The sequence below is a fragment of the Shewanella sp. SR44-4 genome (assembly GCF_014163715.1).
Lineage (GTDB): Bacteria > Pseudomonadota > Gammaproteobacteria > Enterobacterales > Shewanellaceae > Shewanella.
Genome location: NZ_JACJDU010000030.1, coordinates 1 through 57,671 on the forward strand (window position 1 = coordinate 1; position 57,671 = coordinate 57,671).

The following is a 57,671-nucleotide window of genomic DNA, read 5'->3' on the forward strand; positions in this document are numbered from 1 at the left end:
CGCAACCATTTCTTTAGTCAATAGAATAAAAATAATTGATAGTGTTTTCGGACGCAGGATAGTGCAGTTGATAACTTGCCGGGCTCAGCTTTTTATAAATGAAGAGTCGAAGGCCGTAGTTTTTTATCAAGTCCTACTCCCGCAACCATTTCTTTAGTCAATAGAATAAAAATAATTGATAGTGTTTTCGGACGCAGGATAGAGTAGTTGGTAGCTTGTCGGGCTTAGATTTTTATCAATAAAGAGTCGAAGGTCGTAGTTTTTATCAAGTCCTACTCCCGCAACCATTTCTTTCGTCAATAGAATTAAAATAATTGATAGCGTTTTATCGGACGCGGGATGGAGCAGTTGGTAGCTCGTCGGGCTCATAACCCGAAGGTCGTAGGTTCAAGTCCTACTCCCGCAACCATTTTCTATTAATAATTTTCTCATTTCAATTAACTCCCTTTTTAAACCCTTAAAATCCCATTGTACAATTAGTCCTGTCGTCATGCTCAGCTTTTTATAAACAAAGAGTCGAAGGTCTTAGATTTTTATCAAGTCCTACCCCCGCAACCATTTTCTATTGTTATACCTTTCCTTTTAATTTCCCTGCTTTAATTATCTGCACCTAGAACTATATCTTTATCGTGCCCCTATTTTTATATTTTAATCTCAATCTCACATGTTAATTAATTTTTATAGCTCGTCCAGAGTATGAAATGATTAATGTCACTCGCCGGACTCAAAAAATAAAAGCTGTTATGAGCCCAGACGACATTTATATCCCCAGCCCCAAAAATATTAACGTCATCAGTTGAGTCTCTTTCTAGTGCGTTATTTTGATGTTGGTAGCGATAATTTCCACCAACTCAGCATCCCACCTTTAAGTTGATATACATCAGTAAATCCAAACTGTTTAAGTTTTCTAACCCCAGAGATACTGCGATGGGCAGAGAGACATATCACGACAGTTGTTATCTCTGGTGATAATTCAAGCTGTTTTATCGAATCAATAGAAAGCGACGTGATAGGCAGGTTTTTAGAACCTTCAATATGCGACTTGTGCCATTCCATTTTTGAGCGAACATCTACAATCTGAATATCATTCTTCTGAAGTCGTTTATGTACTTCTTGGGCGCTCATTTCGGGTACTTTTCCAAACGGTAGCCACTGACACAGTTTCTTTAATATCGACATCTATGCATTCCTAATATTGATTTCTAATGTGTATGCTTAACTAAAGCCGAATTCAGAGGCATTCATTACCAAGCCATCAAGCTAAATAGTGACAAGTTAACTTTATGGAAAACATCATCATGAATGGCGATTGCCTTTCCTATGTCTAATGTCTACCACACAAGTCGTTTCATCAAGCTTTGATCCACTATTTATATTACCGACTTGAAATCTGACATTAAACAACAATCAAGAAACAGAGCTTTTAAAAAAAAGCTCTGTTTCTACATAATACAGCAGCATTATATTAACTATGCGATCATGCAGCACTGGCTTGTTGTATTTATAGTCACTGTTGTCGACGATTTTGCGCTACAACACATCAATAAAAATGCCGAATGATTTCTCATTCGGCATTATCTAAAGTGCAATACAGTTATTTCATCAAAGTGACTTCAACCAGTGTTTCACTTTGGTGCGATTATTATTGTCACGACTTTGCTTAATTAATTCATCATCAGCTTTAATTTGACTCGTTTTAGCCAACCGGTCATAGAGCAAAACATTCACAGATGCAGCTAAATTCATACACCCTACAGTCGGTACATACACAACATCATCAGCAGCATCAATTAATTGCTGTGGAATAGTGCCGTCTTCCGGACCGAATATATAAAAGGCATTATCTGGATGAGAGAATAAAGGCAACGGAGTCGCCCCAACGACAAGATCGACACAGACTATGGTTGCGCCATCAGGCACACTATCAAGTAATGACTCGACACCAGTTAAAGGAATACGCTTGGCAGCATCTTTAGTGTCAACATCGTATTGAGCATCACCCGACTTAGCCGCCAATTCATAACGTTTTCCGGTATAGCAAACGTTATCAACACCGTAGCAACCAGCTGCTCGCATAATGCCGCCAACATTGACCGGCGTTTTGGGATTAACTAAACCTATAGTGACTTGTTGCAATGAGGAATTTACCATAAAAGCTGTTTATCTATTCCGGGTTATGCCGCTTGAGCGACAATACGTTGACGTAACTGCTGCCATGCAGCTTCCACTAATGAAAAATCATGTTCATCTAATTCTTCATTTGCCAACGCAAGACATTTAACCAACTTTTGATCAAGCGCAGGTAAATCTTGTTCAGGTTCGACTTCTAATTCAGCTAATACAACGGCGACGTGGCCTTGTAAATAACCACAAGCAAATAACGCATCGTCATCGCTGTGGCTAACACTGTCTTCAATCCAAGACTCTAATGCTGCATCGTACTGTTCTAACATGTTCTAGTTCTCCACTAAATCTGGGTTGGCTACTTGATACATTACGTAATCATGGTAACCCGTGACTATTTTGTAATAGCCAGTGAGTGCTTTATCTAATTCAGGGTCGCCACTATCCACAATTAATGGCCTACCTTCAAGTGCTTTTAGCTTAGTTTTTGTGGCCAGGATTAAAATATTGTCTTTTTCTAGTTGCCGGATCAGTTCCGGTGACAACTGCTGATTGCCACGACCCAATATATGCCCTTGCCCACCGATTAATGTAATCACTAGCTTGACGCTAGAATACCTTTTTTTATCGGCAATCAACGCGAGTAATTGTTGCGCGGTAACATCCTTAGCAATCACGCTTTTATGCTGAATAACATCAACACCAAGCAAAGTATTTTCTAAACCAAGGTCTTCCATGACTGCCGCTACGGTGCTGCCTGAACCCATGATATAAAGTTCATCGTCCATTGATTCAATCACATCGGCGGCAATATCGGCCAACACTAATTCATCAACTTCTTTACCGCCCATTTTCACGGCTTGTATATATCGTGGCGCAGCAGGAACCGTCATTTCACCAAATCGTTTCGCTTTTACAATCCCCTGCCTAAACGCAGTCTCATCAATATCCATGACATCAGCAGACATTAAGCTCACTAGCTCACCTTTAAATAACATGCTGACAACAAGCCCAGAAGCATGCGGGGTAATACCGTATACACCGGAGTGAATTTTAACACCCGCTGGTACACCTAACACCGGAAATGCGTCATCAACTACAGCATAAATATCACGGGCAGTACCGTCTCCGCCAGCAAATAGCAACAAATCTAATTGATGATCAAGTAAGCATTTAACCGCTTGTTGGGTATCTATTGCAGACGTTTTTTCAATTGAGGTTGTTTCTAACGCGGTATATACATCTTGAGTCGAAAAACCCATTTGACGACATAAGCTCCCGCCCATATCACCAGATGCAGTAATAATATCGATTTGTTTAACGAAAGGTAAAATGACATCCAGAGCTTGTTGCATGCGTTGTTGTGCTTTGGGAATAGCACCTTTGGCAATAGCTTCTACGGCAACGCCGTCAGAGCCTTTTAAACCGACACTGCCTCCAAGGCCAGCTAATGGATTAATGATTACCCCTAAGCGAAAACGTTTCACACTGACTCCTTGCTGATTACATAACTTCTGTGTCTAAAAATGAAGAGTAAATGAATGACCTAGTTAACCAATTATGTATTAGTCGCTGGTTGGCCATTAATATTGGGGATAAGCAATACCGCTATCATTGATAAAAATGCACAAGCTGCCGCAAATACCCAAACCCACATAGTGCTACTACCATCACCCCAAATCATGCCACTTATCCACGTGCCTAATGCGCCACCCACACCAAAACTGACACTGGCATATAACGCTTGGCCAGTACTTCGATGACTGATGGAAAAATGACGGTGAATGAAATGGATTGAAGCGGCATGGACTAAACCAAAAGTGAAAGCATGTAATAGTTGGCTGATGACCAATAATGAAACGTGTTCAACACCAAATGCCAACAATAACCAACGAATGGCAGTTAACAGAATGCTCACCACAAGCAATACTCGAATACCGTATTGGCGAATAAGACGGGATGAATAAAAGAAAATAACAATTTCAGCTAGCACGCCCAAGGCAACTAGCATTCCAGCGATGGTCTCAGAGTAGCCAACCTGCTTTAGATATAATACAAAAAAACCATAAAATGGTCCGACACTCATCTGCAATAACATTGCAGATAGCATAAACCACACTAATGATTTATCAAATGTAAGTTTAGGACGCTCAGATTTATTGACTACAACACTACGGTTAGCGGGTAAAGGCAATGAGCAAGCAAACAAACCTAAAAACAGTATCATCCCCATATAAGGCAACACTTCGGGGCCCCAGTGATCAATCGCTAATCCACCACTTATCACCAAAATAATATAACCAACACTGCCCCAACTTCGAATGGCACCATAACGTTCAGCTTTATCACCAAGCGTTTCTAACGTAATCACTTCTAACTGAGCAAGAATGGAATTCCAAAAGAAAGTGTATATGGCTAAACTAACCGCAAGATACATGAAGCTGCCGTCGAAGAAAAAACTGGTATAGGTAATCGCTGCAGCAAAGGAGCCAAGCTTTATCAATTCTGCTCGCATACCAGTGCGATCGGCTACAGCCGCCCATACGTTAGGCGCGACAATTCGAGTGGCCATTAAAATGGCCAACAAAAAACCTATCTCTTGGGCATTGAAACCTCGGCTATCAAAGAAAACCCCCAAATAGGGAACCATGATGCCAAGAATAGAAAAGAAAAAGAAATAACAAGCGCTGAGCCAGCGTAAATCTGGTTCAGCGGGTTTCAATGAGGACATTATCGCATTCCGATAACGGGTGTTTGACTAGTAACATCTTGGTTTTGCGCACGATGTCTTAACAAGTGATCCATCAATACAATCGCGAGCATCGCTTCAGCAATAGGCACGGCGCGAATACCCACACAAGGATCATGACGACCTTTGGTGATCATATCGATTGTTTCGCCCTGCACTGTCATGCTTTGACCTGGTACGCTAATGCTCGAGGTAGGTTTTAGCGCAATATGAGCCACAACAGGTTGGCCAGATGAAATGCCGCCCAATACGCCACCTGCATGGTTAGATGCAAAACCTTGTGGTGACATTAAATCACGACCTTCAGAGCCTTTCTGAGTAACAACGCCAAAACCATCACCAATTTCAACACCTTTAACGGCATTAATGCCCATTAACGCATGCGCGATATCAGCATCAAGGCGATCAAATACGGGTTCGCCTAATCCCACAGGAACACCAGTGGCTGCAACAGTAATTTTGGCGCCTATTGAATCACCAGATTTACGTAAGCCACGCATGTACTCATCTAATGCTTCTAATTTACTGGCATCAGGGAAGAAAAATGCATTTTGCTCAATTTGAGTCAAATCAATAGTGTCAGCACTAATAGGTCCTAGCTGAGCAAGATAGCCATGAATTTCAATGCCGTGCACTTGCTTGAGGTATTTTTTTGCTATCGCACCTGCGGCAACTCGCATTGCCGTTTCACGTGCAGACGAGCGCCCGCCGCCACGGTAATCACGCATGCCATACTTTTGTTGGTAGGTATAATCTGCATGACCAGGACGAAACGTGTCTTTAATATCTGAATAGTCTTGGCTACGTTGATCGGTATTCTCAATCAACAAACCAATAGAGGTGCCAGTGGTTTTACCTTCAAACACTCCTGACAAAATTCTTACTTCATCAGCTTCACGGCGTGCCGTTGTATAACGTGACGTGCCAGGACGACGACGGTCTAAATCATGTTGCATATCTTCAACGGTTAACTCCAGTCCTGGAGGGCAGCCATCAATGATACAACCTAAAGCAACACCATGGCTTTCACCAAATGTTGTAACAACAAAGTTTTGACCAATACTATTTCCTGACATGCGCGTTAACTACCTCTATTAATTATTCACTTCATTGAGTGCGATTCTTGTCGCTATTATTCACTATCTTTATAGATGGCGAAAAGTGATTCATTTTCAACTAGCTGATCACGGGTTAATACAAACACGCCATCACCGCCAAATTCAAAATCAACCCAAGCAAATGGCATATCAGGATATTGCTCAATCAAATGCACCATTGAATTACCGACTTCAACGACTAGCAAACCCGTTTCTGTTAAATAATCTGCCGCATTAGCTAAGATACGCTTGGTTAAATCTAAGCCATCATTGCCAGACGCTAACCCAATAGCAGGTTCGTGATGATACTCTTCAGGCATATCACCAATATCTTGTGCATCTACATATGGAGGATTAGACACAATTAAGTCGTAATGCTGGCCTTTTGGAATCGCTGAGAATAAATCGGATTGCATCGGGAAAACACGATCCAACACGCCCAAAGATTCAATATTAATTTGGGCAACTTCAAGTGCGTCTTCGCTAATATCTAATGCGTCAACTTCAGCATCTTCAAACGCATAGGCACAAGCAATGGCAATACAAGCACTGCCAGTGCATAAATCCATAATGCGATTAACCGGTTTGTTATATAACCATGGGCTAAAATGATGATTGATCATTTCGGCAATCGGCGAACGCGGAACCAGTACGCGTTCATCAACATAAAATTCAAGACCCGCAAATTTGGCTTTATTGGTCAAATACGGTACCGGTAAACGTTCACGTACACGGCGAATAATTAATTCAACGATTTTGTGTTTTTCACTACTGGTCAGGTTACTTAAAATAACCTGCTGGCCGATATCTTCTGGTAAGTGTAGAGCATCAAAAACCAATGCAATGGCTTCGTCCCAAGCATTATCCGTTCCGTGACCATAATAAATATTGGCATCATTAAAACGGCTGACAGCCCAACGTAACATATCAGCGATAGTACGTAACTCAGTGACAGCTTCATCTACAAAGATCTTATCCAAAACACACTCCTTAAAAATTGTTCTGCGCTATTGTAACTGATGTCTATTAAGATGACCTAGAATTCAATACAATACGCCCATGAAAGACGATAATTATCCAGACTTATCGCTGTTTAGTGCATTAATCGAGGGTATCAAACCGCTAAGGCAAGATACTCACCACTTTAAACAGCCTGTCAAAGCCAAACAACAGTTCGAAATAAAAGAACAGCAGATTCATGCTGATAGCTATTTTTCGGATACATATCAGCCGCTTCTGCCGGTAGATGGCCCTATGCGTTGGATTAATACCAGCACAGATAAGCATGAATTAAAACGCTTAAGGCGTGGTGACTATTCTCCGGACCTGTTGCTTGATTTGCATGGCATGCGTCAAGCAGAAGCCAAACTTGAATTAGCCGCACTTATCCAAGCATGTGTTAAGCAAAACACGATTTGTTGCTGCGTAATGCACGGCTATGGAATGGGTATTTTAAAACAGCAAACACCAATGTGGTTAGCACAACACCCAAACGTAAAAGCGTTTCACCAAGCACCCAAAGAATGGGGTGGCGATGCCGCGTTATTGGTATTAATTGATATTGGTGAACAGCCTCACCGACGTTAATACGAAGAAATAAGCGCGAACATAAAAAAGGTAAGTAATCACTTACCTTTTTTTATTCAGATGTGATTCAAAACGTTATTGTCATTACACAACAACTTGATGTGGTGCCGTCATTGCGACAAAACTCGCGTTATGCGTATGTTTGTCTATGTGAGCCACCGCAGAGGTAGCAAATAAAGGTGGCTCAACCCCCGCCACAAGCTCGCTGACCATAAATCCTAAAATTGGCATATGTGCTATAACCAATACATTATCAGCTTTATATTGCTCGGCATAAGCCAACACAACATCTATCGCCACTTTAGCATCGCCAGAGGGAGTCACATCATCAACTACTAACCACTTACGGGGTTCAGCTAAGTGTTTACTGACTTCTTGCCACGTTTGCTGCGCACGTAAATAAGGGCTCACAATCACCAAATCAAAATGGCTGACCTGTTTTGCTAACCAATTAGCCATATAGCCAGTTTGAATACGGCCTGTTTCAGTTAATTTTCGTTCCCTATCGGACAGAGCATCAAAACTCGCTTCACCATGGCGCATCAAAAATAGCTGCATACTTCTCTCGTGATGTTTTTATTATCATTCTTAACCAATTGTAGCGTTAATCAGCGCAACAACAAACCTAGAATTGAGCATATTTAGATAAACTTTAGTCGATAATTGAATAAAACTGACCAAGGTAATTTGCTAAAAAGTAATAACAAGATCAATATATAACAAGTTATCTTTTCTGGAGTCTCCTCTTGCCTGAATTTCCAGCAGTTTATAAAAGCCAAAATGATCATCGCCAATACCAATATCGAGTGTTGAACAACCAACTTCGAGTGTTATTGGTTGAAGACATGCAATCAAATCAAGCAGCCGCATCTATGGCGGTTAGTGTTGGTCATTTTGACGATCCTGTTGACCGACCAGGTATGGCGCATTTCCTTGAGCACATGTTATTTTTAGGCACCGAGAAATATCCAGATTCAGGAGAATACCACGCTTATATTAATCAACATGGTGGCAGTAATAATGCTTGGACAGGCACAGAACAAACTAACTTTTTCTATAGCATTAATGCCGAAGCCTTAGAAGGTTCATTAGACCGATTCAGTCAATTTTTTATTGCCCCAAAGTTTGACTTAGAGTTAGTGGATCGTGAAAGGCAGGCAATCGAATCTGAATTTAGCTTAAAATTAAAAGATGATATTCGCCGAGTTTACCAAGTTCAAAAAGAAACCGTTAATCCAAAACATCCATTTTCAAAATTCTCTGTCGGTAACCAAACAACTTTAGCGGGTAAACAAGCAGACATACGGGATGAACTGCTGGCTTTTTATCAACAACATTACAGTGCTAATATTATGACATTGTGCGTTGTCGCTCCACGCCCTATTGCAGAGCTAGACACCATCGTTAAAAAATACTTCTCAAACATTATCAATAGAAATGTAAGTAAACACTATCCATCTGAAGCAATGATAACGAAGGACCAACGTCAAAAACATATACAAATTGTACCGTTGAAAGATCAAAAACGAGTCAGTATTAGTTTTTCACTGCCAGAGATAGACCAATTTTATAAGCGAAAACCACTCACCTTTATCAGCCATTTACTCGGTAATGAAAGCCCAGGGAGTTTACTGTCCTATTTAAAAGTACAGGGGTTAGCCAATAACTTATCTGCTGGCGGTGGGGTTAATGGTTACAACTTCAAAGATTATTCAATCAGCATACAATTAACCGACAAGGGATTTGCAGAGCTTGATGAAGTGGTAACTTGTGTATTTGAATACATTGAACTGATTAAGCAGCAAGGTGTACAAGCATGGCGTTACCAAGAGCGAGCCAATTTACTTAACACTGCGTTTCGATTCCAAGAACAGATCAAAACCTTGGATTTAGCAAGCCATCTCAGTATCAACATGCACCATTATGATATTGAAGACATTATTTATGGCGACTATCGCATGGATGAAATGCTAGAGGATGAAACAATACAACTGCTGTCTATGATGTCGGCAGCTAATATGCGCTTACTCACGGTTGCAAAAGAATCACAGGTCGATAATCAAGCAAAATGGTACGACACTCCGTACCAAGTGAGATCATTACAACCCCAACAAATAGCAAAATGGTCTTCCGTTACGGTAAGAGAGTCACTTAAACTTCCGGAAAGAAATCCGTTTATTGTCGCCAACCCGCAAGCTAGGGCAGACAAAAGCGATACTCCAGTACCCACTATTGTTGCAGAAGGCGAAGGTTACCGTATTTGGCATAAAAAAGATGATGAATTCAATGTTCCTAAAGGGCATTTATACTTATCGTTAGACTCAGATCAAGCGAGCTCAACCCCTAGACAAGCAGCATTAACAAGACTATACGTTGAAATGCTTATCGATTATCTGACTGAACCAACATACCAAGCAGAGGTTGCTGGCCTTAACTACAATATTTACCCTCACCAAGGCGGCATTACCCTGCATTTAACCGGTTTTACGGGTAACCAAGAAAAGCTCCTCACTCTAATCATCAACAAAGCACGCGAGCGTAACTTTACCGAACAACGCTTTAGTATGATTAAAAATCAGATATTACGCAGCTGGAATAATGTTGCTCAAGCTAAGCCAATATCTCAATTATTTACCAGCTTAACCGTGTCGCTACAAAAAAGAAGTTTTGAACCCGCAAGAATGGCTGAAGAACTCACGCTACTGACACTTGATGATTTACACAATCATGTCAGCGAATTTTACAAAAAAGTTTATCTTGAAGGTTTGGTATACGGGGATTGGCTGGTTGAAGAAGCACAGCAACTCGGCAAGCGTTTGCAACATCTATTGTCTTTAGTCACGAAACCAAGCGCAGAGTCTTCACGCGAACTTATCAACCTAGATAAAAGAGGTTCATTACTTCGCGAAAAAACCATTTCCCATCAAGATAGTGCGATTATTGTTTACTATCAGTCTCGGATGGCGACACCAGAACGTGTGGCGTTATTCAGTCTACTGAACCATACAATGTCATCTACCTTTTTTCATGAGTTACGCACTAAACAACAATTAGGCTACATGGTTGGGACAGGTTACTTACCGTTAAACCGACATCCAGGGATGATTTTTTATGTGCAGTCCCCTACTACAGGTCCAAGACAACTTCTCGAAGCAATCGACGAATTCATCGCCGACTTTAATTATGCCGTTATGCAAATAACCAATGAACAATGGGAAAGCACAAAGCAAGGTATGATAAGTCAAATAATGGAACATGATACCAATCTAAAGACACGCAGCCAACGCTATTGGGTGAGCTTAGGTAACCGCGATTATGGATTTAATCAACGTGAAATGGTCGTCGCGGAAGTCGAAAAGCTCACCAGAGCTCACTTGATCAAGTTTATGGTGGCTCACATGCGCAGTAGAGATTGTGACCGTTTAGTCTTGTTTAACAGTGGTGAACAACATCACAGCCAAACAAGCCTTCGTTCAGATAATATGATTGTCGACTTAAAAACATTCAAACATCAAGCAGATAAATTTCAGTTTTAACCAGCATCGACGTTTAAAGGTCTAAAAAATATAAAGCTAGATGAATCGAAATTAGGTTAACAAAATGTCTCAATCATTGTTAACAGTACAAGCAACCAAATAAAACCTTAGTATTACATAACTAATTGATTAAAAAATAACTATAAACAAATTTTACAGCGATAATTGCGTAATATTCTATCAATCACACCTTTTTTGTTAACATGCTTTTGACAAAGGGCCTGCTTTCTGAAAAAGTAGACAATTCATGAACTTCTTTGCGGCATCAAAAGAGAATAAGTATAAATCTATGCCTAAAATTTTACTCTTTATCTGTGTTTATTTTATTTTCAGCTTTGGCGCAGCAGCCATTGAAGCTGATGACACAGAATCAAATTTCGATCTACTACTAAACTACACTAATTATGGTGTTGCGGATGGTTTGTCTCAGGACACAGTAACTGCCATCGTAGAAGATCCAGAGGGTTACGTTTGGGTTGGTACTATCAATGGATTAAATCGTTTCGACGGCAATGAATTTAAGCAATTCTATGCAGAAGAAAATGAAAATTCTCTACCCAGTTCTTTTATTCGTAATTTACTTATCGATGACAATGGCACATTATTAGTCGGGACAGATAAAGGCCTTGTATCGTATAACAAAAATACAGAGAGATTTGTTAAAAATGAAATATCAGACTTAATTGGTAAACAAACAATTTGGTCACTTTCGAAACAGAAAGAAGGTGTGATCATTGGTCTAGAAAATAGAATAATCACTTATTCCAATGCGACTAGAAACATAATATTAGACATTAATGAAAATAAATTTAAAGAGATCAAAAAAATAATAAAAAGCAAAGAATCATTATTTATTAGGAATTTTGATGGTGATGTTTTCGAATTTAAAAATCAAAGTGTTACAAAAATATTAAGCGGTACTAATGATATAGTAACTATGGAAGATAGCTTAATAGCTGTAACTAATGACGGTATCTATATTATCAATGACGGCGTATTATTATTATCAAAGCTTAAATTTAAGGCCTTAAGTTCATCGGCTAATTTTTACTCACAACATACACTTGGATTGTCTGAAAATCATCTATACGAGCTAAATTTAATCAACAAAAAATTAGAAACAAAAAAGATCGGGACTATAGATTTAAAAAAAGAAAGATTAAATAACATTATTATTTCACAAAACAAAAAGCATATTTACATTTCAAACTATGTTGATGGTTATTTTGATATATCACAAAATAAAAATTATCTAAAAAGGATAAATACTCCAGAAAAAAACATTTGGTCTATGACTAACATTGATACTGGATTACTTATCGCTAACAATAAAAGCAATATTTATCGATATAACAAATCAATATCAAATACTGTTGAAGTCAACAACCTTAATCATGGGCCTAAATCGATAATATCTATTGGTGATACCTTATTCATTGGCTCATCTGACGGTCTAACACTAAAAAATAATACGACAAAAGAAGAAAAAAAATTACTTTCTGATATTATTTTCAATATTAAAAAACACGGTAATTTTCTTTTTGCTTCTACTTTTGATGGAAAAATTTACAAGCTTAATTTTAAAGGAGAAATAATCACCCTTTTAGACACAAAAACGGGATTCCCTATATATGACACCTTACTCGATAAACAAACTTTATGGATAGCATCACAAAGCGGCTTGATAAAGTATAACAATGGTGTATTTACAAACATATTCAATCAAGATTTCGTATTCAACCTAACAAAAAATAAAAATAGTATATTTTTTGGAACAAAAAATTCAGTTTATGTATTAAAAAATGAAAATATAAAAAAAATAATAGATAGAAAGAAGATAATTTATTCAATAACAAGCATTGAAGATACTCTTACAATTGCTTCAAGTAGAGAAGTAATATTATTAGATCTTAATAAAAATAAAAAATACATTTTGAATACTGAAAATGGTTCTTTTGACGATTATAATACACAAGCAACACTTAGTATGGGTCAAGAAATAATACTTGGAAGCCCTGATGGTATGCTTCTAATTAATCCAATTGAGATCATATCAACACTAGAAAAAGAACCAAGCAACAAAATAAACTTTGAAGAACTTTTACTATTTAATTCTCCGGTAGAGGTAGGTTCGGAAAAATTGAAAGAACCACTTAATTATATTGAAAAAATCTCATTACGCTATTCGGACTACCCATTCACTATAAAATTTAATATCTTAGGGGAAAGCAATAAAGATTTTGAATTTTTTTATTATTTAGAAGATCTGGAAAAAACATGGTTATCAACTGAAGGTAATAATTCCGTAACTTATACTAATTTATCTCCTGGAAAATATAATTTTAAAATTTATGCAAAAAATCGTTCTTCCGGAAAAGAGACTAATGAAAGAAATATTAAGATATTAGTAACTCCACCATGGTGGTTATCAAATCTAGCGATAGGAATTTATGTTGCCATCATTATAATTATCATTACTTTAATTATTAAATCAGCAATACATCGTAGAAAAATCCAAAAGAAAATAGCCCAGAGTGAAGAACGTTTAAAATTATCATTATGGGGCAGTGGCGATGAAATGTGGGACTGGGATATTGAAAGTGGCAAAATCTACCGTTCTAATATATGGGGCTCTTTAGACTTCCCTCAAGACGGTCGTCGCTCGGGTAATCCTGATGAAGAAAGTAATATCCACCCTCTCGATAGAGATCGTGTGACAAGGGCGCTAAATGATCATTTCAATGCCCTAACCGATCACTTCGAAATTGCTTATCGCGTTAAAGCGCGCAACCAAGAGTGGATCTGGATTTTAGACAGAGCCAAGATAGTTGAACGTGATCAGAAAGATGTACCCCTTCGAATGACTGGCACCATTAAAGACATCAATAATATTAAGCAAGCAGAAGAGCAACTTCGTTTATTCGCTAGAGCAATTGAAAATATTTCTGAAGGGATGTTTATTCTCAATGAAAAATATCAATTTGTTGAAGTCAATAATGCCTGTTGTGAACTGGCAGCTTCGACAAAGGAAAAATTTACTCATGAAATACTCAATTTCACTCGTTATCCAGCCAGTTATTCAGAACAAATAAGAAACTTACTAAAACAGCAAGGTCGTTGGAGCGGCGAAGTTGAAGCGAGTAAAGGTAAAGACAATTATTTCTTAATGGAACTGACTATTGACGCTATATACAATGAACAAGGTGACACAAGTCATTATGTTGGCGTGTTTTCCGATATAACTCGCCGTAAACAACAAGAAGAAGAACTCAGAAAACTAACCAATAATGACTTACTTACCGGTTTACCCAATCGGTCTAGTTTGCAAGTGACACTCAGCAACCTAGTTAAAAAGGATGTTCATCACACCCTAATGGTGCTTGATTTAGATAATTTTAAACGTATTAATGACTCATTAGGCCATCAAATTGGTGATGACTTATTAATTGGTGTTGCTGAGCGTATAAAGTTAGCCATCCCAAAACATGCCAGCTTATACCGTCTAGGCGGCGATGAATTTGCCTTACTCGTAGATCAACACCCTGATATCGGATCATGTGCCGCCATTGCAACGCAAGTGATAAATTGTCTAAAGCCAGCTTTCACTCTTAATAATGACTCACTGGTACTAGGCATTAGTATCGGAATTGTGCTTTATCCTGAAGACGAGCAAAACGAGCAAGCATTGTTACGTAAAGCAGATATCGCCATGTATCACGCTAAGTCTGGTGGTGGCAACCGCTATCAGTTTTATTCTGAGTCATTAAATCAAAATGCTTTACGTCAGCTTGAAATCGAAAGTTTAATCAGAGAAGCACTCAAAGACGATTTGTTTGAAGTATATTACCAACCCAAAATCGATGTGAAGAAAGATCGTCTTAACGGAATGGAAGCATTAGTGAGATTAAATCATCCTAAATTAGGCCTGATTGGACCGAATGAATTTATCCCCCTTGCCGAAGAAAATGGTTTAATCGTTGAAATTGGTGATGTCGTCTTGCGAAAAGCGTGTTTTGCTGCGCAGAAATGGCTCGAACTAGGATTATTTAGTGGTCGTGTTGCTGTCAATTTATCGTCAAGACAATTTGCTCTGCCCGATTTACAGCAACGAATAGAGTCAATTTTACGACTCACAAAGTTACCAGCTAAACACTTAGAGCTTGAAATCACTGAAGGAACTGTCATTAAAGATCCCGAACAAGCGATTAAAGTGATGCAGCAATTGGCTAGAATGGGTGTCAGCCTTGCTCTTGACGACTTTGGGACAGGTTATTCCTCTTTGTCTTATCTAAAGCGATTTCCTATTAATTGCTTAAAGATCGATAAAACCTTTGTTGATGACATAGATAAATCTGACCGAGACCTCAAGATGGTCGATTCAATTATTACTATTGCCCACAATATGGGACTGACCGTGGTAGGTGAAGGGGTTGAACAAACCGCACAACTCAATATATTAAAAGCACTTAATTGCGAAGAGATTCAAGGCTATATCTATAGTAAGCCTATTAAAGAAGCTGACTTTGAGCTTATGTTGAATGCAGACAAACTTAAATTTGAAGCATTAAACGGTACATTAAAGAAAAATAAATAACTACCTCTTATATTTGGCATAACAAATGCAAATGCAAGTTCAGTTGTCAAAATAATATTGTTATTTAACCCTGAGCTTCAATTACAAAATATAAGAGAGATTAAAATGATTAAAGGAATAATTACAGTTGCGGTTTTATCGGCATTATCATTCAATGGCTATTCAATGGTAAATAGTCCTATGACCGAAGCAGCAAATACTTGCAATGTTAGCATGTTAGACACTCGAACAGCTAAAATCCCGGGTGTTAAATTGCTTAACTCCCAAACAGCTAAAATCCCGGGCGTTAAACTGCTTAACACTCAAACAGTTAAAATCCCGGGCGTTAAACTGCTTAACTCTCAAACAGCTAAAATCCCGGGCGTTAAACTGCTTAACACCCAAACAGCTAAAATCCCGGGCGTTAAACTGCTTAACTCTCAAACAGCTAAAATCCCGGGCGTTAAACTGCTTAACACCCAAACAGCTAAAATCCCGGGCGTTAAACTGCTTAACACCCAAACAGCTAAAATCCCGGGCGTTAAACTGCTTAACTCTCAAACAGCTAAAATCCCGGGCGTTAAACTGCTTAACTCTCAAACAGCTAAAATCCCAGGTGTTAAACTGCTTAACTCTCAAACAGCTAAAATCCCGGGCGTTAAACTGCTTAACACCCAAACAGCTTAAGGAGAACCCTATGTTTACTTCTCTAAAAATAGCACTTGGTTTAGCAAAACCAGCTCGTAAAAAAGTAAAATTGCCTGAAGGTTTAAATCACCTTGAAGTCATCCAAGCTAGAGCTTGGTGGAAGTAATTATTGAGATACTGATGATTAACCATCAGCCATAAAAAAAGGAGCATAAGCTCCTTTTTTGTTGTTTTGAATTTGAATTTGAATTTTTATATAGCAAACTAAAATGAGTTTAACCTTCTATTCTATAGCGGCCATGTCGCCAAACCTTCATATCAGCCAAGCGTTTGTGGGTGCTAAACAATGGGTAAGTGAGTGGCCCTAATATACAACCTACACATCCCCATCGCTTTACGGCTAAACCATGCTGATAAGCTGCAAAACCAAATAAAAAACCACTACTAATACTCACTAAAATAAGCATGAATAACCAACTAAACTGCATTATCGCTGACTCCAAATAACTCAGTTAACTTAATCCCTACTTATACAACATTACGATTCATCTTTGACTCGCAAGCAATCATGTTAACGCCATTATATCGAGGTGATTACAGCTTAATGGCGAAATATCATTCGTATGATCGTTTACGCTATCATCCTTGACTTATCATACTAAATAACGGGCATTATACCGTAAAGAAGTATCTGATTGATTAAAAATAAGGCAAAGGTATGCCTTTGTTACATAAAAAAGCGGCAATTCACTGCCGCTTTTTTACAATTTGATAACTAAATATTATCAATAACAATCACTCGGTTTACTTTTTATAAAATTGGCTGCCATCACTAGCCATTTTTACTAACGTATCACACGGTGCGAAACGGTCACCGTACAGTGATTGATAACCTTGTAAAGTTGCCACTAAATTACTTGCACCTAAGGTGTCGATATAACGGAACGGGCCGCCCAAGAATGGCGGGAAGCCAATACCGAATATAGCACCGATGTCACCATCTCTTGCAGAGGCAATAATCCCTTCTTCAAGACAACGAACAGCTTCATTGAGCATTTGAATAGTACAACGCTCTGCCACATCTTTTGCTTCTTTATCCGAAGCGATTAAGATATCGAGCACTTTGTAAACGGATTCATCAACCAATTTGGCTTTTTTAGCTTTAGGTCCGTATTGATAGAAACCTTTACCATTTTTACGACCCTTACGGTCATCGGCTAATAACTTGTCAAATGCTGCAGGTGCTTTAAAGCGATCGCCGAGCTCTTTTTCTAAAATTGGCGAAATTTTAGCACCTACGTCAATGCCCACTTCATCAAGCAAAGTCATCGGTCCCACAGGGAAACCAAACTTCACTAATGCGCGATCTAGGTGTTCAACACGTTGACCTTCAAGTAATAACTGCGCAGCTTCGTTCATATACAGGGCTAGAATACGGTTTACATAAAAACCTGCGCCGTCTTGAACCACAATAGGTGTCTTTCCTTGCTTGCGTGCAAACGCCACTGTAGTTGCAATCGTTTCTGGCGATGTGGTTTTATGGGCAATCACCTCAACTAACGGCATTTTTTCTACCGGAGAAAAGTAATGTAGGCCAATCACATTTTCAGGACGACTTGCCGCTGCGGCAATCTGACCAATCGGTAATGAAGACGTATTAGAAGCAAAAATGGTGTTTTCACCACATTCACGCTCAACGTCTTGAACCATTTTATGTTTAAGTGCTAAATCTTCAAATACCGCTTCAACAACGATATCGGCATCTTTAATACCTGTATATTCAGTCGTCGTTGTCATTAATGCCATGATATTGTCACGCGCTATAGGTGTCATATGACGACGCTTAACGCCTTTATCTAGCAGTTTGTAAGCATATGATAGTGCGTTACTTAATCCCTGCTCTGAAATGTCTTTGACACGCGCTGGAATTTTAGCTTTAGTGGTTGTTACAGACGCAATACCACCGCCCATTAACCCACCGCCTAATACCATTACTTTTTTAACTTTGCGTGGCACAGCACCTTCAGCACCAGTTTCTTTTTTCATTTCAGTGGTGGCAAAGAACAAGCTACGTAATGCTGCCGACTCTTTCGACATCACTAAATTAGCAAAATGAGTTGCTTCAACCTCAAGCCCTTTCACCATGCCTTTATTCATACCTTGACGAACACAATCGATGATTTTAGCTGGCGCAGGATAATTCCCCTGAGTTTTTTTCATTACCTGTTTGCGAGCTTGATCAAACATAATATCGCGAGTAAATGAAGATGATTCTAAAAACTGATTAAGTTTAGATTGCACCACAGGTTTTGCAGCTTGTTTACTTTTTTTTGCTAGCTCTATCGCGGTTTCAAGCAAAATAGAGTTAGGCACAACATCATTCACTAACCCCATTTTTAATGCTTGTTTAGGACGAATTTGCTTGCCAGTAAGCATCATATCTAACGCAGTTGCAATTCCGACTAGTCGAGGTAAACGCTGAGTACCGCCGCCGCCGGGCAACAAACCCAGTTGCACTTCAGGCACCCCTAGCATGGTTTTTTTATCGTCACTGCATACGCGTAAATGACACGCTAGCGCTAATTCTAAGCCACCACCTAAACAAGCACCATTGATAGCAGCAACAACAGGAATTGATAATCCTTCAAGCTCAGAAAAAACCACATGACCTTGTTGTGACAATGCCTTAGCATCAGCTTCACTCTTGCAAGCTGCTAACATGGTGATATCGGCACCGGCAACAAACGAATCAGCCTTACCAGATATAACAACCAAGCCTTTAATGCTGTTATCAGCTTTGATTTCAGTTAATATTTCACTAATTTCAGGACCAAATTGTTCTTTTAAGGTGTTCATGGTTTCGCCAGGAACGTCCATTGTTAAAATGGCAATACCATCGTCACGACGAGCTAAATTAAATGTTTTTTCCATGCTCATTACTCCACCTCCAAAATCATTGCCACACCTAAACCGCCAGCAGCACAAGCAGTTGCTAAACCAGTACCACCACCACGACGCTTAAGTTCATTACACACTTGGGTAATCAAACGCGTACCGGTTGCCGCAAAAGGATGACCATAGGCTAATGAACCGCCTAATACGTTAAACTTACTCATGTCTATTTCGCCTATCGCGCGATTGCGACCCAGCTTCTCTGCTGCAAACTTTTTAGAACCAAACATCTGCATATTGGCCAATGTTTGTGCCGCAAATGCTTCGTGCATTTCAATCAGCGTTAAATCTTCTAATTCCATTCCAGCACGTTTTAATGCTAATGGCGTCGCATACGAAGGCCCCATTAACATGTCTTGCCATACATCGATGGCCGTAAACGCATAACTCTTGATGTAACCAATAGGTTGATACCCTAAGGCTTTAGCACGACCTTCACTCATTAAAATAATGGCCGATGCACCATCGGTTAATGGCGTGCTGTTGGCGGCAGTAACGGTACCGTGCTTACGGTCAAATGCGGGACGCAATTTGGCGTAAGACTCTAATACAGAGTTTTCACGAATATTATTATCACGATCAATAAACTGTTTGTAAGGTGGAATATGAGCTGTCATCACTTCTTGTTGAAGCACGCCAGAATTCCACGTTTCAGTAGCCAATGTATGTGAACGATGCGCTAATGCATCTTGATCTGCACGGCTAATGTTGTAAGTCTTAGCCATTTGTTCTGCGGTTTGCCCCATAGACAAACCCGTTGAATACTCAGCAACCGCTGGCGGTACCGGCATCAGGTCTTTCAAGCCTAAACGACGTGCAATCGCAAATTTTTGCTTAAAAGTACGCGCTTTATTTAAATCGACTAAAGCATGTGCAAGCTTTTTTGATACTCCAATAGGTAGTACTGAAGACGAGTCAGACCCACCAGCTAAGCCGATTTCAATATTGCCGGTCATAATTGATTCAGCTACGTTAACCGCCGACTGAAAACTGGTTGCACAAGCTCGGGTGACAGAGTAAGCATCTGTTGACACATTCATGCCAGTACCTAGTACAATTTCACGAGCAATATTGGGTGCTGCAGGCATTTGCACAACTTGACCATAGACAAGCTGCTCAATTAACTGAGAGTCGATTTCAGAGCGAGACAGCAACTCATTAACCACCATTTTGCCCATATCTAGCGCTGATACGCCATGAAAGGCGGTTGCTTGCTTTGCAAATGGTGTTCTTAAACCGGCAACAATCGCAATGCGCTCACCCCGGGAATTTGTTACTTGTTGTCTATCACTCATGTGTCACCCTCTATTATTGTTAGCTTATCTCGGCTCTGCCGGTAAATTTTTATTTTGCCAGATAATCTGGTCAGACCATCAAAGTGTGACCTGATTCTAACTTTTTATTGAATAGTTTTAAACAGGCGTTTACAACTATCTACTTCATAAAGAGTTAAATTGTGTTAATCCTACTAGCCAAAAACCAATAGAATTCATAACATAGGGTGTAATAATCCCAATGCCAACTAAATAAATTGAGTACAGCTATGCCATTAAGTCGTTTCCACTCACTACGCACCTATTTAGATAATGTTGTCTTAGGTCAACCCGTATTAACTGAGAACTTGCTGATAGCACTTATCGCAAACGGACATTTATTAGTTGAAGGTCCTCCTGGCTTAGCCAAAACTCGTGCAGTAAAAGCATTATGTGATGGAGTAGAAGGCGAGTTTCATCGTATTCAGTTCACTCCCGATTTATTGCCTGCCGATTTAACTGGCACTGATATTTATCGTCAGCAAACAGGGACATTCGAATTTGAAGCGGGGCCAATTTTCCATAATCTAATCCTAGCAGATGAAATTAATCGTGCCCCAGCTAAAGTTCAGTCAGCGCTATTAGAAGCCATGGCTGAAGGCCAGGTTACCGTTGGTAAAAATAGTTATCCTTTACCACCACTATTCTTAGTGATGGCTACACAGAATCCGCTAGAAAACGAAGGTACTTATCCGCTGCCAGAAGCGCAATTAGATCGTTTTTTAATGCACTTAAATCTCGATTATCCTAGCGCAGAAACCGAAGTCGAAATCTTACGCCAATCGCGTAAAGAGGCCAAAACACATCAGTTGCCTACGATAGACCCCGTCGCACAAGCCGATGTGTTTGCAGCAAGAGATCAGGCATTAGATATTTACTTAGCTGAACCATTAGAGAAATACATCGTTGAAATTGTGATGGCGACTCGACAACCTGCGCGCTACAGTGCTGATTTAGCTAAATGGCTTGAATATGGTGTCAGTCCTCGCGCCACAATTTCACTGGAACGTTGCGCCAGAGCGCGTGCTTGGTTACATGAACGAGACTTTGTTTCACCAGAAGACATTCAAGCTGTTGCGCCTAATGTGTTACGTCACCGTTTGTTACTCAGTTATCAAGCGCAAGCGGAAGGCGTTACGGCAGATCAGGTGATTGATCACATTCTTAGTCAAGTTGCCGTACCGTAAATGTTGCAGCACGAGCACCTATTATTAAGCATGATTAGATTATGATGAACCCAACTAATTCATTACCACTTTACAGTGATGGTGTGAGCTTAAATGAGCAAGAGCTTATTGCTTGTCAAAGCTTATCCCGCGCCATACCCGATCGCAAATCGCGGGCGAAAGCAGCATTGTCTGGTCACCGAAGCAGCCAAATAAAAGGCCGCGGTATGGAGTTTGCTGAAGTACGTCATTACCAAAATGGAGATGACGTTCGTACTATAGACTGGCGAGTCACTGCACGAACAGGTGTTGCACATACTAAGTTGTTTGTTGAAGAACGCGAACGCCCTATCCTGCTATTGATAGACTTGAGCCACAGCTTATACTTTGGCTCCCAGCTACTATTACAATCGGTACAAGTGGCTCATTTAGCCACAACGTTAGGTTGGAATGCCATTAACCATGGCGATAGACTCGGGGCATTAATTGCCAGTGAAAGTACTCACTTAGAGCTAAAGCCACGTAGTCGCCGTCAAGGTATTTTACAGTTAACCTCAGGGTTAATTAATGTCCATCAACAACAATTAAACCAAATAAATCAATTATCACCCGATCCCGGCCATATGTTTAAAGCCTGCCAACGGCTACAGCGCATTGCTAAGCCTGGGTCACTGATTTGGATTATTACTGACGGCCAACATATCAACCAGCAATGTTTAGCGCCTTTAACAGAGTTGTCGCGTCACTGTGATATTGGTGCCTTTGTGGTAACCGATCCATTAAGGCAGGGAACCTTAGCGTTACCCAAACAATTTTCTTTACCCGTACGAGATGGCCAACAACAACAACTGACCCTAACACGTCAAAGTTATGAAGCCTGGTTAAGTACTCAGCAACAGCAGTTACAGCAATTCGTCTCATTAATGAATATGATAAAAGTACAACCTAAATTCATCGATGCCGCTAAACCGCTCAGTGCACAATTGGATATTTTACGTTAAATGACCACTGCTAACTTACCAACACAGCCATTGCCGATTGACGCCAAAGCCTCCGCTTTAGCGCAAATGCAAGATATTGTATTACCAGAGCCAATTAGTGCAGTGCCTATCGCACCTGGATATTGGATAATTGCAACAATATTAATAACCTTAGCAATCTGGTTAGTTAAGCGTTTATATAAACAACATCAATATCATGCACCACGAAAAATCGCGCTGACGTTACTAGATAGCTATGATATTGAAGATGATACCTTTGCAGCACAGGTTAACAGCTTACTCAAACGCACCGCACTTACCTATTTACCGCGTGAACACCTCGCTAAACTCAACGGTCAGCCTTGGTTTGATTGGTTAGATACTCGCCTCGCCTCTGGCCAGCAACATAAAATTGGTCATCTATTAGTTAAGCGACATCAAGCAAGTGGTTTAGACCAAACCGAAAAAGCCCAATTAAAATCTTTAGCAAAAGCCTGGCTAAGCAATAAACGTCCTTTTAGTGATGCAACGTTATCATCCAACAATTCACATCTGGAGGCCAAATGCTAGCATTTTACTGGCCATGGTTATTAATCTTACTGCCACTTCCGTTGTTGATAAAACGCATCAACATACATAATGTCGGCGGACATTTACAACTACCCGGCATCGCTACAACGTTTACTGTGTCCAGCTCAGTAAACCGAAAAAGCAGCAGAAAACGTTACTGGCTAATGTGGATATTGTTGTTGTTAGCAATCGCTCGACCACAGTGGCTTGGCGATCCCATAGAATTACCGGCAAAAGGCCGTGATTTAATGATTGCGGTGGATTTATCCGGCAGTATGCAAATTGAAGACATGGTCATAAATGGACAAACTGTTAACCGGTTTACCCTAATACAACATGTACTTAGTGACTTTATCGAACGACGTAAAGGTGACAGACTCGGACTTATTTTATTTGCTGATCATGCTTATTTACAAGCCCCACTCACCTTAGACCGCCGCTCTGTTGCTACATTTTTAGATGATGCTCAGATAGGTTTAGTCGGCAAGCAAACCGCTATCGGTGAAGCCATTGCACTTGCGGTTAAGCGCTTTGATAAAGTTGACGAAAGTAATCGAGTGCTCATTCTGTTAACGGATGGCTCTAATAATGCAGGTAATATTGAACCAGAAGTCGCCGCACAAATTGCCGCGAAACGTAACATCACTATTTATACTATCGGGGTTGGCGCAGAAATATTAGAACGCCGAACTATTTTTGGAAAAGAGCGCATTAATCCATCAATGGACTTAGACGAAGGCCAACTCAAAAAATTAGCTGCCATGACTAAGGGGCGTTATTTTAGAGCCCGAAACAGTGAAGAGTTAGCCAGCATTTATCAAGAAATAGACAAGTTAGAACCAGTGAGTCGTGATCAATTGAGTTATCGTCCCAAAAGTGAGTTATTTTATTGGCCGTTATTAATGTCATTACTGATTAGTTTTTTAATCAGTTTGCAGCAACAATGGCCAGGTCAGTTATTGGCTAAAACCAACCAGACTAAAACTAACCAAACCAAAGAGGCGAATCAATAATGATCCATTTCATTCGCCCTGAATGGCTATTAGGGTTCATTCCGGTATTAATATTAAGTGCATTATTTTGGCGTAAACATAGCCAGCAATCAGCATGGAAACAATATATCGCCCCACATTTAAGTCAGTTGCTTATCAGCCAAACGGTTGAGAAAAGTCATCAGCCCAAATGGCTATTAATTGCCAGTTGGATAGTCGCCGTGATTGCGCTTTCAGGGCCGGCATTAAACAAACAAAATCTGCCAGTATTTGCAACCGAACAAGGTCGAGTGCTCATTATGGATATGTCTCAGTCCATGTATGCCACCGACTTAAGTCCAAATCGCTTGTCCTACGCTAAATTTAGAGCGACCGACTTATTAAATGAATTAAAAGAAGGCGAAACAGGGTTGATTGCCTATGCTGGTGATGCTTATACCATTAGCCCGTTAACCCGCGACCGTGACACTATTTTAAACTTACTGCCAACATTATCACCCGATATTATGCCCACTAAAGGATCTAACTTAACAGCGGCGTTATCTCTAGCAGAAAAACTATTGGCTCAAGGTGGTCATGTCAGTGGCGATATTATTGTCATGACCGATGGCATTTCTGCACAACAATTTAATCAAACAAGCAGCGCACTTAACAGCCGTTATCGTTTATCGATCATGGCTTTTGGCAGTAAACAAGGTGCACCCATTCGTTTAGCTGATGGTCAATTATTGCGTGATAATAGTAATGAAATCGTCGTCGCTAAAACCGATTACGGTCTATTACAGAAACTTGTCCAACAACACCAAGGGATCCTTGTGCCAGCTCAAACAGATGGTAGCGATATCTCCACCCTCACCCACTGGCTGGCAACTGATGGCAAGGTAACCGAAACGGATCTTGCTGGCGAAACTTGGCAAGATCTGGGTCCATATTTAGCTATGTTATTAATCATCCCGATGTTAATGAGTTTTAGGCAAGGATTATTAACCCTCATGCTTAGCCCTAGCTTGCTATTCGCTACGGCAATGACATTTAGTCTAGCCAACAGTCAACCAGCACAAGCCTCTGTGTGGCAGGACTTATGGAAAACTAAAGACCAACAAGCACAGTCTGCATTTGAACAAGGTGAATTTACCCAAGCAGCGGAAACATTCGAAAACCAACAATGGCAAGCCTCTGCGCAATACAAAGCCGGTAATTACCAACAAGCGCTAGAAGGCTATGAACAAGACAGCAGCGCCCAAGGTTTATATAACCAAGGTAATGCCCTAATGCAGCTTAAAGATTATCAAGAGGCCATTAAGCGTTATCAACAAGCTATTGCGGCTCAATCACCGTTTACTGAAGCAAAACAGAATTTGACCTTAGCCCAGCAATTGCTTGAACAACAAAAAGAGTCATCAGATCAGCAATCTGATAAATCAGAGCAAGATCCATCTAACTCAAATGATGACAACTCTACATCAGAGCAATCTTCTGATAACAATGAATCTCAACAAGCAGATTCCGACGAATCACAGTCTGGTGAACAGGAAAACCAACAAGGTCAACAAGACCAATCTGGCCAACAAAACCAACAACAGAACGCTGAAAACCAATCTGACAATAAAAATGATCGTTCATCTGATAATAATAAACCGCAATCACAAAGTGATCAGCCATCAGATCGCGATGAACAACAAGATGATAAACAATCCGAATCGTCACAAAACGAAGCACAACAGCAAAATGGTCAGCAACAAAATGGTTCGGATCAACAATCATCAACCTCTGAAGATAACAACACTTCACAGCAAGATGATTCAACGCAAGATTCTCCCGCTAGTAACGAATCTAGCATGCAGGCCAGTGCGACTAAAAATGGAGACCAACAAGATGATGGCAACCAAAAAATGAGTGCTGCACCGTCGTCAACAGAGTCAAATACCGAAGACATAAAAGATGGCAAACCATCAGAAATGATCTCGGCTTCACAAATTAATCAAGATGATTTGCCTGCAGATATGCAACGTGCCCTTCGCGCCATAAACGAAGATCCACAAGTGTTAATCCGCAATAAAATGCAGCTTGAATATCTAAAACGTCGTCAAAATAGTCAACCGCCTAAGGAAAATGAACAGTGGTAATCAGAACTTTTTTTAGCCTATTGCTATTCATCATTGCTGCACCGGTATTTGCACTTAGCCAAGTACAAGCAACCATAGACCGAAATCCAATTGTTACCGGTGAGTATTTCGTACTCGATATTATTGCCGATGATGATCTAAATGCGGGGGTATTAGATACCTCAGTATTGCTCGATGACTTTATTGTTGGAAGAACTAGCGTTGGCCGCAGCACTAAAATGGTTAACTTTGACACCACCAAAGAAACTCGCTGGCAGGTATTATTGTCACCTAAGTCAGTGGGCAATGTCACCATACCGGCGTTTAACATCAAAGGAATTAGCTCAAACCCAATTACCTTAAAAGTTATTCCACAAGGTTCAACTGCCGACGAAGTACAAAACGTATTTATTAACATCAACACTAGTGCCTCAGAAGCTTATGTCGGCCAATTAATCACTTATAAAGTAAAACTATACCTTGCAGTAGAATTACAACGAGGAGTATTAAGTGCTCCCGTTATTGAAGGCGCGCAAATCAAGCAAATAGGTGAAGACAAAGATGGCAGTGAGATCATTGATGGCCGTCGCTTTAGAGTAATTGAACGCACTTACGGTATTATTGCCGATCTGCCAGGGGAGTTAGTTATCAACGGCGCCAGTTTCTCAGGCGATGTACTTGTTGAAGCCCCTAGACGCGGAGGTATGTTTGGCTTTAATGAAAGTCGGCCAATGCAAACAGAAGCGGAAAGAGAAGTCATTCAAATCAATTCAACACCGCCAAGTTACCAAGGAAAATGGTTAGTCAGCGATATTGCGGTATTAAAAGAGACGTGGCCGGACGATATCAGCGAATTTGAAGTGGGCAGCCCAATTACCCGCACAATTAGTTTAATTGCATCTAATACCGATGACACTAGTTTACCCGACATCGATATTCCACTGGCCGACGGCTTAAAAGCTTATCCAGAAAAGCCGTTAAGACAAACTTTTGTTCGCGACAATCAAGTGGTATCACAATACAGTATCACTACTGCTATTGTGCCAACAAAACCAGGTACTTATACTCTACCTGAGATAAATGTTCCTTGGTGGAACCCACATCTTAAAAAGCAACAATTTGCCACATTGCCAGCCCGCACGATTAACGTTATAGGCAGCACAACGGCTACGACAGATATTCCACCAGCGGATAGTTTTAGCGCAGTTCAAGCCAGCGGATATTGGCCGTTACTGAGTGCTGTTCTGGCGGTATTATGGCTCATCACTTTAGTATTATGGCGTAAAGCAGCATCGGTAAACCGCACGTTGCCACAATTTAATCAAGACAATAAAAACCTCAAAATACCTAGAAAAACAGCAACGACTGGACTCAATGCAATTATTCATGCATGCGACCGTAACGACAGCAGTGCGGCGATTATTGCGGTACAAGCCTACTTTAGCGAACGTTTAGGTAAATTGATGACTTTGACTCAAATCAGCGGTTTATCAGAACAATTAGCGTTAGCAATGAATAAGCTACAAGCAGACAAATACAGCAATAAACCACAAGCGATTGATAAAAAATCGTTAATGGATGCCATTTTGGCTTATCAACACCCCCCTCTCGCCAATAAAAAATCAATAATAGCAGAGCTAAATCCATAACATTAAAAAGCTAAATAGTAGCTAGATGCTGCTATTTAGCTTGCTATTAATCCTCCTCCTTTTTAAGCTGTTACATATTATTAACTCAAAAAAGTTAAAAAATGTTTGATTCATTGCGAAAGAAAAAGTCCGAACCTGCGGTCTTATCTGAGATGCTAACAAAACAACGACGATACGATAGCCTTGTCAGGGCTCTTCACACCGACATATTTCGCTACGCCTTTTGGTTGTGTGGTGATAAACATGTTGCTGAAGATATTACTCAAGAAACGTTCTTAAGGGCGTGGCGTTCTTTGGACTCATTAAATGACGAAAAAGCGGCTAAAGCCTGGCTAATTACCATTTTAAGACGGGAAAATGCCAGACGTTTTGAGCGTAAACAATTTGACTACAGCGACGTAGAACAAGATTTACTTGAAGATGTACTATCGACAAGTCATGAAGAAGATACCGAGCAGTATTGGTTACGTCGTCAAATAGGTCAACTCGATATCGAATATCGAGAGCCGTTGTTATTGCAGCTGATTGGCGGGTTTAGTGGTGAAGAGATTGCCACCATGCTAGAACTCAATCGAAATACGGTAATGACCCGTTTATTTAGAGCCAGAAACCAGTTAAAAGACGCTCTCGAAGCACCAGAGGTAAGAGGTCAATCAAATGGATGATCTACAGTTTCGTCGCCATGCATACGGTGACCCCAATAATCAAGCCGACGATTTTTTAGCTCATTTAGCTGAAAATGAAGACGATGCTAAATTTGTCAAAGATCTACAAGCATTTGATCATAGACTCACTCAAGCACTCAATATTAGTGTGCCTGATGGGCTTGCTGATAAGTTAATTTTACGACAGCAATTGAGTCAGCATCAAAAAAACAAAAAACAGACCCGTTACTTAATGGCAATGGCTGCTTCAGTTGCCTTTATTGTGGGAGTTAGCTTTAGTTTATTACGCTTCACGCCAGTAAACTTAGGGGAAAACTCGTTGGCTCATGTTCATCATGAAACCAAAGCATTAGTGATGGAACAGGATATTGGTTTTAATGACGTAAACTTTAAACTAGCCAGTTTAGAAGGATTAAGTGATTCGAAATTTATCCAACAACCAGGCCGTGTTTTTTACACCTCTTATTGCGACTTCCAAGGTGTTAAATCATTGCATTTAGTGATGGCTGACGAGAACGGAAACAAAGTCACTTTGTTTATTGTGCCCGTCGAAAGCCGTATTGTGTTAGAAGAAGCATTTGCAGATAATCAATACAAAGGCCAAAGCTTTCAAACAGCCGACGCCTACATGGTGTTAGTGGGCGAGCCCGCTTCTGACCTTGATTTTGTCAAAAAAGAAGTTGCAAACACCTTTATTTAATTTATAAATTAATGATTTAAAATCCGCTACTTCATTGGAATAGCGGATTTTTTTTCATCTTAAAAAATCAAAGTGTGAACTAGATCAAACTTCTGCTAGCATGTCGACCATAAAAATAATCACCTGGAAGCAATATGGAAATTCAAACACCAATCATCATTACCTTTATCGGATATCTTGCCTTAATGATGGGTATCGGTTACTGGGCTTATCGTAAAACAGACACTGTTGATGATTACATTCTCGGTGGTCGCAAAATGGGGCCCGCAGTAACAGCGTTAAGTGTTGGCGCATCAGATATGTCTGGTTGGTTGTTATTAGGCTTACCTGGCGCGGTGTATTTAAGTGGTTTAGGTGAAGCCTGGATTGGATTTGGGTTAGTGTTTGGTGCGTGGCTTAATTGGCTATTTGTTGCAAAACGACTGCGAATTTATACCCAAGTTGCCAATAATTCTTTGACGTTACCCGATTTTTTTGAAAACCGTTTTAATGACTCTCATGGACTATTGAAATTGGTTTCGGCATTAACGATCCTGATCTTTTTCACTTTCTATGCTTCTTCAGGCATGGTGGGCGGTGCGATATTATTTGAAAAAGTATTCGGCCTCGATTATAACCTCGCCTTACTGATCGGTTCATTCATCATTGTGTCTTATACTTTCGTAGGTGGATTTTTTGCCGTCAGCTGGACTGACTTCTTTCAAGGCTGCTTAATGTTAATTGCATTATTAATTGTACCCATTGCAATTTTCAGCCAACCCGATACTCAAGCAAGTTTTGAACAAATTGATCCTGCTATGTTGTCGTTTATTAACGAAAACACCACCGTCATTGGACTCGTGTCGCTATTGGCGTGGGGATTAGGTTATTTCGGCCAACCGCATATTTTGTCTCGTTTTATGGCTATCGGCAGTCCAAAAGATTTAGTGTTATCTCGTCGTATCGCCATGAGCTGGATGTTAGTGTCGTTAGTTGGTGCCTTAGCAACGGGTATTGCCGGTAGTCTTTATTTTGCTGCAGAGCCACTTGAGAACTCAGAAACAGTATTTATTCATTTAGCCCATGCCGCTTTTAATCCATGGATTGGCGGCTTGCTGATTGCAGCTATTTTGTCTGCCATTATGAGTACTATTGACTCACAATTACTGGTTTGCTCTAGTGTCATCACAGAAGACTTTTACCTTAAATGGTTACGTCCACAAGCCAGCAGTAAAGAGTTAATGTTAGTAGGCCGTATTGGCGTTATTGCCATTGCATTAGTAGCCGGCGTTGTTGCACTTAATCCTGAAAGCAGCGTATTAGGACTCGTCAGTTATGCATGGGCGGGGTTTGGAGCTGCATTTGGTCCCGTGGTGTTATTATCACTATTTTGGCAAGGTTATAGCCGTAATGGTGCGATATCAACCATTCTAGTGGGTGCTTTAACCGTTGTCGTGTGGAAACAACTGACTGGCGGTATTTTTGAGTTGTATGAAATCGTCCCTGGATTTATTTTCGCAATGTTAGTGGGGGTAATCGTCAGTAAAATGTCACCACCAACACCGAAAACTATCGCCGACTTTGCCGATTTTCGTGAATCTTTAAAAACACAATAAACTCCAATAAAAGGCTGTATTAGTCATTTTAATAGCTCAACCGCTGTAATTGCAGAGGTTGAGCTACTAATCTTATAATCGAGTGTCAATATCAACGAATGACCTAACAAGCTTCGATGAATCTCATCTGATTAGTCTCTAAAATCCACTATGAATAAACTTTAACTTAAACTAACTGCACAGTAATGGTTATCTAAAACTGCTGATAAATTTACATATACTGCCATGCTATCAAACACCTACTTCACCATTAAAAACCAGAATTAACTTAATATTAACAACAACTAACATCTGGTCGGAGTTGTTACATTAGTCACACTTACCTAATATGCCTAAAATTTTGACCGTCAAATGCTTGAAGTGAATAAACTTTGTGCAAAACGGTAATAATAAATGGGACATAATAATGAATAAATTCCACAAGACCCTCATTGCTACCGCGGTAGGACTACTCAGTGCACAAGCATCCGCTGCTGGTTTTCAGTTAAACAGCCAATCTGCTACTGGTATTGGTCGTGCAATGGCGGGTGATGCCGTTATTGCTGACAATGCATCGGTTCTATCTCGTAATCCTGCAGCCATGGCTCTTTTTGATGAAACAGCGCTATCTTTAGGTGTTGTTTATGCAGACATTGATGTATCAGTATCTGATGCACAAGGCAGTTTTGCCGGACAAGACGTTGCTTTTGGTAGTGAGCATAATGCAGCAGAAGCAAAAGTTATCCCCAATTTTTATTACATCAATCCAATTAATGACAAAATGGCGTTTGGCGTTGCGGTATTCAGTAACTACGGCACTGGCACCGATTTAGGTGACTTGGCAAACAGAACCCCTACCATTAGCGGCAATGCAGTACCACTGCCACCTCCAGTAGACTTACTCGGTAATACAGAAGTGGTTACTATTAACTTCAACACCAGTATGTCTTATCGCATTAATGATGAGTTCAGTTTTGGTTTTGGTGTTGATGCCGTTTACGGCAGCGGAACCTTAACTCGTACTAGCGAAAACCCACAGATTGGCAGTCTAGTCGATGTCGATGCAGATGGTTGGGCATTAGGTGGGATTGTTGGTGTTGTGTATGAAGTTAATCCAGATAATCGATTTGGTTTAAGTTATCGTATTAGCCCAAAACTTACCGCCAAAGGTGATGTAAATTATCTTTACACTGAATACAATGAAATTGATATTCCTATCGCTGATATTGCTCAGTTTGCCGGTTTCCACCAGCTAACGGATAAATTTGCCGTGCATTACACTGCACAGTGGACTAATTGGAGTGCATTCGACAAAATCGTGGTTAAAGATGGTGCCAATGGTGTCGACCAAGCAGATTTAAAAGAATACCACTGGAAAGATTCGTGGTTCTTAAGCCTAGGCGCGACTTATAACCTCACTCAAGACTGGACTTTACGCGCAGGTGTCGCAACCGATCAGGGCGTAGTTAATCAGCATTCATCATTATCAATACCTGATTCTGATCGCACTTGGTACACCGCGGGTGTGAGTTACGATTTAAATGCAAAATCAAGCGTTGATTTAGGTATCGCTTTTGTACGCGGAGAAGATGTTACTGTACTAGAAAATAGTAACCTTCTTGCTCAAGTGCCTGGCTACAACAGTGAGATTTCAGCACAAACGCGTTCAAATGCGGTTTACTACTCAGTACAATATAACTACAGTTTTTAATTAGCAGTATTTACCCTTTTTTAGTCCGCTCACCACGGGCTAGAAGTTTCCAACCAAGCCGCCTTTTATTGTTAATTGGCGGTTTTTTTATGCCATTTATATCATAGGGTTCTAATCTATACGATTTTACAATATATCGGTTGCTTAACGGTGCAAAGTCCATTAGAATTTTCTTATAGACTTCACATTAGGCTATCACTATGTCTCGCTTATCTAATAATTTATTCCTCGGCACAATTCTCGCAACAACGATACTAGCCACAATAGTATCCTATACAGTGCAAGCCTCTGATGTTGCTACATTAAAGCTAGAGTATTCAGAACAATATCAACCCCGTATTTATGATGCAAAAATTGAAGCAATTAAAGCGGCAACGATTTCTGCACAAACCTCAGGGCGGATTATTAATATTCATTTTGATGTGAATGATCTCGTCCCACAAGGCGCTGCATTATTAGAAATTACCAATAAAGAGCAAGGCGCAGGATACGCGGGTGCAGAAGCGGATCTCGCTAAAGCAGAAGCGCTAAACAGTGAGGCCCAAGCACAATATCTTCGTTATAAAACATTGTTTCCCAAGGGCGCCATATCAAAAGGTGCCATGGATGAAGCCACTGCCAAAGCAAAATCCAGCAAACAAGCAGTCAGTGCTGCTCAAGCACAGTTAATAAAGGCCAAAGAGAGTTTAAATTACACTGTCGTGAGTGCGCCTTTTAGTGGCCGAATGACCCATCGATTTATCGAACAAGGTGAAACCATATCTTACGGCCAAGCGTTGTTCTCTGGCTACGATACTCAACACCTTAGAGCTGTATTTCAAATTCCCCAGCAAGACGTTGCTCAGGTGCAACAACAGGAGCAAGTGAGTGTTCAATTGTTCAACGGCGATGAAATCATTTCAAATGATATTAACGTCTATCAATTTGCCGATCCGTTAACTCATCAGCATCAAGTCAGAGTCAATATTGATGCCAGTAACATGGAAGACGTCATTGTAGGTCAGTGGATTAAGGTAGTCGTTAACTTCCCTAGTCGAACGAGTTTAATGATCCCATTATCGGCCATACATCAAGTCAGTGACTTAACGTCAGTGTATCGTAAACATTCAGACAAGATTGTGCTTAACCAAGTGCGTATCGGCCGAGTAGACCATCAGAATAATACTGCTGAAGTATTATCAGGGTTAATGGAAGGCGATGAAATTGTTATCGATGCTGGACGATATTTAATTATGTCCTCAGCAGCGAAAGGTCAGGAGTAAACCTGATGACAACACCTAATGAATCGATAAAACTTGGCCTTTCAGGCTCAATAGCAAAAGCATTTCAACACAGCGCCATTACCCCATTACTGGCTATTCTAGGTTTATTACTCGGCCTTTTTGCGGTGATTATTACTCCCAAAGAAGAAGAACCTCAAATTGATGTGACTTTTGCTGATGTGTTTATCCCCTACCCTGGAGCCACACCGACGGAGGTTGAAAATCAGGTCACCTTACCTGCAGAACGGATAATTTCTCAAATAAAAGGCATTGATACCCTGTACTCATTTTCCCAGCCCGATGGCGCGCTCATTATCGCTATTTTTGACGTTGGTGTCCCACGAGATGAAGCTGTGGTTAATTTGTACAATCAACTGTATTCAAACAGCGATAAGTTTAACCATGCAGCAGGCATTGGTGAGCCGTTAATCAAACCTAGAGGTATTGACGACGTACCTATAGTAGGGTTGACGCTCTGGTCTCAAGATCCAAACATCACTGCAGAGCAGCTTACCATGGTCGCATCGGGCCTAGAAACAGAGCTAAAACGGATACCGGGTACTCGAGAAATTTATAGCCAAGGTGGCCACGAGATGGTGTTAAATGTGCGTATTGATCCTGTCAAGATGAACAGTTTCGGCGTAACGTTCAACGATATTAGTGCCACATTACAAGATAATAACCAACTGTCTACAGTCGGCTCTATGACGCAGTTTAATCAAGAAATAAAACTGCAAGCGGGGCAGTTTTTACGCACGCCTGATGATGTTAATAATCTGCTGATTAAAGTTAATCAACCCGAGTCTATAACGGAGAAAAGTCCATTTCCTCGTGCAGTTTATTTATCTGATGTCGCCGATGTGAGCCTTAAAAGTGATATTCCTAAACAACATGTTTGGCACGTAACAGATAAGGGGACTTACCCGGCTATAACCATCGCGATTGGTAAACAGGCGGGGCAAAATGCCGTCGACATTGCAGATGCCGTATTAGCTAAAATCGATGCTGTCGATAACGTATTAATTCCCAATAATGTCAATGTCGCTATCTCTCGCAACTACGGTAAAACCGCTGGAGATAAATCTAATACACTTATTTTCAAATTGATTTTTGCCACATCTGCGGTAGTACTACTGGTATTTTTCACCATGGGACTTCGTGAGTCTGCCGTCGTTGGTGTAGCCATTATCATTACTCTCGCCATAACCTTATTTGCATCTTGGGCATGGGGATTCACTCTAAACCGAATTTCATTGTTCGCACTTATATTCTCCATTGGTATCTTGGTCGATGATGCCATCGTGGTGGTAGAGAATATTCATCGGCATATGGCAATGAGTGATAAACCCATAAGCGAGCTCATCCCTCATGCCGTTGATGAAGTCGGTGGGCCAACGATATTAGCTACCTTCACCGTTATCGCCGCCCTATTGCCAATGGCGTTCGTATCTGGACTAATGGGTCCATACATGAGCCCAATTCCGATTAATGCCAGTATGGGAATGATTATTTCGCTATTAATCGCGTTTATTATGACCCCATGGTTAAGCCGCATATTGTTAAAACCTCACAAAAAGATACATAGTTCAAACAATAAAGCGCCTGACACAGGTATCCCAGTAGAAGAAGACAATCGATTAACCCGTCTATTTACGCGAATAATGAGTCCTTTTTTACTCGGCGAACATGCGCCAAAAGCGCGAAAAGGCTTGGCTTTAGGGATCGTATTATTGATTGCCTTCGCTATCGCCTTACCTGTAATGCAAGCTGTAGTACTAAAAATGCTGCCTTTTGATAATAAGTCTGAGTTTCAGGTAATGGTTGATATGCCTGAAGGCACCCCTGTGGAACAAACTCAAAGAGTATTACAAGATCTCAGTCAATATCTCAGCAGTGTGGAAGAAGTTGAGCATTTACAGTTGTACGCGGGCACCCATGCACCTATGAATTTTAATGGCTTAGTACGACATTATTTTTTACGCAGCAGCCAAGAACTCGGTGAAATTCAGGTCAATCTAGTGGATAAAAAACATCGAGACCGCGACAGTCATACCATTGCATCATCTGTACGCGAGCCGTTGCAAAAAATTGGTCTACGTTATCAAGCCAATATCAAAATTGTTGAGGTACCACCAGGGCCACCGGTTTGGTCGCCTATAGTTGCTGAGGTTTATGCGCCTAACACCGAATTACGTGAACAAGCAGCCAATGACTTATTGCAACGTTTCAGAGATACCGAATACGTCGTTGATATGGATATATATTTGCCAGCGCAACAACAAAAGTGGCAAGTGATCATTGATCGAAATAAAGCCAGCTTAATGGGTGTTTCTTACGCCAGTATTGTGGATACGATCAGCACTGCTGTTGATGGTAAGGATGTCAGTTACTTGCATCAAGCACAGTTAGCTCATCCCACGCCGATTAGATTACAGCTTGATGAAGCCGCTAAAGTAGATCTAAAGCAAGTCTTGTTATTACGCATACCGACTCAATCAGGTGAAACAGTACCGCTAACTGAATTAGTTAAGGTGCAACAACAAGTGATTAATGCACCCATTATCCATAAAAATATGGTGCCTATGATAATGGTTATTGCCGATATGGCAGGGCCAACGGGTAGCCCACTTTATGGCATGTTCGATATGGTCAGCCAGATTAATCAGCAAAATGAACAAGGTGACACTAGTTATCCAATTCAACAAAATTTGGTTAATCAACCTGATGGATTAACCGACGTGTCGATTCTATGGGATGGTGAATGGAAAATAACATATGAAACCTTCCGCGATATGGGCATTGCTTATGCCGTTGGTATGATTGCTATTTACTTACTTGTTGTGGGTCAATTTAAATCTTATATCGTGCCGTTAATCATCATGGCGCCCATTCCATTGACCATCATAGGTGTTATGCCTGGCCACGCTTTATTAGGCGCTCAATTCACGGCTCCTTCTATGATAGGCATGATAGCGCTAGCAGGCATTATTGTCCGAAACTCAATTTTGCTGGTTGATTTCATTAATCAACAAACTGCCGCAGGCGTTCCGTTAGAACAAGCGGTTATCCACTCTGGCGCGGTAAGGGCAAAGCCCATTATGTTGACAGCATTAGCAGCAATAATTGGGGCATTATTTATTATTGATGACCCTATTTTTAACGGGTTAGCCATTAGTTTAATATTTGGGATTTTTATCTCAACTATTTTAACCTTGGTGGTGATTCCAGTGTTGTATTTTTCAGTAATGAAACATAAGCATGTGTAACAAAATTATATTATTCACTGGGCATCGCCCAATAAGGAGCTAAACATGTCATTAGAACGAAATATTATGGCCTTTGCCGGCTTTATGGTTTTATTATCTCTTGTGTTAACCGCAACAGTTAGTCCACATTTTGTCTGGCTTACTGTATTTGTCGGCGCTAATCTATTTCAGAGTGCTTTTACAGGCTTTTGTCCTGCTGCGATGATAATGAAAAAGTTCGGCGTCAAAACTGCAGCTGAAATAGCCTTAAATAAATAACAAGGAAATTATCGTGTTTAAAAAATCTATGCTGCTGTCTATTCAATCTATCTTAGCGATGTTGGTCTTATTAGCGGCATCGCTTATGCCTACTTGGGCTGCAGAGCAAGAGCCTAGCGTTGCTTGGGAAAAAATAGACCGCGGTGTCACGTTAATTGATGTGCGCACTGCTGAAGAGTTTGCTGCTGGACATATTGACGGTGCGATTAATATTCCATTTGAGATTATCGTCCCAGAGTTGGCAAAGCTCAATATCGATACAGACGCCGAAGTGGTTCTTTACTGCCGCAGCGGCAACCGTAGTGGTATTGCACAGGAATCATTAGTTAAACAAGGTTACACCAATACCTATAATGCGGGTGGTTTTGATAGCTTAATATCAGCACGATAACCTCACTAATAATCTAAAACCACACATTTGCAACTGTGGTTTTATTAATTAAATACAATAGTTTATCGTATTGGCATCCTCTTCATATCAATACGATAAACCTTACTGCTTTTGCTCCCTATATTTTTCCTGTAAAAAAATATTTACATTTAATATTAGATAATTATTTATTAGCATAAAACGGATCCGTTTATGCACTTTCTAGTTAAGCGCTTTCATAAAGTTAACTCCATTAACGCTCGAAAGATAACATTCTACCAACTAGAGTTCTAAGTGAATGTTAAGTCGTTTTTGATGAATAAAAACTCAAATAAATCCGTTCTATAACACCAGTTACTTGACAACAAAAACTAACAATTCGTTTACACCAGGCAAAAATGTGGTTACCTTTTAGACAGATAGGCAAAATAGCTTATCTGTACAACATAATTATAAAAGACATTACGTCCCACCCTGATTAACATGGAAGATAATATGAAAAAGCATAAAAACCCAACGGTCGTGCTTAGCATGACAGCACTCGCTTTGGCTATTTCAACTCAAGTAAACGCAGCACCAACCCCGTCACAACTCTCTGCAACGAATCAACAGATTGAACAACAATCACCTTTACCTAAACGATATATCGTCAAGTTCAGAAATGATAATGCTGCTCAGACTCTTAATGGCAATGCCGCTGTGCAAAATGTGAATGTTGAAGCCGACAACAGCATGGATTACGAGCCTCGTTCTAACGAAGTATTTACCCAGTTTAGAGCTTTGAACAGCGTAAAGGCACGAGAAATGAAGCGTGTAGGTCGTAGTAATAGCTACTCAGTTAAACTCGATTCTCCCTCTCTTAAAGCATTACGTTTGCGTCAAGATGTTGAATACGTGGAAGAGGATTTACCCCGTAGACTGCTTGCGGAGACAACACCTTGGGGACAAACCTTTGTTGGTGCGACAGTGTTAAGCGACAGCCAAGCAGGTAATCGTACTATCTGTATTATTGATTCTGGTTATGACCGTAGCCACAATGATTTAAGTGGTAACAATGCAACCGGGACCAATAACTCAGGTACAGGTAACTGGTATCAACCAGGTAATAATAATGCCCATGGTACTCACGTAGCAGGTACCATTGCCGCAATAGCGAACAATGAAGGTGTGGTCGGGGTTATGCCTAACCAGAATGCCAATATTCATGTTGTAAAAGTGTTTAACGAAGCCGGATGGGGCTACTCATCGTCTTTAGTCGCTGCTATTGATACCTGTGTTACTTCAGGTGGTGCAAACGTAGTCACAATGAGTTTAGGTGGCAGTGGTTCAACCACAACTGAGCGTAATGCATTAAATGCTCATTATAACAATGGGGTGCTATTAATTGCAGCTGCAGGTAATGCTGGCGACAGTAGTTATAGCTACCCAGCATCTTATGATAGCGTAATGTCTGTTGCTGCGGTTGACAGCAATCTTGATCATGCCGCTTTTTCACAATATACAGACCAAGTTGAAATTTCAGGTCCTGGCGAGGCAATTCTATCAACGGTTACCGTTGGCGAAGGTCGTTTAGCCGATATAACTATTGGCGGTCAGTCATACTTTAACAATGGTGTAGTGCCGCACAACCGTTTAACCCCGTCAGGTACTAGCTACACTTCGGCACCAATTAACGCAAGTGCAACAGGAACCTTAGCGGAATGTACTGTAAATGGAACCAGTTTTAATTGCGGTAGCATGACCAATAAAATCTGTCTTGTTGAGCGTGTAGGCAACCAAGGCTCAAGTTACCCTGAAATAAACTCGGTTAAAGCCTGTAAAACAGCCGGTGCCAAAGGTGTCATTGTATACAGTAACACTGCACTACCAGGGTTACAAAATCCTTTCCTAGTGGACGCTAATAGTGAAATTCTGATTCCGTCGATGTCTGTTGATCGAGCTACGGGGCTTACACTTAAAGCCAAGTTGGGTCAGTCAGCCACTGTGAGTAATCAAGGCAATCGAGATTATGAATATTACAATGGCACCTCAATGGCAACACCACATGTGTCAGGCGTAGCAACATTAGTGTGGAGTTACCACCCAGAGTGTAGCGCCAGTCAAGTGCGTGCAGCATTAAATGCCACAGCAGATGACTTAAGCGTTGCCGGTCGTGATAACCAAACTGGTTACGGGATGGTTAATGCAACAGCAGCAAAGGCTTATCTAGACGAATCATGTAATGGTCCAACCGATCCAGGTACAGGCTCTGGTGACAGCGTACTTGAAAAAGGCGTGGTAAAAACAGGCTTAGCTGGCGCTAAAAACGATGAATTATATTTCTCGTTAGACGTTCCTGCAGGCGCGACAGACTTAAGCTTCACTATGAGTGGTGGCACTGGCGATGCTGACTTATATGTGCAGTATGGTGCATCACCTACCAGCAGCAGTTACGACTGTCGTCCATGGAAAGGTGGTAATGCAGAGTCTTGCCCAATTACGACGCCTCAATCTGGTACATATTATGTAATGCTACAAGGTTATAGTGCATTTAGTGGTGTAAGTTTAGTGGCTAACTACACCGCAGTTAGCACTGGTGGCAGCAACACAGGCGGTCCAGCAAGCTACAACAATACCGGAAATTATACGATTCCAGACAACAACACTAGTGGTATCACTAGCCCTATTACTGTTAGCCGCACTGGCGATTCAGGAACGGTATCAGTGTCTATTGGAATTATTCATACTTATATTGGTGATTTAAAAATCCAGTTAGTTAGCCCAACAGGTCAAACGGTTGTACTGCATAACAACACTGGTGGTGGAACCGATAACCTAACCCAAACTTATACGGCTAATATGGCAGGTGTAGAATCAAGTGGTGTATGGACATTGAAAGCAGTTGATAATGCGAGACAAGATACTGGATATATTGATACTTGGAGCTTAAGCTTCCAGTAATATTATTTCGTTGATTACAAAAATAGCCACATGATGTGGCTATTTTTATTTCTGATGGATTAACTTTTTAACAGTTAGCAGACTAATAATTAAAAATCTAATAGTGAGGTTGTGTTGTTTGCAACACGGCAGGCTGCTGAATATTGGCAATCACTTCAAATATAGATGCAAATGAGTTTGGTGTACTCACATCGACAGCAAGCTTTAATCGACGAGCAATATCATTAGCAGATAGCACACCACGAATGGCATGATTAGATCGGTCAACCACTAAACAATGTTGCTGTCCTGCTGATTGTAATGTCTCAATAACATCACCAATACGAGCATAACTTAAATCTTCAAAATCAATCGCTTTCAGATCTTCTTTAGGGATCATAAAATCTGCAACACTTAAATGCTCACGCTGATGACCAGCTGCAACACGTTTTAATATTTCTTGATTATGTAAAGACTCAAAGCTGATTAGGCCAATAAACTTATCCTTATCATCTATGACTAATTTAAGACGTACATGCGACTTCTGCATTAAGTGCTCGACCTTAACCGCCGACGTGCTCGATTCTATCACCATAGGCGTCACTTTCTTAAAATCAGTAAACACATTTAACGCTGAAGATAGTACTGAGATATCTTCATGGGCTTCTGGTGAAGTTAATTCATCAATTTTTTCTACTGGGTATAGGGCTAATTTCTTCACAATAACATCCTTAATCAACAACCATCGCGAAACGTGAAACATCATATTTATTAATGATTTATAATTTATTGTGATGTTCACTGCATGATTTGATTATCTGCCTGTGATTTTATTAGTACAAGACCCATTTGATTAAATTTAATTAATTTTTGATAAATTAAGGTTAAATTCACTTTACTGTGATCGTAAGTATGATAGCAAAATGTGATAGCGAATGTGATAGCAACCCAAATCACGTAAATACCACTACTTTAACGTTTCAGGCTCTATTAACACGCTATTATTTCCATCCGACAACCACACTTGCCCTTCACTAAGACTAACTTGTAACGCCATATTTCGATTAACAAATACATCCATTTGTTTCACCGAATCTTCTGGAAAATTAATCACAGTTAAATTATCGTAGCGAGCAAACGCTTGCTGGTTCTGCTGCCACCAAATAGGCACACTTCGGCCACCATAAGTATAAAGAATAACGTGTTTTGACCGACCACAGGCTTTTCTAAGCCATTTCTCATCAGCTTGACCAAACTCAACCCAAAGATCGATTTCACCACTCAGATTTTTATCCCAAAGTTCAGCTTCATCATCAACACATAACCCTTTACTAAACACTAAAGTTTCGGATGCATTAATGGCAAATGCCAGTAAACGCACCATCATGCGCGTATCGGTTTCGGACGGATGCTGGGCTAAGGTAAACTGATGATCGGCATAATAATGACGGTCCATATCTGCAATCTGCAGCGAGACTTTAAAAACGGTAGCTTTAGCAGCCATAAAAGGTTCCAACAAGTATAAAAAAACCGAGTCTACTACAAAGTAGACTCGGCATAATAGGACATCGTACTTATCCGGTTAAATAGCGCCAGGGCGTAGATGTTTAGCCATTGGAAAATGCGCACTTAACTGGGCGACTTTTGCAACAGAAGACACTATCAACATACGAGAGCCATGTTCATATTGATGAGTGATATCACTTAACAATGGCACCGCTTCTCTGCTTGCGTCTCGCCTTAATAATTCATTAATCTCACTATCAAGCGCACTATCACTGTAAACCACGTCTAATGTCTGTAACAGCGGCATTGCTGCAATAGGGAGTAAATGTGCCGGCGTATCCTCGGTTAACAAAAGAATCTCACCTTTAACACTAAAGTCTTCAAAAGACTCAAGGTAACGTTGTTCTGTTAATGCATCGAATTTATCTTGGTTAGTGGTAAAAAAACGTTCCCAAAATAAACGTCTATCTTTGCCGGCTAATAATTTATGTTGTACTTCCTCGCGCTTGCTGGCAACAAAATCAAATAAAGGCGCTAATGATGACGGTAGCATAGTTTCGAGGCGTGAACGGATGGTTCGAGCGAAAACAGGTGCGGCACCAGCTGTACTTATCGCAACCACTAACCGGCCTCTATCCACTATCGAAGGCGTAATAAATCGACAAAATTTAGGATTATCGACCACATTCACCCAAATCCCCCGCTCTGTGGCCAACTGCGCAAAATCCATATTCAATTGCTCATCGGCAGTAGCAAGGTAAATGATATCCACATTGGCAATATCATCAGCACATACTTCACGACGAGACAGCTGGATCCGCCCCTGCGTATAATAGTTTTCAATATCATTGGCAACCGTCGGCGCTATGACATGAATATGAGCATCCGTACGAGACAACAAATCGAGTTTACGTGTGGCAACTTCACCAGCACCAACCAATAAGACCTTCAAACCTTGAGTATCGACAAACAAAGGGAAATATTGCATTAATCTACTCAGTCTTCAACGATAGGGAATTGATGTTGTATCCAAGCACGGTAGCCACCAACCATTGAGGCGACTTGCGTATAACCCATAAGTTGTAAATTATAGGCAGATAATGCTGCACGCTGGCCTGCGCCACAATAAAGTAATATTGGAGTATTTTTATCCGGAAAACGATGCTCTATATCACGTTCAATAATGCCACGACTGAGGTGTTTTGCATTAGGTAAATGCCCTTGTAACCATTCGTTATCTTCTCGCACATCAATTAATTGCCATTGATCTTGTTGTTGATATTGCTCAATGGTTAACAAGCTAACATGTGGCATAACAGAATCGACCAAACTGGCGAATGCTGGAGAGGGTTGCATAGCGTTTCCTTAAGTTAGTTAAATCACTCATTTGTGACAAATTAGCACTACATACGTCATAAACCTAAAAGTAGTTTAATCATTAGAGTCTATTGGATTTTTGAAAGCAATTTTGCTGCAGTTAGTGGCAATTTACTATAACGAGGAGTTTATGATGGTGTCATTTACATGAATAAGCGCTAATTGCGCCGAAATAAGCCACATATGCAATCCTAGTGGCTCAACTAAACGGGCGCATATTTATAAACTAGGCTCTTTATTACTAAACGTAAATTGACTTAGACACTTTTCGTCTAATATTTACGTCGCGATTAAACCCCGTTTATGTTGAATAATATGTGGTCATGAAAGATGGCTTTCAACGTTAAAAAACCATCATACGGGTTTATTCGTTATGCATTTCACTTCTTTGCGAACTACATTGCCAACACAATTCAAAACTGCCTTCGTTTATTTCATGGCATTGGACACATTGCCATTGAGGCTGTTCAATATCGAGTGAATCGAGTAAGGTTTGCGCAGTGACAAGTTGATTGTCTGCTACCCATAATTCTACCGTTTGCATTTCAATCGGTAAACCGCCTACACCACCAATGAGTGCTTCACCTTTAAGATCAACTTCAATTCCACTGGTTTCCAGTAGCCCTTTCCATGTGTGAGCCTGCAGTAAATTACCACCGGCTAATAATACTTTTCGTTGTTCCATGCGTTATCCTACTGCATTGCTCTTGCTGGCAAATTTGTTTCATCCTACTGCCTCTACCAAAATCTGTCGAGTGTTGTTTATAAATTGGACATTTGTCATAGACAATGATTATGTTAACTTTATATGAACTCTTCGCATTTAATAACATCATAAGCAGGGCTCTACATGACAAAAATAGTCTTAAAAGGTGTATTTCAAATCACCGCTTGGAATGAATCGGCATATGCTGAACACGACAATAACAGCAAACAAACCATTGCCGAAATTACCCAAACGTATTCTGGTGATATCAATGGTTCTGCTCAAATTCGCTATGTAATGTCATATCAAAATGGGGAGGCAGCGGTATTTGTCGGAATGGAGCACTTAACCATAAACACTCCAGAAATATCCGGCACCATAGTGTTACAACATAATGGGGTATTCTCACAAGGTGTTGCACAAAGCCAATTCAATGTAATAGCTGACTCGGGTACCGATAACTTGCATCAATTTATCGGCCACGGTGAGTTTACCTCAACCGAAAACGGCCAAGCAGATTACCTCATCACTTTGCATCATGACTAAAATAACCATTTCTCGTTTAGAGACTAATATCGGTACATTTAGAGTATCTGGGAAGATGATGGTAACTTCACTGATGTTTATCAGTGTTGATATACTCGGCAGTGATGGATGGGAAGCGCTGATAATCGACCCACAAACTCAATGGCACAAAACTTTGATGGCTGCCTGTGAAGTGCATTTAGCAGAACAACAGAACATAACTAAGGCATAAAAAGAAACCCCAGCAAGCTGGGGTTTCTTTTTAGCGATTAAGATTAATAATACTTATTAAGGCATCATTGAAGGCTGATCAGCACCTTCTTTCTCAATCTCTACCGGTAACATGTGCTCACGGTTGATACCCAATTTAATGGCTAAATAACTTGCCACGTAAATCGATGAGTATGTACCAACAAAAATACCGAGTAGCAATGCAGTCGCAAAACCATGGATCATTGTGCCGCCTTTTAAAAACAGCGCAATAACGGTAATTAATGTAGTACCTGTAGTAATAACAGTACGACTCATGGTCTGAGTGATTGAGGTATTCACAATCTCTACAGGGGTGCCTTTACGCATTTTAAGGAAGTTTTCACGGATACGGTCATACACTACGATGGTATCGTTAAGTGAGTAACCTACAACTGTTAATAAACCTGCCAATACGGTCAAGTCAAACTCAAGCTGTAATACCGAAAATACCCCTAAGGTCACAATAACGTCATGGGCTAGCGCCGCTACAGAACCTGCAGCTAAACGCCATTCAAAACGAAATGATACATAGATAAGAATACAGATTAAAGCAACAATAACGGCTAAGCCACCCTGCTCCGCTAATTCCTTACCTACTTGTGGCCCAACAAACTCAACACGCTTTTGAATCACGCCTGAATCAATTGACTGCGCAGCAGTTAATACTGCTGCAACCTGCACATCACTTTTTAACTCATTTCTTACCGGTAAACGCACCAATATATCGCGGCTTGAACCAAAGTTCTGTACTACCGCACCCTCAGCTTCCGCTGTGGTCATGGTCGCACGTAAAGCATTCAAGTCAACAGGTGCTGAAAACTCCATTTCAACAACCGTACCGCCGGTAAAGTCTAAGCCCCAGTTAATGCCTTGTACGCCTAGCGATACAAAAGAAGCAATAACTAAGATCAACGACATTACACTAATAGGAAGTGCATGACGAAGGAAGTCGACTGTTTTCTTTACTGAAAATATTTGCAACATATTCAACTTCTCCCTTAGATAGACAATGACTTAACGCGCTTACCACCCCAAACCGCATTCACGATTGAGCGTGTGCCAACGATGGCTGTAAACATCGAAGTCGCGATACCTATCATTAAGGTAACAGCAAAGCCTTTAACCGCACCGGTACCGACAGCAAACAAGATTAACGCTGTCATAAAGGTGGTGATGTTAGCATCTGCAATGGTTGAAAAAGCATTACCATAACCTTCATGGATAGCTTGTTGTACGCTGCGACCGCCAAGAAGTTCTTCACGGATACGTTCAAAAATAAGTACGTTACCGTCAACCGCCATGCCCACCGTTAATACCATGCCCGCAATACCTGGCAAGGTTAATACCGCACCCGGGATCATAGACATCACACCAACAACCATAATTAAGTTTGCCATCAATGCAAGGTTGGCAATAAAACCAAATGCACGGTAGTAAACCATCATAAATACAAGAACAACAACCATGCCCCAAATCATCGCTTGAACACCGTTTTGGATGTTTTCAGCACCTAAGCTTGGGCCAATAGTTCTTTCTTCCACAATGGTCACTGGCGCGATCAACGCTCCTGCACGTAATAATAACGCTAGGCTTTGTGCTTCAGTATGCTCAAGACCGGTAATGACAAAATTACGACCTAAACGAGCCTGAATCGTCGCAACTGAAATAACCTCTTCAATACGAGTCATTTTCACTGTGCCATCAGGATTACGTGTACCACTGTCTTTATATTCGATAAACAATGTTGCCATTGGTTTACCGATATTGTCTTTGGTGACGTTAGAGAAAATCGAGCCGCCTTTCGCGTCAAGATTAATCGCTACCTGTGGACGGCTGTATTCATCAAAAGTAGGTTGTGCACCAGTGATATGATCACCCGTTAGCATCACTTCTTTTTTCAATACGGCAATCCCGCCTTCACGGCGTTGGTACACTTCTGCACCTGCTGGAACACGACCATTTGCAGCTGCACTTACGTCGGCTTTATCGTCAACCATACGAAATTCAATCGATGCCGTAGCACCTAAAATTTCTTTTGCACGAGCTGTGTCTTGTACACCAGGCAGTTCAACAATAATGCGCTCAGCGCCTTGACGTTGTACTACAGGCTCAGCAACACCCAACTCGTTAACACGGTTACGAATAGTGGTAATGTTTTGCTGTAATGCTTCTTCCTTAATTTGCTTAAGGTAAGCATCACTCATGGTAGCAAGAAGCATAAACTCATTACCGCTACTCGCGTCGGTATAGGTCATGTCATTGCTGCGAGTTTTTAAATAAGTCTCAGCTTGGTCAACAGTTTCGGCATCTCGAAACTTAATCGCAATTCCTTTAGGGGTTTTACGAATACCAGCATAACGAATTTTTTCTTCACGAAGCTGGCTACGGAAATCAGCTATCTTAGCTTCTTCCATTTTACGAATAGCTTCGCCCATATCCACTTCCATTAAGAAGTGAACACCACCACGTAAATCTAAACCTAATTTCATCGGCGACCCACCAACAGCTTCAAGCCATTCAGGGGTTGCCGGAGCTAAGTTTAACGCAACGGTATATTTCTGACCAAGCAGTTCAGCGATAGCTTCTTTAGCCACCAACTGCTGCTCAGGATTTTGCACTCGGACTAATAACTGACCATTTTCAAGCTCGGCACGCTTTACGGCAATACCCTGACTATCTAATAAATCAACCACAGTCGTTTGTGTCGATGCAGTCACTTCTGCGCCGCGAGTTGCGACAATCTGCACTGCATGATCTTCACCAAACAAATTTGGTATTGCATAAAAACTACCAATGGCGATGACAAGCATCACCATGATGTTTTTCCACATTGGGTATTTATTTAACACACCATAGCCCTCTTGGCTTTATAACGACTGGATAGAACCTTTAGGCAATACCGCTGCGATGTAATCCTTTTTAATCGTGATTTGGTTGTTATCATTAATCGCTAATAACACATAATCACTTTCTTCACCGATTTTGGTCACTTTACCGAGAATGCCACCACTGGTTAACACTTCATCACCTTTTGAAATCGACGCCATTAGGTTTTTGTGCTCTTTTACACGCTTTGACTGTGGACGGAAAATCATGAAGTAAAAGATTAATCCAAACATGACTAGCATGAAAATTAACTGCATGGTTTCGCCACCGGCTACACCACTGATTGGGCTTGCATATGCATTTGAAATAAACATAGTTCTCTCTTCTTATTAGCTAAAATTAAACGATTAACTCAGGTACTTCACGACCAAAACTGGTATAGAACTCCTTAACAAAGGCGTCTAATGTACCTGTCTCAATTGCGCCGCGCAAACCTTCCATCAACATTTGGTAATAACGTAAATTATGGATGGTGTTTAAACGCGCACCTAGAATTTCATTACAACGATCTAAATGGTATAAATAAGCACGTGAATAGTTTTTACAAGTGTAACAATCACACTTAGGATCTAATGTTGCTGTGTCATCACGGTGACGTGCATTACGAATTTTAATGACACCTTCACTGGTAAATAAATGGCCATTACGGGCATTACGTGTTGGCATTACACAGTCAAACATATCCACACCACGACGAACACCTTCGACTAAATCTTCAGGTTTGCCTACGCCCATTAAATAGCGCGGTTTGTCAGCAGGAATTTGCGGACAAACATGCTCTAAAATACGGTGCATGTCTGCTTTAGGCTCGCCCACAGCTAAACCACCTACGGCATAACCATCAAAACCTATGTCTAAAAGACCCTTTACACTCTCGTCACGTAAATCTTCAAATACGCCACCTTGAATAATGCCAAACAAAGAGTTTGGGTTTTCTAAACGGTCAAACTCATCACGTGAGCGCTTAGCCCAACGCAGTGACATTTGCATCGACTTACGTGCTTCGTCATGTGTCGCTGGATACGGTGTACATTCATCAAAAATCATCACCACGTCAGATCCTAAAGAATCCTGAATTTGCATTGATTTTTCTGGGTCTAAGAAAATCTTTTCACCATTGATCGGTGAACGGAAATGCACACCCTCTTCAGTAATTTTACGAATGTCACCTAAACTAAACACTTGGAATCCACCCGAGTCCGTTAGAATAGGGCGTTGCCAATTCATAAAATCGTGCAAATCACCGTGTTTACGCATGATCTCTTCGCCAGGACGTAACCATAAATGGAAGGTGTTGCCCAATAAAATGTCGGCTCCAGTAGCGCGCACTTCTTCAGGCGTCATACCTTTTACCGTACCGTAAGTTCCAACAGGCATAAATGCTGGTGTTTCTACAGTGCCACGACCAAAAATAAGACGTCCGCGACGTGCACGACCATCAGTTGTATCTAATTCAAATTTCATAAATCACCTTGCCAGATAAACAGTCTGACTCGTTTAGTTTCTATAGTAATGAGGGCAAATTTTAATGCTTCAAGGTTACTGCCACATTAAATCAAAAAACGCCCACTATTGTGGGCGAGTATTTTAAATCAAATTCATTGCCTACGGGGCTTTTTTCGTCACAAACATCGCATCGCCATAGCTAAAAAAGCGATATTTTTGCGTAATTGCATGTTGATAAGCCTTCATGACCGCTTCATAACCTGCAAAAGCACTCAACAGCATAATTAATGTTGATTCTGGTAAATGAAAATTAGTGACCATGGCATCAACAACTTTAAATTGAAAACCTGGGTAAATAAAGATATCGGTATCGCCACTAAAGGCTTCAAGAGGACGATCTTCACTTGCACGTGCTGCACTTTCTAATGAACGCACTGATGTTGTGCCGACGGCAACAACACGATTTCCAGCCGCTTTAGTAAGCGCAATTAGGTCAACAACCTCTTGAGGAACGTTTGCCCATTCTGAGTGCATCTTGTGCTCAAGCACATTATCGACCCGCACTGGTTGGAATGTACCCGCACCTACATGCAAAGTCACAAAGGCAATATTAACCCCTTTGGCTTTTAAGTCGGCTAGCATGGCATCATCAAAGTGTAAGCCTGCTGTAGGCGCAGCTACTGCACCTGGCGTTTGATTATAAACTGTTTGGTAACGCTCTTTATCAGCATCTTCATCTGGACGATCAATGTAAGGCGGCAGTGGCATATGGCCGACATCCTCAAGCACTTCTAATATGGTTTTATCAGACAGTAACTCAAGCTCAAACAATGCATCGTGACGAACCAACATTTTCATTTGGTAGCCGCCGTCTAAGTCGATAATCGTATCCACTTTAGGGGATTTTGAACTGCGAACGTGGGCTAAAATGCGTTTATCGTCGAGCATGCGTTCAACGAGAATCTCTAGCTTACCGCCAGTGGACTTTTGACCAAATAAACGTGCTGGTATGACTCGGGTGTTATTAAACACCATCAAGTCTCCAGGATTGATTAGATTGAATAAATCAGTAAATCTTTTGTCAACAAGCTCACCATTTTCGCCACTTAAGGTGAGTAAACGCGAAGCATTGCGTTGTGCTGTCGGATAGCGAGCAATCAGCTCATCAGGTAGGTCGAATGAAAAATCTGCAACACGCATAGTATGATCTCAACAGTAAAAACGGCCGCTAGTCTATGGCGACTGCGGGTTAAGATCAAGTTTGGTGATTATTTTGTCGGCTTTTGTTCTATCGACTCGGTGTCGATATCGTCCAGTTCAATAGTATCTGACTTGGCAGAGTCAAAGGTTTGGGCCGATTTATATGAATGTTCTTCATAACGCATGTCGATGTGTACTTTATTTCTTTTTGGTGCAGCTGGCTTACCCAATAACTTTTTAATCCAGTCTTTCATCATCCTTGATCCCTAAATTAATCCTATAACCTTTAAAAAGCAGTTACATATACGCATCACAATGATACGAAGCTCAATACTCCATGACATTTATCTATAAAACGTTATGATTAACACCACTCACTTGCCACTTTGTAACGCTTTGTTACAAACGGCTAGTATCATACTGTAAAATAATAAAATTAGAAGTACAATTTATGAACTTTTTAGCTCACTTACATTTAGCCGACATCAGCGATACTCACCTAGTAGCTAATTTGTCGGGTGATTTCGCGAAAGGTAACATAGAGCAACATCCAAAACATCTGCAACAAGGGATATGGCTTCATCGACAAATAGACCAAATTACTGATAGTCATGAAATTATTATCGACCTGCTCAAGCTGTTTCCTAAAACCTCACGTCGTGTTGCACCGATATTAGTAGACTTAGTATTTGATCATTACTTAGCATTTTATTGGGAAGAGTATCATCATCAGCCATTAGATGAATTTTGCCAAAAAGCATACCACCAGCTTAGTACTACACTTGAACTACCTCCGACGTTACAGGCCATTGCGCCACAAATTATCCAGCAAGATTGGCTTAGTAGTTACCAAACAAGGCAAGGATTAGATCAAGCGATTAAAGGCGTCAGTCGTCGTTTATCAAAACCAGAACTTTTTGACCATGCCATTAAAGATATCGATAAGATTTATATTGATATCGAGATTGCATTTAGAACCTTTTATCCACAGTTAATGGCCTATAGCAGGCTTTATAGTCGTAAGACTCCGGCAGCATATTTACCTTAATACAGGGTATTTATAGGAATTAATGTCGTATGCCGTCATGGTTACTTAATCTAAAATACACACTCAAAACCAAACGGTTTTGGCTAACGAGTCTACGCGATATAATCGTTATTGCGGTGGTGTTGTTCGCTATCGCGAGTTATCTACAGCGAGATATGCGAACAGGCATAGCGATGCCAATTAACGCATATACTATCGCCAATAAACCAATATCATTATTTACTTCAGCATCAATTGACGCCCAGCAGCATATCAGAGAGAACAGTACCCAAAATAAACCCACCTTGGTCTATTTTTGGGGCACTTGGTGTCCGGTGTGTAAGGTGACCTCTCCTATGGTGAACTCGGTTAATCTTAATCCAGATTATCAGGTTGTTTCCATTGCAGTAGCTTCAGGTTCTGACGACGACATCAGCACCTTTATGCAACATCATCATTATCATTTTGATGTCATCAATCAGCATCAAACAATGTTATTAAGCCAACAATGGGGCGCCATGGCATTGCCTGCTATTTATATCGTTGATACTGAAAACAATATTCGCTTTGTTACCTCTGGCGTAACAAGCAGTTGGGGAATGTCATTACGGTTATGGTTAGCGACCTGGTAAAGCAGCCATAACCAAACAGCATTATTCAGTCGAATAATTGGTTTTTGGTTATCAGTAAAACTTTGTTAGTATCCGCAACATGAGTACTCGCGAGATTAACGTTTCGCCACATCAATACCTGAATCAGACACAATTAGAGAGACACCTTATAATGCACATCTTTACTTATCAACCACCCTCAATTCCGTGGTTGGACATACGCTATAAAGACCGTGACATTATCGTCATCAATAAGCCTTCAGGCCTATTATCAAATCCAGGGCGTTCACCTGACACACACGATACGGCCATAACCCGTTTACAACGATGCTATCCTGAAGCGATTTTGATCCATCGTTTAGATTGTGATACTTCTGGGATCATGATTTTTGCTCGTACTAAAAAAGCGGAATCACATTTAAAAATTCAGTTTCAAAATCGCCAGGCCAAAAAAGTGTACATTGCTGAAGTGATTGGCCACGTGGGTGAACAACAAGGTAAAGTGAACTTTGCCCTAGGACCTAATCCTGATTCACCACCATTCCAAATGCTTACAGATTCAGGCAAAGCTGCGTTAACCTACTTCCAGGTACTTGAACATAGGACGCAGTCAACCCTGATGGAACTTAAACCCCACACGGGTCGCACTCATCAGCTTAGGGTTCATATGTTGGCGCTTGGCCATGCCATTTTAGGCGATGAGTTTTATGGCGATACCGAAACAATTAGTGCCAGTAAACGGTTAAACCTGCATGCGCAATCGCTCACAATTACCCATCCTTATAGCCAAGTCGAGATGACGTTTTTTAGTCAGCATCCATTTTAATATCTTAACCAGAGCTTGGGATAATAGATGAGAAAGTAATCAGAAGGATTAAAAGCTTAGCGATTAATCCTTCTCAATATTATTATTTGTCTTAGTAACAAGACGAATCGACGCGTCAATATCTAGCCTATTGCAAGTCTTCTTGTGTAAAGCATAACGCAGGTATCAAGACAAGGAACTGTTTGAGAGGCGTTTGTTATCTTCACATCAGGTTACATTGGCCATTCAAACAAAAAAATGCCGACGCTATCGCGTCGGCATTTATCAATAAGGACTTTTTCACGATATTAACGCGCTTGAGCTGTCTCTTTCGCTTCAGCAGCTTCACATGCTGCAGCAGTAAAGATCACATCTGTAGAGCTATTTAATGCAGTTTCAGCTGAGTCTTGAATCACACCAATAATAAAACCAACTGCCACAACTTGCATAGCAACATCATTAGAAATGCCAAACAAACTACACGCTAATGGGATTAATAATAGTGAACCACCGGCAACACCTGAAGCACCACAAGCAGAAACGGACGCTATCACGCTCAATAACAGAGCTGTCATAAAGTCCACTTGAATACCCAAAGTATGAGCTGCTGCTAATGTTAATACCGTAATGGTAATCGCAGCACCGCCCATATTAATGGTGGCACCTAATGGAATAGACACAGAATAGGTGTCTTTATGCAATTTTAGCTCTTCACACAATGCCATGTTGACCGGAATATTGGCCGCACTTGAACGGGTGAAAAAGGCTGTAACACCACTTTCACGTAAACATTTAAATACTAATGGATATGGGTTACGTTTAATTTTGACATAAACGATAATAGGGTTAATCACCAAAGCAATGAATAACATGGATCCCACAAGTACCATCAATAATTGGCCGTAACCCGCAAGAGCGTCGAAACCTGTTTCAGCAAATGTAGCCGCAACTAAACCAAAAATACCAATTGGTGCTAAACGAATGACAAAGCGGACTATATTTGACACCGCATCACTGACATCAGAGAGCATTTGCTTAGTACTGTCGCTGGCATGATGCATGGTTATCCCAAGACCTGCCCCCCATACCAAAATACCGATGTAATTGCCCGTTAATAATGCGTTCACCGGATTATCAACAACTTTGAACAATAAGGTATTGATTACTTCGCTAATCCCTTGAGGAGGATTTGAGCCCTCTATCCCGGCAGTAAGTAGTAACGTCGTTGGAAAAGCAAAACTGAATAATACTGCTGTTAATGCCGCTGCAAACGTTCCGAAAAGATATAGCCCAATGATAGGACGCATATTGGTTTGACTATTTTTCTTTTGATTGGCAATCGATGATGCAACCAAAACAAAAACCAGTATTGGCGCAATGGCTTTTAAAGCACCCACAAAAAGTGAGCCCAAAAAAGCCACATTATTGGCACCTGTGGTTGAAATACTTGCCAGAATCACGCCCAAAATGATTCCGCTGATGATTTGTAGCACGAGGCTACCGTTAGCGATACGAGCTAACAGTGATGTTTTTTGATTCATTGCTTAACCTATGATTATTATATTTATGACTTTTTATGATCAAGGTTTTGCTTATCTTTAGAAAAGGAAACATCATAATACTCGTCGTATCCACGTATTCATCACCTTGCAACTTACAGCGATATAATACTTAGGTTACGATACTCATGACATCTCGATAATATCAATGCTATTGCTGAAAACACCCTACTCTCTTACTCATTGAGGGAGATTAACTCACCACACTCAATTAGCATACTTCAATCAATCCGTTTTCAGGGATAGCACTCCCTCATTAAAGTTAAGCATTACCTTGTGCCCAGCGAATATACTGAACACTATAAAAGCCTTGTAGCTATATATCAGGATGCCATGTAAGAAGTCTAGTGTTGATACCAAATGAATAAAAAAATTCAATCATCGGTCATAAAGAAAGCACTAATTTGACGGTTACAGGTTACTTGCTGTTAAATTGTTAACCATGTTACTGGCTGAAAATACCAAAAATAAAACAATGACAATCATCCAGCAGGCTGCAATGCTTGAGCACCTCTAAGCATCGCTTCAATCAACTCTTTAGCATCAAACTTAGTTAACGCCTCATTGGCTCCGACTTGTTTGGCTTGGCTGACACTGATTTCGCTGGATAATGACGTATGTAAAATAATGTACGCATGTTCAATTGCTGGATTATTTTTGACCTCAAAGGCTAATTCGTATCCATCAAGTCCTGGCATTTCAATATCACTCACCAGTAAATCAATAGGCTTTCGTTCTTCCGCGGCTTGTTGCATCATCTGCAGAGCGTCGCGACCATCTGCCGTCACCTGATAAGCAATGTTAATAGAGTCTAATGCATCAGATAATTGTTTACGGGCAACTTTTGAGTCATCCACCAGTAAAATACGTAACGGTGTTAATTTCTCACGTTGTACATCGGTTAATATCGCTCGATTATTAATCGGATCATCCGGAAATATTTTCGACAGTAATAACTCAACATCTAATAACTGAACGAGCTGATCATTAAAACGGGTTACACCTGTTAAAAAGGCATTTTTGCCTAAGTTACCTGAAGGTGCTTCGATATTACGCCAATTACATTCAATGATTTTATCGATTGAGCGCACAAGAAAACCTATCACCATTCTCTGACAATCAGTAATGATGATATAGCTATCTTTAAGCTCTGCTTCGGTAACGGGTCTATAGCCAATACCTGCAGCCATATCGATAATCGGAATAGTCATACCCCGAATGGTTGCTGCACCAAGAATAGCCGAGTGAGAGTGTGGGATTTTAGTTAAAGGAGTAAACGGCACGAGTTCACGAATTTTTAAAGTACCTAAAGCAAACACTTGTGTTTGATTTAATTTAAAAAGCAATAAACCCTGCGATTGATTCGCTTTGCTCATTTTCGGACTCATCATTACCCCTTCATCTGAAGACTGAAATCTACTTCACTATAGCATTTATCGTCAGTCTTTAGACTAGCTTAAGTGGCCTATTTTATCTGCAAAGATCATTACAAATCACAAAATTAGCTATTCATCCGATAATAGCCAACTCGATAAATCATTACGATACAATTACGGTTCTATAAATAATGAGTATTTGAGGCGGAGACTTTGGTTGATAACCAGAAATAGCAAACTACATTAGTACTATTTCCGCAACAAGTTGTCGATATGTCGTGCAAAAAAGATCAACGATTGAATTGTTGTGAACCTTCTTATGTAATTTATCAAAGCCGGGAAAAACTTAATCGGCAATATACACATATAAGCTAGAACAGAGTGCAAGTTAGCACTGAATATAGCCTAATAAAAACAACAAAGGGAAACAACGATAATTAAATCAGCCACTGATTTAATTATCGTTGTTTCCCTCATTATTATGATGCTTTAAATTGACATTAATCAGTTCGAAGCAGATTGCAGCTCGTAAAGCACATCATAAACAAATTGATCCCACCCCTCAGCATCGAACGCTAAGCCACTGGCATTACGAACTTGACTAACCGCATGCAAAGGCGCTGCACCGTTCTCCATCATATAATAAGCCATCACCATTTCTGTACGATTGATCCCAGAGCGACAATGGAGTAACACGGGTAACTGATCAGTTTCACATTCACGAATAAATGTTAATACCTGGGGGAGTATTTCAGCACAAATAGCTAAATCATGCGGCTTAGGTGGAATATTATCAGGTAAATTAAATACTTTATGACGAAGACCTAATTCAGCCATAGCGTCGATATCGCAACCTTCACCATTATTTAAGGATGCAATTGCACCGAAACCGGCTTGCTTTAACTCAGCTAAGTCCCACGCATCTTTGTTTGGACCGCTACGGCCTGCAACTTGTCCATCAACTAACCAAAAAATATGTTTCATATTACCTACTACTAATCTGGTTTTTTAGCCCAAATATCAACATTAACTGAGGACAACTTTTTACGTTTTTTCTTACCGCTACCTTCTGGCTTCGCCATTGGCTTAGGTTGTTCCAGTACGCTTTCAGGCGCTACATCATCAGCCTCAAATCCGTTAACTTGTTCACGTTCAAGGCGAATTTGATTCTTTTTCTCGATAACAGAGAAGTGATGATACTCATCATGCGACAACAAGGTCAACGCTAAACCGACCTCTCCCGCACGTCCGCTGCGACCAATTCGATGCATATAATCTGCTGGACTGCGCGGTAAGTCAAAATTTATTACCACTGGTAATTTTTCAATATCAAGGCCACGAGCAGCAATGTCAGTCGCTATGAGCACTTGAATATCTCCAGCCTTAAAACCTTCCAATACACGACTTCTCGCGCCTTGGGCTTTATCACCGTGAAACACCTCTGCAGTGATACCACGTTTAGCCAGTTTTTGAGCTAAATGATTGCAACTATTTTTGGCATTAACAAAAATCAATACTTGGCGCCATTGATGTTGTTGTAGCAAGTGCGCAAGTAATGCGGTCTTTTTTTCACGATTAACCGTCATTACCCGTTGTACTAATGTACTCGCTTCAGCGCTTTGTAATTGT

Annotated in this window: 50 protein-coding genes and 2 tRNA genes (1 of these 52 running past the window's edge); 26 read left to right on the forward strand and 26 right to left on the reverse strand. The window is 40.6% G+C overall.

From position 1 onward, the window contains the following. Positions 1-192 precede the first annotated feature (192 nt). Together H5125_RS14015 and H5125_RS14020 are read left to right on the forward strand one after the other, a co-directional pair. Positions 193-287: transfer RNA gene (locus H5125_RS14015), tRNA-OTHER, on the forward strand. Positions 288-333: 46 nt separating this feature from the next. Beyond that, positions 334-409 (forward strand) — tRNA-Met (locus H5125_RS14020). 407 nt (positions 410-816) lie between these two features. On the opposite strand, the gene H5125_RS14025 is transcribed toward H5125_RS14020, so the two are convergent. The 7 genes from H5125_RS14025 to prmB all read right to left on the reverse strand — a co-directional run bounded on the left by H5125_RS14025 (position 817) and on the right by prmB (position 6,950). Further along, the gene (locus tag H5125_RS14025) at positions 817-1,179 is read right to left on the reverse strand and encodes a rhodanese-like domain-containing protein (RefSeq protein WP_182744542.1); all 363 of its coding nucleotides are present in this window, start codon (positions 1,177-1,179) and stop codon (positions 817-819) included. Between the two features lie 423 nt (positions 1,180-1,602). Beyond that, positions 1,603-2,151, reverse strand: coding sequence for an RNA methyltransferase (locus H5125_RS14030; protein WP_182744543.1), 549 nt, complete (start codon positions 2,149-2,151; stop codon positions 1,603-1,605). 23 nt (positions 2,152-2,174) lie between these two features. Next, a complete protein-coding gene (locus tag H5125_RS14035) occupies positions 2,175-2,453 on the reverse strand; it encodes a YfcL family protein (RefSeq protein WP_101086601.1) in 279 nt (92 codons plus the stop codon). Positions 2,454-2,456: 3 nt separating this feature from the next. Continuing rightward, positions 2,457-3,611: an ATP-NAD kinase family protein gene (locus H5125_RS14040; protein WP_182744544.1), complete on the reverse strand. Its 1,155-nt coding sequence runs from the start codon at positions 3,609-3,611 to the stop codon at positions 2,457-2,459. A gap of 71 nt (positions 3,612-3,682) precedes the next feature. Further along, entirely contained in the window at positions 3,683-4,855 is a 1,173-nt protein-coding gene (locus H5125_RS14045; RefSeq protein WP_162023527.1) for an MFS transporter, read from the reverse strand. Then, positions 4,855-5,949, reverse strand: coding sequence for a chorismate synthase (gene aroC, locus H5125_RS14050; RefSeq protein WP_162023528.1), 1,095 nt, complete (start codon positions 5,947-5,949; stop codon positions 4,855-4,857). Before aroC ends, H5125_RS14045 begins: the two co-directional genes overlap by 1 nt. Positions 5,950-6,005: 56 nt before the next feature. Continuing rightward, positions 6,006-6,950 (reverse strand): 50S ribosomal protein L3 N(5)-glutamine methyltransferase, encoded by a 945-nt coding sequence (prmB, locus tag H5125_RS14055; RefSeq protein WP_101086598.1) that lies wholly within the window; start codon positions 6,948-6,950, stop codon positions 6,006-6,008. Positions 6,951-7,029: 79 nt separating this feature from the next. Between prmB and smrB the strand changes: the two genes are divergently transcribed. Further along, positions 7,030-7,557, forward strand: a complete 528-nt coding sequence (gene smrB / locus H5125_RS14060; protein ID WP_162023529.1) for an endonuclease SmrB — start codon at positions 7,030-7,032, stop codon at positions 7,555-7,557. 84 nt (positions 7,558-7,641) lie between these two features. Here the strand turns inward: smrB and sixA are convergent, their stop codons facing one another. After that, entirely contained in the window at positions 7,642-8,115 is a 474-nt protein-coding gene (gene sixA, locus H5125_RS14065) for a phosphohistidine phosphatase SixA (protein WP_162023530.1), read from the reverse strand. A 188-nt stretch (positions 8,116-8,303) separates the two neighbouring features. On the opposite strand from sixA, the gene H5125_RS14070 reads away from it, so the two are divergent. The 3 genes from H5125_RS14070 (at position 8,304) to H5125_RS14080 (ending at position 16,353) form a co-directional block, all read left to right on the forward strand. Beyond that, positions 8,304-11,093 carry an insulinase family protein gene (locus tag H5125_RS14070; protein WP_162023531.1) on the forward strand — a complete coding sequence of 930 codons (2,790 nt, stop codon included), beginning with the start codon at positions 8,304-8,306 and terminating at the stop codon, positions 11,091-11,093. Between the two features lie 247 nt (positions 11,094-11,340). After that, entirely contained in the window at positions 11,341-15,687 is a 4,347-nt protein-coding gene (locus tag H5125_RS14075; protein ID WP_182744545.1) for an EAL domain-containing protein, read from the forward strand. A 105-nt stretch (positions 15,688-15,792) separates the two neighbouring features. Beyond that, positions 15,793-16,353 carry a hypothetical protein gene (locus H5125_RS14080; RefSeq protein ID WP_101086593.1) on the forward strand — a complete coding sequence of 187 codons (561 nt, stop codon included), beginning with the start codon at positions 15,793-15,795 and terminating at the stop codon, positions 16,351-16,353. Between the two features lie 236 nt (positions 16,354-16,589). Here H5125_RS14080 and H5125_RS14085 read toward each other — a convergent pair whose 3' ends face one another. The 3 genes from H5125_RS14085 to fadI all read right to left on the reverse strand — a co-directional run bounded on the left by H5125_RS14085 (position 16,590) and on the right by fadI (position 20,561). Continuing rightward, positions 16,590-16,802 carry a hypothetical protein gene (locus H5125_RS14085; RefSeq protein ID WP_101086592.1) on the reverse strand — a complete coding sequence of 71 codons (213 nt, stop codon included), beginning with the start codon at positions 16,800-16,802 and terminating at the stop codon, positions 16,590-16,592. A 316-nt stretch (positions 16,803-17,118) separates the two neighbouring features. Beyond that, complete coding sequence (fadJ, locus tag H5125_RS14090; RefSeq protein WP_182744546.1) at positions 17,119-19,245, reverse strand: fatty acid oxidation complex subunit alpha FadJ; 2,127 nt, start codon at positions 19,243-19,245, stop codon at positions 17,119-17,121. A gap of 5 nt (positions 19,246-19,250) precedes the next feature. Beyond that, positions 19,251-20,561: an acetyl-CoA C-acyltransferase FadI gene (fadI, locus tag H5125_RS14095; RefSeq protein ID WP_059744448.1), complete on the reverse strand. Its 1,311-nt coding sequence runs from the start codon at positions 20,559-20,561 to the stop codon at positions 19,251-19,253. A gap of 248 nt (positions 20,562-20,809) precedes the next feature. On the opposite strand from fadI, the gene H5125_RS14100 reads away from it, so the two are divergent. The 15 genes from H5125_RS14100 to H5125_RS14170 all read left to right on the forward strand — a co-directional run bounded on the left by H5125_RS14100 (position 20,810) and on the right by H5125_RS14170 (position 40,787). Further along, positions 20,810-21,766, forward strand: coding sequence for a MoxR family ATPase (locus tag H5125_RS14100; protein WP_059744447.1), 957 nt, complete (start codon positions 20,810-20,812; stop codon positions 21,764-21,766). Positions 21,767-21,807: 41 nt separating this feature from the next. Then, positions 21,808-22,746, forward strand: a complete 939-nt coding sequence (locus H5125_RS14105) for a DUF58 domain-containing protein (RefSeq protein WP_182744547.1) — start codon at positions 21,808-21,810, stop codon at positions 22,744-22,746. Beyond that, positions 22,747-23,295 (forward strand): DUF4381 domain-containing protein, encoded by a 549-nt coding sequence (locus tag H5125_RS14110; RefSeq protein WP_182744548.1) that lies wholly within the window; start codon positions 22,747-22,749, stop codon positions 23,293-23,295. Further along, a complete protein-coding gene (locus H5125_RS14115; RefSeq protein ID WP_182744549.1) occupies positions 23,289-24,308 on the forward strand; it encodes a VWA domain-containing protein in 1,020 nt (339 codons plus the stop codon). The genes H5125_RS14110 and H5125_RS14115 overlap by 7 nt, the downstream gene beginning before the upstream one ends. Further along, complete coding sequence (locus tag H5125_RS14120; protein ID WP_220487359.1) at positions 24,308-26,413, forward strand: VWA domain-containing protein; 2,106 nt, start codon at positions 24,308-24,310, stop codon at positions 26,411-26,413. Before H5125_RS14115 ends, H5125_RS14120 begins: the two co-directional genes overlap by 1 nt. Beyond that, on the forward strand, positions 26,407-28,041 hold the full coding sequence (locus H5125_RS14125) for a BatD family protein (protein WP_182744550.1): 1,635 nt from the start codon (positions 26,407-26,409) through the stop codon (positions 28,039-28,041). The genes H5125_RS14120 and H5125_RS14125 overlap by 7 nt, the downstream gene beginning before the upstream one ends. A 101-nt stretch (positions 28,042-28,142) precedes the next feature. Next, positions 28,143-28,706, forward strand: a complete 564-nt coding sequence (locus tag H5125_RS14130) for a sigma-70 family RNA polymerase sigma factor (RefSeq protein ID WP_182744551.1) — start codon at positions 28,143-28,145, stop codon at positions 28,704-28,706. Then, complete coding sequence (locus tag H5125_RS14135) at positions 28,699-29,406, forward strand: DUF3379 domain-containing protein (protein WP_182744552.1); 708 nt, start codon at positions 28,699-28,701, stop codon at positions 29,404-29,406. Before H5125_RS14130 ends, H5125_RS14135 begins: the two co-directional genes overlap by 8 nt. Before the next feature lie 134 nt (positions 29,407-29,540). Beyond that, entirely contained in the window at positions 29,541-31,001 is a 1,461-nt protein-coding gene (gene putP / locus H5125_RS14140; RefSeq protein ID WP_182744553.1) for a sodium/proline symporter PutP, read from the forward strand. A 406-nt stretch (positions 31,002-31,407) separates the two neighbouring features. Next, positions 31,408-32,691, forward strand: coding sequence for an OmpP1/FadL family transporter (locus H5125_RS14145; protein ID WP_101086584.1), 1,284 nt, complete (start codon positions 31,408-31,410; stop codon positions 32,689-32,691). Between the two features lie 200 nt (positions 32,692-32,891). After that, complete coding sequence (locus tag H5125_RS14150) at positions 32,892-33,953, forward strand: efflux RND transporter periplasmic adaptor subunit (RefSeq protein WP_101086583.1); 1,062 nt, start codon at positions 32,892-32,894, stop codon at positions 33,951-33,953. A 5-nt stretch (positions 33,954-33,958) separates the two neighbouring features. Next, on the forward strand, positions 33,959-37,219 hold the full coding sequence (locus H5125_RS14155) for an efflux RND transporter permease subunit (protein WP_182744554.1): 3,261 nt from the start codon (positions 33,959-33,961) through the stop codon (positions 37,217-37,219). A 45-nt stretch (positions 37,220-37,264) separates the two neighbouring features. Next, positions 37,265-37,477 (forward strand): DUF2892 domain-containing protein, encoded by a 213-nt coding sequence (locus H5125_RS14160; RefSeq protein WP_101086581.1) that lies wholly within the window; start codon positions 37,265-37,267, stop codon positions 37,475-37,477. Between the two features lie 13 nt (positions 37,478-37,490). Next, positions 37,491-37,868, forward strand: a complete 378-nt coding sequence (locus H5125_RS14165) for a rhodanese-like domain-containing protein (RefSeq protein ID WP_310734196.1) — start codon at positions 37,491-37,493, stop codon at positions 37,866-37,868. A 474-nt stretch (positions 37,869-38,342) separates the two neighbouring features. Next, positions 38,343-40,787 carry a S8 family serine peptidase gene (locus H5125_RS14170; protein ID WP_182744555.1) on the forward strand — a complete coding sequence of 815 codons (2,445 nt, stop codon included), beginning with the start codon at positions 38,343-38,345 and terminating at the stop codon, positions 40,785-40,787. A 97-nt stretch (positions 40,788-40,884) separates the two neighbouring features. On the opposite strand, the gene H5125_RS14175 is transcribed toward H5125_RS14170, so the two are convergent. The 5 genes from H5125_RS14175 to H5125_RS14195 all read right to left on the reverse strand — a co-directional run bounded on the left by H5125_RS14175 (position 40,885) and on the right by H5125_RS14195 (position 44,334). Then, positions 40,885-41,487, reverse strand: coding sequence for a CBS domain-containing protein (locus H5125_RS14175; protein ID WP_242445127.1), 603 nt, complete (start codon positions 41,485-41,487; stop codon positions 40,885-40,887). A gap of 246 nt (positions 41,488-41,733) precedes the next feature. After that, positions 41,734-42,270 (reverse strand): YaeQ family protein, encoded by a 537-nt coding sequence (locus tag H5125_RS14180; RefSeq protein WP_182744556.1) that lies wholly within the window; start codon positions 42,268-42,270, stop codon positions 41,734-41,736. 78 nt (positions 42,271-42,348) lie between these two features. Beyond that, positions 42,349-43,260, reverse strand: a complete 912-nt coding sequence (locus tag H5125_RS14185) for a bifunctional precorrin-2 dehydrogenase/sirohydrochlorin ferrochelatase (RefSeq protein ID WP_101086576.1) — start codon at positions 43,258-43,260, stop codon at positions 42,349-42,351. Between the two features lie 8 nt (positions 43,261-43,268). Beyond that, entirely contained in the window at positions 43,269-43,628 is a 360-nt protein-coding gene (locus H5125_RS14190) for a rhodanese-like domain-containing protein (RefSeq protein WP_162023543.1), read from the reverse strand. A gap of 385 nt (positions 43,629-44,013) precedes the next feature. After that, positions 44,014-44,334, reverse strand: a complete 321-nt coding sequence (locus tag H5125_RS14195; protein ID WP_101086574.1) for a putative signal transducing protein — start codon at positions 44,332-44,334, stop codon at positions 44,014-44,016. Positions 44,335-44,499: 165 nt separating this feature from the next. Here H5125_RS14195 and H5125_RS14200 point away from each other — a divergent pair, with 165 nt between their 5' ends. Together H5125_RS14200 and H5125_RS14205 are read left to right on the forward strand one after the other, a co-directional pair. After that, positions 44,500-44,901 carry a DUF3224 domain-containing protein gene (locus H5125_RS14200; RefSeq protein WP_101086573.1) on the forward strand — a complete coding sequence of 134 codons (402 nt, stop codon included), beginning with the start codon at positions 44,500-44,502 and terminating at the stop codon, positions 44,899-44,901. Next, on the forward strand, positions 44,894-45,112 hold the full coding sequence (locus H5125_RS14205; RefSeq protein WP_182744557.1) for a hypothetical protein: 219 nt from the start codon (positions 44,894-44,896) through the stop codon (positions 45,110-45,112). Before H5125_RS14200 ends, H5125_RS14205 begins: the two co-directional genes overlap by 8 nt. Before the next feature lie 56 nt (positions 45,113-45,168). On the opposite strand, the gene secF is transcribed toward H5125_RS14205, so the two are convergent. From secF to H5125_RS14235, 6 genes are all read right to left on the reverse strand, one after another. After that, positions 45,169-46,116 carry a protein translocase subunit SecF gene (gene secF / locus H5125_RS14210; protein WP_101086571.1) on the reverse strand — a complete coding sequence of 316 codons (948 nt, stop codon included), beginning with the start codon at positions 46,114-46,116 and terminating at the stop codon, positions 45,169-45,171. 14 nt (positions 46,117-46,130) lie between these two features. Beyond that, positions 46,131-47,981, reverse strand: coding sequence for a protein translocase subunit SecD (gene secD / locus H5125_RS14215; protein ID WP_059744418.1), 1,851 nt, complete (start codon positions 47,979-47,981; stop codon positions 46,131-46,133). A gap of 18 nt (positions 47,982-47,999) precedes the next feature. Then, a complete protein-coding gene (yajC, locus tag H5125_RS14220; protein WP_011638150.1) occupies positions 48,000-48,332 on the reverse strand; it encodes a preprotein translocase subunit YajC in 333 nt (110 codons plus the stop codon). Between the two features lie 25 nt (positions 48,333-48,357). Further along, positions 48,358-49,482: a tRNA guanosine(34) transglycosylase Tgt gene (gene tgt, locus H5125_RS14225; RefSeq protein WP_182744558.1), complete on the reverse strand. Its 1,125-nt coding sequence runs from the start codon at positions 49,480-49,482 to the stop codon at positions 48,358-48,360. 141 nt (positions 49,483-49,623) lie between these two features. After that, positions 49,624-50,664 (reverse strand): tRNA preQ1(34) S-adenosylmethionine ribosyltransferase-isomerase QueA, encoded by a 1,041-nt coding sequence (queA, locus tag H5125_RS14230; RefSeq protein ID WP_182744559.1) that lies wholly within the window; start codon positions 50,662-50,664, stop codon positions 49,624-49,626. A gap of 68 nt (positions 50,665-50,732) precedes the next feature. Beyond that, the gene (locus tag H5125_RS14235) at positions 50,733-50,921 is read right to left on the reverse strand and encodes a hypothetical protein (protein ID WP_101086568.1); all 189 of its coding nucleotides are present in this window, start codon (positions 50,919-50,921) and stop codon (positions 50,733-50,735) included. Between the two features lie 194 nt (positions 50,922-51,115). On the opposite strand from H5125_RS14235, the gene H5125_RS14240 reads away from it, so the two are divergent. The 3 genes from H5125_RS14240 to H5125_RS14250 all read left to right on the forward strand — a co-directional run bounded on the left by H5125_RS14240 (position 51,116) and on the right by H5125_RS14250 (position 53,128). Next, complete coding sequence (locus H5125_RS14240) at positions 51,116-51,712, forward strand: ACP phosphodiesterase (RefSeq protein WP_011638153.1); 597 nt, start codon at positions 51,116-51,118, stop codon at positions 51,710-51,712. Positions 51,713-51,741: 29 nt separating this feature from the next. Next, entirely contained in the window at positions 51,742-52,323 is a 582-nt protein-coding gene (locus H5125_RS14245; RefSeq protein ID WP_162023548.1) for a protein disulfide oxidoreductase, read from the forward strand. A 151-nt stretch (positions 52,324-52,474) separates the two neighbouring features. Next, positions 52,475-53,128, forward strand: a complete 654-nt coding sequence (locus H5125_RS14250) for a pseudouridine synthase (RefSeq protein WP_101086566.1) — start codon at positions 52,475-52,477, stop codon at positions 53,126-53,128. 287 nt (positions 53,129-53,415) lie between these two features. On the opposite strand, the gene sstT is transcribed toward H5125_RS14250, so the two are convergent. From sstT to H5125_RS14270, 4 genes are all read right to left on the reverse strand, one after another. Next, positions 53,416-54,648: a serine/threonine transporter SstT gene (sstT, locus tag H5125_RS14255; RefSeq protein WP_101086565.1), complete on the reverse strand. Its 1,233-nt coding sequence runs from the start codon at positions 54,646-54,648 to the stop codon at positions 53,416-53,418. A 500-nt stretch (positions 54,649-55,148) separates the two neighbouring features. Further along, positions 55,149-56,042, reverse strand: coding sequence for a chemotaxis protein CheV (locus H5125_RS14260; RefSeq protein WP_162023549.1), 894 nt, complete (start codon positions 56,040-56,042; stop codon positions 55,149-55,151). A gap of 504 nt (positions 56,043-56,546) precedes the next feature. After that, a complete protein-coding gene (locus H5125_RS14265) occupies positions 56,547-57,026 on the reverse strand; it encodes a dual specificity protein phosphatase family protein (protein ID WP_101086564.1) in 480 nt (159 codons plus the stop codon). Positions 57,027-57,037: 11 nt separating this feature from the next. Next, positions 57,038-57,671: the final stretch of a DEAD/DEAH box helicase gene (locus H5125_RS14270; RefSeq protein WP_182744560.1), read on the reverse strand. The gene runs 653 nt beyond the window's last position; only the last 634 of its 1,287 coding nucleotides appear in the window; the start codon falls outside the window, past its right edge; the stop codon is at positions 57,038-57,040.

Excerpts from the sequence above, each read along its gene's own strand:
- H5125_RS14145 (WP_101086584.1), top strand. The coding sequence starts at position 31,408 with ATGAATAAATTCCACAAGACCCTCATTGCTACCGCGGTAGGACTACTC.
- H5125_RS14185 (WP_101086576.1), bottom strand. The coding sequence starts at position 43,260 with ATGCAATATTTCCCTTTGTTTGTCGATACTCAAGGTTTGAAGGTCTTA.
- H5125_RS14045 (WP_162023527.1), bottom strand. The coding sequence starts at position 4,855 with ATGTCCTCATTGAAACCCGCTGAACCAGATTTACGCTGGCTCAGCGCT.
- H5125_RS14110 (WP_182744548.1), top strand. The coding sequence starts at position 22,747 with ATGACCACTGCTAACTTACCAACACAGCCATTGCCGATTGACGCCAAA.
- fadJ (WP_182744546.1), bottom strand. The coding sequence starts at position 19,245 with ATGGAAAAAACATTTAATTTAGCTCGTCGTGACGATGGTATTGCCATT.
- H5125_RS14075 (WP_182744545.1), top strand. The coding sequence starts at position 11,341 with ATGAACTTCTTTGCGGCATCAAAAGAGAATAAGTATAAATCTATGCCT.
- H5125_RS14080 (WP_101086593.1), top strand. The coding sequence starts at position 15,793 with ATGATTAAAGGAATAATTACAGTTGCGGTTTTATCGGCATTATCATTC.
- H5125_RS14085 (WP_101086592.1), bottom strand. The coding sequence starts at position 16,802 with ATGCAGTTTAGTTGGTTATTCATGCTTATTTTAGTGAGTATTAGTAGT.
- yajC (WP_011638150.1), bottom strand. The coding sequence starts at position 48,332 with ATGTTTATTTCAAATGCATATGCAAGCCCAATCAGTGGTGTAGCCGGT.
- H5125_RS14245 (WP_162023548.1), top strand. The coding sequence starts at position 51,742 with ATGCCGTCATGGTTACTTAATCTAAAATACACACTCAAAACCAAACGG.
- H5125_RS14130 (WP_182744551.1), top strand. The coding sequence starts at position 28,143 with ATGTTTGATTCATTGCGAAAGAAAAAGTCCGAACCTGCGGTCTTATCT.
- aroC (WP_162023528.1), bottom strand. The coding sequence starts at position 5,949 with ATGTCAGGAAATAGTATTGGTCAAAACTTTGTTGTTACAACATTTGGT.
- H5125_RS14195 (WP_101086574.1), bottom strand. The coding sequence starts at position 44,334 with ATGGAACAACGAAAAGTATTATTAGCCGGTGGTAATTTACTGCAGGCT.
- H5125_RS14180 (WP_182744556.1), bottom strand. The coding sequence starts at position 42,270 with ATGGCTGCTAAAGCTACCGTTTTTAAAGTCTCGCTGCAGATTGCAGAT.
- H5125_RS14150 (WP_101086583.1), top strand. The coding sequence starts at position 32,892 with ATGTCTCGCTTATCTAATAATTTATTCCTCGGCACAATTCTCGCAACA.
- H5125_RS14250 (WP_101086566.1), top strand. The coding sequence starts at position 52,475 with ATGCACATCTTTACTTATCAACCACCCTCAATTCCGTGGTTGGACATA.
- H5125_RS14200 (WP_101086573.1), top strand. The coding sequence starts at position 44,500 with ATGACAAAAATAGTCTTAAAAGGTGTATTTCAAATCACCGCTTGGAAT.
- queA (WP_182744559.1), bottom strand. The coding sequence starts at position 50,664 with ATGCGTGTTGCAGATTTTTCATTCGACCTACCTGATGAGCTGATTGCT.
- H5125_RS14170 (WP_182744555.1), top strand. The coding sequence starts at position 38,343 with ATGAAAAAGCATAAAAACCCAACGGTCGTGCTTAGCATGACAGCACTC.
- H5125_RS14155 (WP_182744554.1), top strand. The coding sequence starts at position 33,959 with ATGACAACACCTAATGAATCGATAAAACTTGGCCTTTCAGGCTCAATA.
- H5125_RS14190 (WP_162023543.1), bottom strand. The coding sequence starts at position 43,628 with ATGCAACCCTCTCCAGCATTCGCCAGTTTGGTCGATTCTGTTATGCCA.
- H5125_RS14205 (WP_182744557.1), top strand. The coding sequence starts at position 44,894 with ATGACTAAAATAACCATTTCTCGTTTAGAGACTAATATCGGTACATTT.
- H5125_RS14035 (WP_101086601.1), bottom strand. The coding sequence starts at position 2,453 with ATGTTAGAACAGTACGATGCAGCATTAGAGTCTTGGATTGAAGACAGT.
- H5125_RS14135 (WP_182744552.1), top strand. The coding sequence starts at position 28,699 with ATGGATGATCTACAGTTTCGTCGCCATGCATACGGTGACCCCAATAAT.
- smrB (WP_162023529.1), top strand. The coding sequence starts at position 7,030 with ATGAAAGACGATAATTATCCAGACTTATCGCTGTTTAGTGCATTAATC.
- H5125_RS14115 (WP_182744549.1), top strand. The coding sequence starts at position 23,289 with ATGCTAGCATTTTACTGGCCATGGTTATTAATCTTACTGCCACTTCCG.
- fadI (WP_059744448.1), bottom strand. The coding sequence starts at position 20,561 with ATGAGTGATAGACAACAAGTAACAAATTCCCGGGGTGAGCGCATTGCG.
- H5125_RS14235 (WP_101086568.1), bottom strand. The coding sequence starts at position 50,921 with ATGATGAAAGACTGGATTAAAAAGTTATTGGGTAAGCCAGCTGCACCA.
- H5125_RS14100 (WP_059744447.1), top strand. The coding sequence starts at position 20,810 with ATGCCATTAAGTCGTTTCCACTCACTACGCACCTATTTAGATAATGTT.
- H5125_RS14025 (WP_182744542.1), bottom strand. The coding sequence starts at position 1,179 with ATGTCGATATTAAAGAAACTGTGTCAGTGGCTACCGTTTGGAAAAGTA.
- putP (WP_182744553.1), top strand. The coding sequence starts at position 29,541 with ATGGAAATTCAAACACCAATCATCATTACCTTTATCGGATATCTTGCC.
- sixA (WP_162023530.1), bottom strand. The coding sequence starts at position 8,115 with ATGCAGCTATTTTTGATGCGCCATGGTGAAGCGAGTTTTGATGCTCTG.
- sstT (WP_101086565.1), bottom strand. The coding sequence starts at position 54,648 with ATGAATCAAAAAACATCACTGTTAGCTCGTATCGCTAACGGTAGCCTC.
- tgt (WP_182744558.1), bottom strand. The coding sequence starts at position 49,482 with ATGAAATTTGAATTAGATACAACTGATGGTCGTGCACGTCGCGGACGT.
- H5125_RS14030 (WP_182744543.1), bottom strand. The coding sequence starts at position 2,151 with ATGGTAAATTCCTCATTGCAACAAGTCACTATAGGTTTAGTTAATCCC.
- secF (WP_101086571.1), bottom strand. The coding sequence starts at position 46,116 with ATGTTGCAAATATTTTCAGTAAAGAAAACAGTCGACTTCCTTCGTCAT.
- H5125_RS14265 (WP_101086564.1), bottom strand. The coding sequence starts at position 57,026 with ATGAAACATATTTTTTGGTTAGTTGATGGACAAGTTGCAGGCCGTAGC.
- H5125_RS14260 (WP_162023549.1), bottom strand. The coding sequence starts at position 56,042 with ATGAGCAAAGCGAATCAATCGCAGGGTTTATTGCTTTTTAAATTAAAT.
- H5125_RS14120 (WP_220487359.1), top strand. The coding sequence starts at position 24,308 with ATGATCCATTTCATTCGCCCTGAATGGCTATTAGGGTTCATTCCGGTA.
- H5125_RS14105 (WP_182744547.1), top strand. The coding sequence starts at position 21,808 with ATGATGAACCCAACTAATTCATTACCACTTTACAGTGATGGTGTGAGC.
- H5125_RS14160 (WP_101086581.1), top strand. The coding sequence starts at position 37,265 with ATGTCATTAGAACGAAATATTATGGCCTTTGCCGGCTTTATGGTTTTA.
- H5125_RS14240 (WP_011638153.1), top strand. The coding sequence starts at position 51,116 with ATGAACTTTTTAGCTCACTTACATTTAGCCGACATCAGCGATACTCAC.